The 57671-nt window shown below is 72.1% G+C and carries 48 protein-coding genes and 1 pseudogene; 31 read left to right on the top strand and 18 right to left on the bottom strand.

What is annotated here, in order from left to right; translation table 11 throughout:
* Nucleotides 1-277: 277 nt before the first annotated feature.
* Complete coding sequence (locus tag AB0H87_RS03000; protein WP_360138618.1) at nucleotides 278-808, bottom strand: GNAT family N-acetyltransferase; 531 nt, start codon at nucleotides 806-808, stop codon at nucleotides 278-280.
* Nucleotides 809-1284: 476 nt separating this feature from the next.
* On the opposite strand from AB0H87_RS03000, the gene AB0H87_RS02995 reads away from it, so the two are divergent.
* From AB0H87_RS02995 to msrA, 3 genes are all read left to right on the top strand, one after another.
* Nucleotides 1285-2964 (top strand): substrate-binding domain-containing protein, encoded by a 1680-nt coding sequence (locus tag AB0H87_RS02995; RefSeq protein WP_360138615.1) that lies wholly within the window; start codon nucleotides 1285-1287, stop codon nucleotides 2962-2964.
* A gap of 126 nt (nucleotides 2965-3090) precedes the next feature.
* Entirely contained in the window at nucleotides 3091-4335 is a 1245-nt protein-coding gene (locus tag AB0H87_RS02990; protein ID WP_360138612.1) for a family 16 glycosylhydrolase, read from the top strand.
* A 168-nt stretch (nucleotides 4336-4503) separates the two neighbouring features.
* Nucleotides 4504-5172: a peptide-methionine (S)-S-oxide reductase MsrA gene (msrA, locus tag AB0H87_RS02985; protein ID WP_360138609.1), complete on the top strand. Its 669-nt coding sequence runs from the start codon at nucleotides 4504-4506 to the stop codon at nucleotides 5170-5172.
* A gap of 14 nt (nucleotides 5173-5186) precedes the next feature.
* Here msrA and AB0H87_RS02980 read toward each other — a convergent pair whose 3' ends face one another.
* The gene (locus AB0H87_RS02980) at nucleotides 5187-5693 is read right to left on the bottom strand and encodes a hypothetical protein (protein WP_360138606.1); all 507 of its coding nucleotides are present in this window, start codon (nucleotides 5691-5693) and stop codon (nucleotides 5187-5189) included.
* 75 nt (nucleotides 5694-5768) lie between these two features.
* Between AB0H87_RS02980 and AB0H87_RS02975 the strand changes: the two are divergent.
* Together AB0H87_RS02975 and AB0H87_RS02970 are read left to right on the top strand one after the other, a co-directional pair.
* Nucleotides 5769-5852: pseudogene (locus tag AB0H87_RS02975) on the top strand (peptide-methionine (S)-S-oxide reductase); the annotation flags it as partial.
* A gap of 85 nt (nucleotides 5853-5937) precedes the next feature.
* Nucleotides 5938-6903 (top strand): GNAT family N-acetyltransferase, encoded by a 966-nt coding sequence (locus AB0H87_RS02970; protein ID WP_360138603.1) that lies wholly within the window; start codon nucleotides 5938-5940, stop codon nucleotides 6901-6903.
* A gap of 44 nt (nucleotides 6904-6947) precedes the next feature.
* Here AB0H87_RS02970 and AB0H87_RS02965 read toward each other — a convergent pair whose 3' ends face one another.
* Nucleotides 6948-7802 (bottom strand): NAD(P)-dependent oxidoreductase, encoded by an 855-nt coding sequence (locus AB0H87_RS02965; protein ID WP_360138600.1) that lies wholly within the window; start codon nucleotides 7800-7802, stop codon nucleotides 6948-6950.
* A gap of 105 nt (nucleotides 7803-7907) precedes the next feature.
* Here AB0H87_RS02965 and AB0H87_RS02960 point away from each other — a divergent pair, with 105 nt between their 5' ends.
* From AB0H87_RS02960 to AB0H87_RS02940, 5 genes are all read left to right on the top strand, one after another.
* Nucleotides 7908-9050 carry a cystathionine gamma-synthase gene (locus AB0H87_RS02960; protein WP_360138597.1) on the top strand — a complete coding sequence of 381 codons (1143 nt, stop codon included), beginning with the start codon at nucleotides 7908-7910 and terminating at the stop codon, nucleotides 9048-9050.
* A gap of 83 nt (nucleotides 9051-9133) precedes the next feature.
* Nucleotides 9134-10534 carry an amidase family protein gene (locus AB0H87_RS02955; RefSeq protein WP_360138594.1) on the top strand — a complete coding sequence of 467 codons (1401 nt, stop codon included), beginning with the start codon at nucleotides 9134-9136 and terminating at the stop codon, nucleotides 10532-10534.
* A 92-nt stretch (nucleotides 10535-10626) separates the two neighbouring features.
* The gene (locus AB0H87_RS02950) at nucleotides 10627-11373 is read left to right on the top strand and encodes a DUF4328 domain-containing protein (RefSeq protein ID WP_360138591.1); all 747 of its coding nucleotides are present in this window, start codon (nucleotides 10627-10629) and stop codon (nucleotides 11371-11373) included.
* The gene (gene ilvA, locus AB0H87_RS02945) at nucleotides 11370-12581 is read left to right on the top strand and encodes a threonine ammonia-lyase (protein WP_360138588.1); all 1212 of its coding nucleotides are present in this window, start codon (nucleotides 11370-11372) and stop codon (nucleotides 12579-12581) included. Before AB0H87_RS02950 ends, ilvA begins: the two co-directional genes overlap by 4 nt.
* On the top strand, nucleotides 12578-13114 hold the full coding sequence (locus AB0H87_RS02940; RefSeq protein ID WP_360138585.1) for a GNAT family N-acetyltransferase: 537 nt from the start codon (nucleotides 12578-12580) through the stop codon (nucleotides 13112-13114). Before ilvA ends, AB0H87_RS02940 begins: the two co-directional genes overlap by 4 nt.
* Here AB0H87_RS02940 and greA read toward each other — a convergent pair.
* Together greA and AB0H87_RS02930 are read right to left on the bottom strand one after the other, a co-directional pair.
* A complete protein-coding gene (gene greA, locus AB0H87_RS02935) occupies nucleotides 13111-13611 on the bottom strand; it encodes a transcription elongation factor GreA (protein WP_360138582.1) in 501 nt (166 codons plus the stop codon). The two genes, AB0H87_RS02940 and greA, sit on opposite strands and share 4 nt — an antisense overlap.
* Before the next feature lie 87 nt (nucleotides 13612-13698).
* On the bottom strand, nucleotides 13699-14133 hold the full coding sequence (locus AB0H87_RS02930) for a DUF4307 domain-containing protein (protein WP_360138579.1): 435 nt from the start codon (nucleotides 14131-14133) through the stop codon (nucleotides 13699-13701).
* A 122-nt stretch (nucleotides 14134-14255) separates the two neighbouring features.
* Between AB0H87_RS02930 and mca the strand changes: the two genes are divergently transcribed.
* From mca to AB0H87_RS02915, 3 genes are all read left to right on the top strand, one after another.
* The gene (gene mca / locus AB0H87_RS02925; protein WP_360138576.1) at nucleotides 14256-15137 is read left to right on the top strand and encodes a mycothiol conjugate amidase Mca; all 882 of its coding nucleotides are present in this window, start codon (nucleotides 14256-14258) and stop codon (nucleotides 15135-15137) included.
* Nucleotides 15138-15196: 59 nt separating this feature from the next.
* Complete coding sequence (locus tag AB0H87_RS02920) at nucleotides 15197-15445, top strand: hypothetical protein (protein ID WP_360138573.1); 249 nt, start codon at nucleotides 15197-15199, stop codon at nucleotides 15443-15445.
* Nucleotides 15446-15696: 251 nt separating this feature from the next.
* A complete protein-coding gene (locus AB0H87_RS02915; protein ID WP_360138570.1) occupies nucleotides 15697-18222 on the top strand; it encodes a bifunctional diguanylate cyclase/phosphodiesterase in 2526 nt (841 codons plus the stop codon).
* Nucleotides 18223-18358: 136 nt separating this feature from the next.
* Here the strand turns inward: AB0H87_RS02915 and AB0H87_RS02910 are convergent, their stop codons facing one another.
* Entirely contained in the window at nucleotides 18359-18928 is a 570-nt protein-coding gene (locus tag AB0H87_RS02910) for a TetR family transcriptional regulator (protein WP_360138567.1), read from the bottom strand.
* Nucleotides 18929-19019: 91 nt separating this feature from the next.
* On the opposite strand from AB0H87_RS02910, the gene AB0H87_RS02905 reads away from it, so the two are divergent.
* The 6 genes from AB0H87_RS02905 to AB0H87_RS02880 are packed head-to-tail and all read left to right on the top strand — an operon-like array spanning nucleotide 19020 to nucleotide 24071.
* Complete coding sequence (locus tag AB0H87_RS02905; protein ID WP_360138564.1) at nucleotides 19020-19928, top strand: oxidoreductase; 909 nt, start codon at nucleotides 19020-19022, stop codon at nucleotides 19926-19928.
* A 12-nt stretch (nucleotides 19929-19940) separates the two neighbouring features.
* Nucleotides 19941-21938 (top strand): thioredoxin domain-containing protein, encoded by a 1998-nt coding sequence (locus AB0H87_RS02900; RefSeq protein WP_360138561.1) that lies wholly within the window; start codon nucleotides 19941-19943, stop codon nucleotides 21936-21938.
* A 24-nt stretch (nucleotides 21939-21962) separates the two neighbouring features.
* Complete coding sequence (locus AB0H87_RS02895) at nucleotides 21963-23114, top strand: 5-(carboxyamino)imidazole ribonucleotide synthase (RefSeq protein WP_360138558.1); 1152 nt, start codon at nucleotides 21963-21965, stop codon at nucleotides 23112-23114.
* Nucleotides 23111-23620: a 5-(carboxyamino)imidazole ribonucleotide mutase gene (gene purE, locus AB0H87_RS02890; RefSeq protein WP_360138555.1), complete on the top strand. Its 510-nt coding sequence runs from the start codon at nucleotides 23111-23113 to the stop codon at nucleotides 23618-23620. The genes AB0H87_RS02895 and purE overlap by 4 nt, the downstream gene beginning before the upstream one ends.
* Nucleotides 23617-23931, top strand: a complete 315-nt coding sequence (locus AB0H87_RS02885; RefSeq protein ID WP_360138552.1) for a hypothetical protein — start codon at nucleotides 23617-23619, stop codon at nucleotides 23929-23931. Before purE ends, AB0H87_RS02885 begins: the two co-directional genes overlap by 4 nt.
* Nucleotides 23892-24071: a hypothetical protein gene (locus tag AB0H87_RS02880; protein WP_360138549.1), complete on the top strand. Its 180-nt coding sequence runs from the start codon at nucleotides 23892-23894 to the stop codon at nucleotides 24069-24071. Before AB0H87_RS02885 ends, AB0H87_RS02880 begins: the two co-directional genes overlap by 40 nt.
* Here the strand turns inward: AB0H87_RS02880 and AB0H87_RS02875 are convergent.
* Together AB0H87_RS02875 and AB0H87_RS02870 are read right to left on the bottom strand one after the other, a co-directional pair.
* Nucleotides 24068-29329, bottom strand: a complete 5262-nt coding sequence (locus tag AB0H87_RS02875) for a permease (protein ID WP_360138546.1) — start codon at nucleotides 29327-29329, stop codon at nucleotides 24068-24070. The genes AB0H87_RS02880 and AB0H87_RS02875 overlap by 4 nt on opposite strands.
* A 181-nt stretch (nucleotides 29330-29510) precedes the next feature.
* On the bottom strand, nucleotides 29511-30938 hold the full coding sequence (locus AB0H87_RS02870; protein WP_360138543.1) for a UDP-glucose/GDP-mannose dehydrogenase family protein: 1428 nt from the start codon (nucleotides 30936-30938) through the stop codon (nucleotides 29511-29513).
* Between the two features lie 261 nt (nucleotides 30939-31199).
* Here AB0H87_RS02870 and AB0H87_RS02865 point away from each other — a divergent pair, with 261 nt between their 5' ends.
* Nucleotides 31200-32372, top strand: coding sequence for an acyl-CoA dehydrogenase family protein (locus AB0H87_RS02865; protein ID WP_360138540.1), 1173 nt, complete (start codon nucleotides 31200-31202; stop codon nucleotides 32370-32372).
* Nucleotides 32373-32383: 11 nt separating this feature from the next.
* Here AB0H87_RS02865 and AB0H87_RS02860 read toward each other — a convergent pair whose 3' ends face one another.
* The gene (locus AB0H87_RS02860) at nucleotides 32384-33952 is read right to left on the bottom strand and encodes a hypothetical protein (protein WP_360138537.1); all 1569 of its coding nucleotides are present in this window, start codon (nucleotides 33950-33952) and stop codon (nucleotides 32384-32386) included.
* A 63-nt stretch (nucleotides 33953-34015) separates the two neighbouring features.
* On the bottom strand, nucleotides 34016-34633 hold the full coding sequence (locus tag AB0H87_RS02855) for a hypothetical protein (protein ID WP_360138636.1): 618 nt from the start codon (nucleotides 34631-34633) through the stop codon (nucleotides 34016-34018).
* A 120-nt stretch (nucleotides 34634-34753) separates the two neighbouring features.
* Between AB0H87_RS02855 and AB0H87_RS02850 the strand changes: the two genes are divergently transcribed.
* Nucleotides 34754-36706 carry an acetoacetate--CoA ligase gene (locus AB0H87_RS02850; RefSeq protein WP_360138534.1) on the top strand — a complete coding sequence of 651 codons (1953 nt, stop codon included), beginning with the start codon at nucleotides 34754-34756 and terminating at the stop codon, nucleotides 36704-36706.
* Here the strand turns inward: AB0H87_RS02850 and AB0H87_RS02845 are convergent.
* A complete protein-coding gene (locus tag AB0H87_RS02845; RefSeq protein ID WP_360138531.1) occupies nucleotides 36699-37376 on the bottom strand; it encodes a TIGR03089 family protein in 678 nt (225 codons plus the stop codon). The two genes, AB0H87_RS02850 and AB0H87_RS02845, sit on opposite strands and share 8 nt — an antisense overlap.
* 137 nt (nucleotides 37377-37513) lie before the next feature.
* Here AB0H87_RS02845 and AB0H87_RS02840 point away from each other — a divergent pair, with 137 nt between their 5' ends.
* From AB0H87_RS02840 to AB0H87_RS02830, 3 genes are read left to right on the top strand one after another with little or no spacing between them, the layout of a single operon-like run.
* Nucleotides 37514-38656, top strand: coding sequence for a glycosyltransferase family 1 protein (locus AB0H87_RS02840; protein WP_360138528.1), 1143 nt, complete (start codon nucleotides 37514-37516; stop codon nucleotides 38654-38656).
* Nucleotides 38657-38691: 35 nt separating this feature from the next.
* Nucleotides 38692-39786, top strand: a complete 1095-nt coding sequence (locus AB0H87_RS02835; protein WP_360138525.1) for a sugar phosphate nucleotidyltransferase — start codon at nucleotides 38692-38694, stop codon at nucleotides 39784-39786.
* Nucleotides 39787-39813: 27 nt separating this feature from the next.
* Entirely contained in the window at nucleotides 39814-40851 is a 1038-nt protein-coding gene (locus tag AB0H87_RS02830) for a hypothetical protein (protein ID WP_360138522.1), read from the top strand.
* A gap of 1 nt (nucleotide 40852) precedes the next feature.
* On the opposite strand, the gene AB0H87_RS02825 is transcribed toward AB0H87_RS02830, so the two are convergent.
* Nucleotides 40853-41902 carry a winged helix-turn-helix domain-containing protein gene (locus tag AB0H87_RS02825; protein WP_360138519.1) on the bottom strand — a complete coding sequence of 350 codons (1050 nt, stop codon included), beginning with the start codon at nucleotides 41900-41902 and terminating at the stop codon, nucleotides 40853-40855.
* A gap of 335 nt (nucleotides 41903-42237) precedes the next feature.
* A complete protein-coding gene (locus tag AB0H87_RS02820) occupies nucleotides 42238-43248 on the bottom strand; it encodes a hypothetical protein (protein ID WP_360138516.1) in 1011 nt (336 codons plus the stop codon).
* A 90-nt stretch (nucleotides 43249-43338) separates the two neighbouring features.
* Between AB0H87_RS02820 and cofD the strand changes: the two genes are divergently transcribed.
* The 3 genes from cofD (at nucleotide 43339) to AB0H87_RS02805 (ending at nucleotide 48160) form a co-directional block, all read left to right on the top strand.
* Nucleotides 43339-44286, top strand: coding sequence for a 2-phospho-L-lactate transferase (gene cofD / locus AB0H87_RS02815; protein WP_360138513.1), 948 nt, complete (start codon nucleotides 43339-43341; stop codon nucleotides 44284-44286).
* 85 nt (nucleotides 44287-44371) lie between these two features.
* Nucleotides 44372-45448, top strand: coding sequence for a coenzyme F420-0:L-glutamate ligase (locus AB0H87_RS02810; protein ID WP_360138510.1), 1077 nt, complete (start codon nucleotides 44372-44374; stop codon nucleotides 45446-45448).
* Nucleotides 45449-45598: 150 nt separating this feature from the next.
* Entirely contained in the window at nucleotides 45599-48160 is a 2562-nt protein-coding gene (locus AB0H87_RS02805) for a bifunctional FO biosynthesis protein CofGH (RefSeq protein WP_360138633.1), read from the top strand.
* Here AB0H87_RS02805 and AB0H87_RS02800 read toward each other — a convergent pair.
* Nucleotides 48145-48375: a hypothetical protein gene (locus AB0H87_RS02800; protein ID WP_360138507.1), complete on the bottom strand. Its 231-nt coding sequence runs from the start codon at nucleotides 48373-48375 to the stop codon at nucleotides 48145-48147. The genes AB0H87_RS02805 and AB0H87_RS02800 overlap by 16 nt on opposite strands.
* Nucleotides 48376-48887: 512 nt before the next feature.
* Here AB0H87_RS02800 and AB0H87_RS02795 point away from each other — a divergent pair.
* Nucleotides 48888-49151: a WhiB family transcriptional regulator gene (locus tag AB0H87_RS02795; RefSeq protein WP_089245306.1), complete on the top strand. Its 264-nt coding sequence runs from the start codon at nucleotides 48888-48890 to the stop codon at nucleotides 49149-49151.
* 557 nt (nucleotides 49152-49708) lie between these two features.
* Here AB0H87_RS02795 and AB0H87_RS02790 read toward each other — a convergent pair.
* A complete protein-coding gene (locus AB0H87_RS02790) occupies nucleotides 49709-50152 on the bottom strand; it encodes a metallopeptidase family protein (protein ID WP_089245308.1) in 444 nt (147 codons plus the stop codon).
* A gap of 101 nt (nucleotides 50153-50253) precedes the next feature.
* Between AB0H87_RS02790 and AB0H87_RS02785 the strand changes: the two genes are divergently transcribed.
* A complete protein-coding gene (locus AB0H87_RS02785) occupies nucleotides 50254-50616 on the top strand; it encodes a DUF3499 domain-containing protein (protein ID WP_360138503.1) in 363 nt (120 codons plus the stop codon).
* Between the two features lie 1075 nt (nucleotides 50617-51691).
* Here AB0H87_RS02785 and AB0H87_RS02780 read toward each other — a convergent pair.
* From AB0H87_RS02780 to AB0H87_RS02770, 3 genes are all read right to left on the bottom strand, one after another.
* Nucleotides 51692-53026 carry an FAD-dependent oxidoreductase gene (locus AB0H87_RS02780; protein ID WP_360138630.1) on the bottom strand — a complete coding sequence of 445 codons (1335 nt, stop codon included), beginning with the start codon at nucleotides 53024-53026 and terminating at the stop codon, nucleotides 51692-51694.
* A gap of 11 nt (nucleotides 53027-53037) precedes the next feature.
* Nucleotides 53038-54384, bottom strand: coding sequence for an aspartate aminotransferase family protein (locus tag AB0H87_RS02775; protein ID WP_360138500.1), 1347 nt, complete (start codon nucleotides 54382-54384; stop codon nucleotides 53038-53040).
* 132 nt (nucleotides 54385-54516) lie between these two features.
* Nucleotides 54517-55029: an Lrp/AsnC family transcriptional regulator gene (locus AB0H87_RS02770; RefSeq protein WP_360138497.1), complete on the bottom strand. Its 513-nt coding sequence runs from the start codon at nucleotides 55027-55029 to the stop codon at nucleotides 54517-54519.
* Nucleotides 55030-55189: 160 nt separating this feature from the next.
* On the opposite strand from AB0H87_RS02770, the gene AB0H87_RS02765 reads away from it, so the two are divergent.
* Both AB0H87_RS02765 and AB0H87_RS02760 read left to right on the top strand, forming a co-directional pair.
* Nucleotides 55190-56422 (top strand): spermidine/putrescine ABC transporter substrate-binding protein, encoded by a 1233-nt coding sequence (locus AB0H87_RS02765; protein ID WP_360138494.1) that lies wholly within the window; start codon nucleotides 55190-55192, stop codon nucleotides 56420-56422.
* Nucleotide 56423: 1 nt separating this feature from the next.
* Nucleotides 56424-57632, top strand: a complete 1209-nt coding sequence (locus AB0H87_RS02760; protein WP_360138627.1) for an ABC transporter ATP-binding protein — start codon at nucleotides 56424-56426, stop codon at nucleotides 57630-57632.
* The last annotated feature ends 39 nt before the right edge of the window (nucleotides 57633-57671 follow it).

The raw sequence follows: 57671 nt of genomic DNA, 5'->3' as shown, positions 1-57671 counted from the left end.
CCGAGCACGCCTTGGCGGCATCCCGTCGCTCGTGGCGCGAAGGCTGGACAGCACGACACGACCTCAACAGCGTTCGCCCGCTTGTTGTGAGCTAACTGAAGACTCTTTCACCCGCGGTGACCGCTGCGTGCTCCGCCAGCACTGCGGCATTCCCGCAAACACCCACCCGCGGTCCGGACCGACTAGCCTCCGTCGGTCAGATGCCTCCGGCCAGGCATCACCGGCAGCGGTTGGGTACGGCGGGCGAGGGTGCGTGACCAATCGGTTCCCCCGCATATCAAGGTCGCGCACTCTCGCCCAGCCAGCTTCGTGCATAACGCAATTGGCGGGTGGGAGCCGCTCCCATCAACTCCTCGCGTTCCCGGCCGTCCGGCCGCCAGCCGCCGCGCTCGTAGAAGCGCCGGGCGTGCGCGTTGCCGTCGAGGACCCAGAGCACGCCGCTGCCCCAGCCGTTGCCGCGCATCGTCGCGAGTGCGTCCACCATCAGCGCCCGGCCGAACCCGCGCCCCTGCGCCGCCGGGTCGAGATGGATCGCGTACAGCTGGCCGACCCCCGCCGTGTGCTCCTCTTCGGGGCCGACGTAGCTGAAGCCGACCGTGCGCCCGTCATCGACGGCGACCGTCAGCCGGTGCGTTTCGCTCTCGTACGTGAATCGTTCTCGCCACCACGCTGCCAACAATTCCGGCGACAGCGCCTGGAGCCCGGCAATCGGTACGAAGTCTCGATAGGCGGCAATCCGGGAGTCGTAGTGGAGGACGCCGATATCGTCGATGTCCGCGGCCTGTGCGAGACGTAGCGAGAACGTCACGGAAATGGCTCCATAACGGCTGTCAGCCGATTGTCTGATCGGATCGAACCAGGTCGTCCGTACGGGTCGCATTCATGTTCCGGGAATTCCCAGAACTGGGCCCAAATGTGGTTCGACCCCCGAGGTGCACCGTGCGAACACGGGCCGGCTGGACTGGGCCGGCACCTCGGGGGTCGGGTGGCTGCTTGAGTTTCGCCGCACCGCTGCCACACGGTCTCGACGAACGGAAACTGTCAAGGACAGCGGCTAGCGGGCAGCCACCTCACGAGTCCCAGTGCTATACAAAGCTGGACCACCTCCTTTCCCGTGTATGGCCACGCTATCCACGGCGTGAGGTGCCGAGCAACGGTTTTTTCTGGGTCATATGCCACTTTTGGCGGCAACGCAGAGATCGAATTTTGGTGAGCACCGCGGGATAACGGCGGAAGTGACCGGTTTTGGGCGTCGGTCGGCTACGCCGAGGGGGGATCGACGACGTGATCGGTAAGCACGCGGCCCGCTCCGGGGCCGGCCGCATCGCCGTGTTCGCCGTCCTCCTGCTGGGCCTGCCCGCCCTGGTCGCCGCCGGGATCGTCGTCTTCCGGGGCGACGGCTGGTCGGCGCTGACGTCCGGCGACTCGGCCTGCGGCCGCCGGCTGAAGGTGGTCGCCGCCTCGTCGTTCGCCCCCGTGCTGGCCAGGATGGCGCCCGAGCTGGCGAAGGCCGACGAGTGCGTGCGGATGGACATCGTGGTGGCCGACGGCCGCGCCGCGCCTGACACCGTCCGGCAGACCGGCGCCGACCTGTGGATCCCCGACGACACGTCGTGGGTGGGCACCGCGCCGACCCTCGACCTCGCCCGGCTCGGGCCGGAGAACACCGTCGGCCTCGGCGGCGCCGGGACCGTGGTCGCCGCCAGCCCGATCTACATGGTCACCGACGCGCCGACCGCGGCGAAGCTGCGCAGCGCCGGCGACTCCTGGCTGGCGCTGGCCAACCTCCTGGACACGGACCCGGCGGTACGGCTGGCCGTGCGCGACCCGGGCACGTCCGGCGACGGCATGGTCGGCGCGGGGTCGATGGCCGAGACGGTCTGGGAGGGGCAGGGCATGGACGCGTCGGCCCAGGTGCTGTCCCGGGCGTACGCGAAGACCACCACGGTCCGCGGCGGCGGGATCGCCCTGCCCACCCGGGCCGGCGAGGTCGGCCTGGTCGCCGAGTACGCCCTCGTGCCACAGCTCAACCGGCTCAACCGCGGTGGCGCCGTGCTGGCCGGCAAGGACTGGCGCGTCGCGCTGCGCTACACCTGGTTCCCGACCAACGCCGCGCTGGCCGACGACGACCGCGCCGAGGCGCTCAACCGCCTCCTCGACGCCCTGGCCGGGCCGGACGGGGTGGCCGCGATCGCCGCGGCCGGCCTGCGCACCGCGCGCTCCACCGAGCCCGACGAGCCGCCGCCGGGCGCCGAGCAGCTGCCGGCGCTGGCCACCAAGGAGATGCCGTTCCTCGGCGCGCACCACGTCGACCACGTGCTGGCCACCTGGTACGCGGAGGACCGGCAGACCGACCTGCTCGTGGTGGTCGACGTGTCCGGCTCGATGAACGACCCGGCTCCGGGCTCCGACCAGTCGCTGATCAAGCTGGTCGCGCAGGGCTGTGCGCAGCTCGAGAACCTGCTGCCCGACGACAGCCGGATCGGCGTCTGGGAGTTCGGCACCCAGCTCGACCCGCCGCGCGACTACCGCGAGCTGCTGCCGCCCGAGTCGCTGACGGAGTCGCACCGCAAGGCCACAAGGGACACCTGCCGGCAGCTCAAGACCCATTCCAGCGGCACCGGGTTGTACGAGACGATCCTCGCCGCGTACAAGAGCGCGAAGGACGACGCCCGCAAGGACGTACCCAATCGGGTCGTGATCTTCACCGACGGCCGCAACGAGGACCGTGGCTCGACCCTGACGCTGTCGGCCCTCAACGCGGAGCTGAAGGCCGCCGCCGACCGGGAGCGGCCGGTCAGCCTGAGCGTGGTCGTCTTCGGCGACGGCGAGGCGACCAAGAAGGCGTCGGCGGAGCTGGAGAAGGCGCTCGAGCCGGCCGAGGGCTATGTCGACACGCTGTCGACGGCCAACGAGGTCTCGGCGGTGTTCATCCACGTGGCGGCGGGCGGCCTGCACGGCTGAGCCGCGCTGCGGCCGAGGTTTTTTCACAACCAGGTGAGAGCGCTCTCTTGACACGACGTTCATCTATCTGACAGGTTTCCAGATAGTTACGTCTGTCTCTGTTTCTGGCCTGGAGAGGTGATCGTCGTGCGCCGTCCCCGCACTCTGATCGCAGCCGCGGCGAGCGCCATGCTGGTCGCCACCGCGTTGGCTGTGCCGCTGGCCGCCGCGCCCGCGAGCGCGGCACCACCACCCGGTCCGCTGGTTTGGTCCGACGAGTTCAACGGGGCCGCCGGCAGCGCCGTCGACCAGTCGAAGTGGCGATTCGACATCGGCGGCAGCGGGTGGGGCAACAACGAGCAGCAGTACTACACGAACAGCACCCGCAACGCCGCCATGGACGGCGCCGGCAACCTGGTGATCACCGCGCGGCGCGAGAACCCGTCCAACTACCAGTGCCACTACGGCACCTGCCAGTACACGTCCGCCCGGCTGCTCACCGCGGCCACCTTCACCCGCACGTACGGCCGCTTCGAGGCCCGCATGAAGATCCCCCGCGGGCAGGGCATCTGGCCGGCCTTCTGGATGCTGGGCACGCCGGTCAACTGGCCGACCAGCGGCGAGATCGACATCATGGAGAACATCGGCCGCGAGCCCAACCAGGTGCACGGCACGATCCACGGCCCGGGCTACTCGGGCGGCGAAGGCATCGGCGCCGGCTACACGATCAACGGGGCGTTCGCCGACGCCTTCCACACCTTCGCGATCGACTGGTCGCCGAACCTGATCATCTGGTACGTGGACGGCAACGAGTACCAGCGCCGTACCCCGGCCGACCTCGGCGGCGACCGCTGGGTCTTCGACCACAACTTCTTCATGATCATGAACGTGGCGGTCGGTGGCCTGTGGCCGGGCTACCCGGACGGCTCGACGACGTTCCCGCAGTCGCTGACCGTCGACTATGTCCGCGCGTACGCCCCGCCCGGCGGGACCACCCCGCCACCGCCCACCGGTGGCAACCGGATCACCGGCATCGGCGGCAAGTGCGTCGACGTCGCGGGCGCCAACCCGGCCAACGGCACGGCGGTGCAGCTCTGGGACTGCAACGGCACGGCCGCGCAGCAGTGGACCTGGGCCTCCGACGGTTCGGTCCGCGCGCTGGGCAAGTGCCTCGACGTCCCGTCCGGCTCGACCGCCAACGGCGCGAAACTCCAGCTCTGGGACTGCAACGGCAGCGGCGCCCAACGCTGGACGTTCACCGGGTCCAACGACATCGTCAACCCGCAATCCAACAAGTGCATGGACGCCACCGGCGTGAGCTCGGCCAACGGCACGCGGCTGCAGATCTGGGACTGCACCGGCGGTGCCAACCAGAAGTGGTCGCGCAGCTGATCGCTGCCCGCCCGACCGCTTCGGGCGAAGGGGCCCATTTCCGTCCTGGGTGGGCCCCTTCGTTCTGTCCTTTCTTCCCAGCCGTCGCACGCGGGCCAACCTCGGTTTACGGGGTAAGGGTCAGGGGGTCCGCGCTGTTACACATGGCGGAACGAAAGGAGTACCACCGTGTTCCTGCGTCGAATGAAGTCCGACCTGCCCGCGCCGGGTGAGGCGCTGCCGGGCCGCCCGCTCGGCATGCCGGTCGCCGACCGCCATGTGGTTCTGGGCAACCCGATGACCGGGCCGTGGCCGGAGGGCGCGCAGGTCGCCGTCTTCGGCATGGGCTGTTTCTGGGGAGCCGAGCGCCTGTTCTGGACGCTGCCGGGCGTGATCTCGACAGCGGCCGGCTACGCCGGCGGCCAGACCCGCAACCCCACGTACGAAGAGGTGTGCAGCGGAGGCACCGGCCACGCCGAGGTGGTCCAGGTGGTCTACGACCCGTCGAAGATCGACTACGCGGACCTGCTCAAGGTCTTCTGGGAGAACCACGACCCGACCCAGGGCATGCGCCAGGGCAACGACGTGGGCACCCAGTACCGCTCGACGATCTACGTGACGACGGACGAGCAGCTGGCCGAGGCCCAGTCGTCCCGCGACGCCTTCGCCCCGATCGTCCGGACAACGGGCCGCGGCGAGATCACGACGGAGATCGGCAAGCTGACGGATTTCTACTACGCCGAGGACTACCACCAGCAGTACCTGTCGGACTCGAAGAACCCGATGGGTTATTGCAATCACGGCCCGAACGGCATGAGCTGCCCGGTCGGCGTGGCCCGGGTCAGCGGAACGCACTAGCCCCATCTCGCGACCTAGGGGAGGGGGATCTTGAAGTCCGGTCCCCCTCCAGTTACCACGAAAGGTGCGAACCCGACGTCGACCGTGTCCACTGCCAGGTCCGAGAAGACCAGGGAGACGTGGTGGCCGTTCGTCTCGATGACGGCTTCGTGAAACGGAAGATCGAGGAGCTGTGACCACCGCTCTGCGTCAGGCGAGTCGGCCAGAAGTTTCATGCCCGGGTACAGGACCTGCCACCTGACGCCCCACACGTATCCGTCGAGGTCGACGCCCTGTTCATACTCAACGAGCCGCTCGTCGAGTGATTCTTTCCAGATCTCGGGCGGCACGGCGGAGGTGGCCACGGCCCGGACGCAGTGCTTGAACCGGTATCTCAGGTGCTCAGGGGCGATTCCGGTGCGGGGGTTGGCGGCGGCGTAGATGAAGACGTCGTAGTCACGCATATGGTCGGCGAACCCGTGGAACACGATGGCTTGATCGAATACGTCCTCGAACGCGGCCCGGATCTCATCGATCTCCACGTCCGAATGATCGCATCAGTGGTGAACCATCCGGGCTGAGCCATCGCCGGGCCCTTCCAAGCACCACATCGTCCGGCAGAGTCGAAGAACCCGTACGGCTACTGCAACCACGGCCCGAACGGCATGACCTGCCCCGTGGGCGTGGCCAAGACGGCCTGACCTCGCCGTGCCGCGGGCGCGGGTCTCCGGACCCGCGTCCGAAACTGTTTGACGGCTTTGCCGGTCCCTGCGAGCGTGACGTGCCATGACGAGTCCCGAGCTGTTGACCGCCGCGGACGTGCGGCTCATGCAGGGGCTGGCGCAGCGCGTCACCGCAACCCGCCCCGACCTGATCAGCGCCGGCGCGTCGTACGGCGAGCTGGCCTGGGTCTGGGGCCAGGGACGCGCCCGCCACGGCGCGACGTGGCCGCGCCGGCTGTGGTTCTCCGGTGCCGAGTTGGTGGCGTGGAGCTGGGCCTTCCTTCCGCGCCAGGTGAGGCGCAACGACGGGTCGGTCAGGAACGTCACCGGTGCGTCCCTGAGTTATCAGGTCCATCCCGACCACACCGAGCTGATCGACGAACTGATCGACTGGTACGACGGTGTGGCAGCCGGCCTCGAGCGCACGGTGCTCCCGACGACCGCCGAGGAGTTCGCCTTGAAGCGGTGGGCCGCACACGGCTACGAGACGGACGCGGCAGCACTCGCCGACGACGGCGGCTGGACCCAGCTCAACCAGCGAGACCTCACCGAGGTGGAGCAGCCGGTGCTGCCACCCGGTTTCCGGTTCCGCACCGCCGAGGAGGTGGGCCCGGAGGCCGCGGTCCGGGCTCACGTGGACGCCTGGGTCGTCTCGGCCTACACCGCCCAGAGCTACGAGGACGTCCGGCAGACGGCGTCCTATCGCGGCGACCTGCACGTTCTGGTGGAGGCGCCGGACGGGACGATGGCAGCCTCGACGATCATGTGGCTCGACGAGGCGAACAGGACCGTCGAGTTCGAGCCGGTCGGAACGCATCCGGGTTACCGCCGGCTCGGCCTCGCGAAGGCGATGATGCTGCACGGGATGCATCAGGCGCGGGCGGCCGGCGCCACCCGCGCGACGGTCGTCTGCCTAGGCGCACCGGCGCACACCGCGGCGCGTGGGCTGTACTACGACCTCGGGTTCCGGGAACTCTCACGGGACGCGCCACTCATCAAAACCGCGACAGCGCTGGACACGCGCACCTAGGCGACGGGCGCGTGTCGGTGCGCCGCGTCACCAGGAACGGACCCCTACGTGCGCCAGGTGTGGCGAGGCTCGTAGCCCAGGACGCGGCGGGCCTTCTCGATCGACAGGAACGTGCCGTGGTCGCCGACGTCGCGGGTCACCGGGATGTTCGGGAAGACCTCCGCGGCCATGTCCGCTGACTTCTGCGGCATCACCGAGTCCGCGTTCGCGATGATGAAGATCTCCATGCCCGTCGCGTCCAGTTCCAGGGACAGGCGCACCGCCTGGGCGCCGTCGCGGGCGTCGATGTAGGACCACGCGTTCCACGAGCGCAGCCGAGGGTCCGCCGCGTACGACGGGAAGGCCGCGTAGTCCGCCGGCTCCATCACGTTCGAGAAACGCAGGCCGATCATCTTCAGAGCGGGGTCCAGCCGGCAGAACTGCGCCGCCATCTGCTCTTCCAGGTGCTTCGCCAGGGCGTACGACGACTGCGGCCGCGCCGGGTACTCCTCGTCCACCGGCAGGTACGGCGGCGGGCACTCCAGGAACGGCAGCCCGAGCAGCGTCTCGCTGCTCGCCCACACCACGTTCGTGATGCCCGCGGCCCGCGCCGCCGCGAAGACGTGGTGGGTCGCCGTGATGTTGTGCGTGAACGTCGCCGCGTTGGCGGTCAGGCCCGGCGCCGGGATCGCCGCCAGGTGCACCACCGCGTCGATCGACGGATAGCGGTCCTCGATGCGCGAAAGCGCCTCTACGACCTGGCCATAATCACCCAGATCGATCCGGGTGTACGGAGCCACCGGGTCCGGTGACGGCACCCGGTCCACGTTGTGCACCTCGTACCCGTGCTCGAGCAACTCCCGCACGACGGCGCGGCCCAGTTTGCCGCTGCCGCCCGTGACGACGACGCGTGTTGTCATTCCGCAGAAACTACAGGGAATCCGTTTCGCATAGCGCGGAAGGAACCCGGCAAAGCCGACACCTTGCCCGCACGGGCGCCGGCACCGGGGACTAGCCTCCACACAATGACCTACGGTTTCGAGACGCTCGCCATCCACGCCGGCCAGGACCCCGAGCAACGCACCGGGTCCGTCGTGCCGCCGATCTTCCAGACGAGCACGTACGCCCAGGACGGCGTCGGCGCGCCGCGCGAGGGCTACGAGTACAGCCGCTCCGGCAACCCCACCCGGGACGCCCTGCAGGAGTGCCTGCGCGCGCTGGAGGGCGGCCGCCGTGGCCTGGCCTTCGCCAGCGGACTCGCCGCCGAGGACACCCTGCTGCGCGCCGTCTGCCAGCCGGGCGACCACGTGGTGATCCCGGACGACGCGTACGGCGGCACGTTCCGGCTCTTCGCGAAGGTGGCCGAGCGCTGGGGCCTGACCTGGACCGCCGCCAGCATCCACCACATCGACACGATGCGGGCCGCGATCCGGCCGGGGCAGACGAAGGTCATCTGGATCGAGACGCCGTCGAACCCGCTGCTCGGGATCAACGACATCGCCGCGACCGCCGCGCTGGCCCGGGACGCCGGCGCGCTGCTGGTCGTCGACAACACGTTCGCGTCGCCGTACCTCCAGCAGCCGTTGAGTCTCGGCGCCGACGTGGTGGTTCATTCGACGACGAAATATCTTGGCGGGCACTCCGACGTGGTCGGCGGTGCGCTGATCGTCAACGACGACGAGCTCGGTGAGCGGCTCGCGTACCACCAGAACGCCATGGGTTCGGTCAACGGACCGTTCGACGCCTGGCTGACCATGCGGGGCATCCGGACCTTGGGTGTGCGGATGGACCGGCACTGCGACAACGCGGAGCGCGTGGTCGAGTACCTGCGAAACCACCAGGCGGTGTCCGAAGTGCTCTACCCGGGCCTGCCCACGCACCCGGGGCACGAGACCGCCGCCAAGCAGATGAGGCGGTTCGGCGGGATGGTCTCGTTCCGCGCGGCGGGCGGCGAGGAGGCGGCGGTACGCATCTGCGAGCGCACCGAGCTGTTCATCCTGGCCGAGTCGCTGGGCGGCGTCGAGTCGCTGATCGAGCACCCCGGCCGGATGACCCATGCGAGCGCGGCCGGTTCGCCGCTTGAGGTTCCCGCGGATCTTGTGCGACTGTCGGTGGGCATCGAGACCGCTGACGATCTCCTGGCCGACCTGGAGCGCGCGCTGGGCTGACCTATTGAGACACTGCGGTCCACGCAAGCGCATCAGGGCCGCCTCCCGGTGGCCCGCGTGCGGCCCGATGGGGAGGGTGGCCCGTGTCCGAGAGTGTCCCGAGCTGGGTCGGCGCGTCCGCGCGCCAGATCGCCCGTGCCGTGCGGCGCGGTGACACCACCGCGACCCGCGTGGTCGCGGACCACCTCGACCACATCGCCACCGCCGACCCGGTGGTGTCCGCGTTCCGCACGGTGCGGGCCGGTGCGGCGATCGTCGAGGCGGAGGAGGTCGACGTCCTCGAGGACCTGTCGAGCCTGCCGCTGGCCGGTGTCCCGATCGCGATCAAGGAGAACACCGCGATCGCCGGGCTGCCGATCTGGAACGGCTCGGCTGCCGCGCGCACGCCGGTGGCGGCGGAGGACCACGAGGTCGTCCGCCGGTTGCGCGGCGCCGGCGCGGTCGCGGTCGGCATCACCCGCATGCCGGAACTCGCGCTGTTCGGGATGACCGACGACGAGACCGGGGTGACCCGCAACCCGTGGCGCACCGACCGCACGCCCGGCGGATCCTCCGGCGGCGCGGCCGCCGCGGTGGCGAGCGGGATGGTCCCGGTGGCGCACGCCAACGACGGGCTCGGCTCGATCCGCATCCCGGCCGCCTGCTGCGGCCTGGTGGGCCTCAAGCCGGGCCGCGATGTGGTGCCGCGCGAGCTGGGCGCCGACGGCTGGTTCGGGCTCACCGAACACGGCGTGCTCGCGACCAGCGTGGCCGACGCGGCGCTGGTGTTCGCCGTGCTGGCCGGCCGCAACCCCGAGAAGCTGGTCGAGCCCGCGCGGCTGCGGTTCGCGCTGTCGACCCGCTCGCCGGTCGTCGGCGTCCGCCTCGACGGCCCCAACCGCGAGGCGGTGGCGACCGCGTCGAAGCTTCTGGTCGGCGCCGGGCACGACGTGACGGCGGTCGACCCGGTCTACCCGATGTCGCTGGGCCTGAAGGGCATGGCCCACTGGTTCGCCGCGGCGGCCAGCGACGCCGAGTTCGACGCGCTCGACCGGTCGGCACTGCAGCCGCGCAGCCGGCGGCACGCGGCGCTCGGCGACTGGGTGACCCGCCGCGGCCACGTCCGCCAGTCCGACCGTGACGCGTGGCGGCAGCGCTCGATCGACTTCTTCACCGACCACGGCGTCGACGTGCTGGTCACCCCGGCCTTGGCCGCCGCGCCGCCGGCGGCCGAGCAGTGGTCGGCCCGGTCCTGGCGGGCCAACACCATGACCAGCCTGCGGTACGCCCCGTACGCCGCGCCGTGGAACCTCGCCGGCCTGCCCGCTCTGGTCGTCCCGGTCGGCATGCGCCCGGACGGCCTGCCGCTCGGGGTGCAGCTCGTCGGCCCGCCCGGCAGCGAGATGCTGCTGCTCGCGGTCGCGGGCCAGTTCGAGGTCGCCGCGCCCTGGCCCCGCTACGCCCGCTCGTGGCCCCGCGTCGCGGACCCGGCTGGCACGGCCTGATCGGCGTCGATATCGAGCCACTTGGTTGATCACCGCGCCCGTGTTCCGCACGGACAATCGTCCGCGTTCAAGATCACGACGCGGGGGAGCAGATGAGCGAGGCGGTCTTCGAAGGGCACCGGACCTACCGGGTACGCGGACCGGGCGTCGCCGCGGTCGTCGCCGTCGGGCTGGCCGCCCTCGCCATGCTGGCGATCGCCGTCCTGCTCTGGGCGATCACGGTCACGGTCGACCGGCCGGGGGCGGCCGTCGACGAGAACGGCCTGACCCAGCTCGAACGGCTGCTCGAGCCGGTCGAGTGGGGATACGTCGGCGCGCAGGCCCTCGCGCTCGTCCTGACGATGATCTGGCTCTGGCGGGCGCGGAAGAACCTGGACGCCTTTCCCGGCACGGAGCCGCTGTTCAGCGCCGGCTGGGCGATCGGAGGCTGGTTCTTCCCGATCGCCAACCTCTTCGTGCCGGGTCGCCTGATGGCCAACCTGGCGCGGCAGAGCAGTCGCGAGTGGTGGGTCAGGGCGGCCGCCGTCGTCTGGTGGTGCGCGCTGGTGGTGCACTTCGCCGTGGACCGCGTCACGAACACCGCCGCCGAGACCAGCCTCGGCCGCTCCGGATACGGAGCGTGGTCGGAGTACTACCGCGACCTCGCGGTCGGCGACACGGTCGCGGGGGCGGCGGGCGTCCTCGCCGCGGCGGCGTTCGCGCTGACCGTCAGCCGGGTCTCGGCCGCGCAGGAGGAGCGGATCCACCGCGGCTGGTACGAGGAGCAGAGCCGGGTGATGGGTGTAACACGGTCACCCGCCGCGCCCGACGGCGGCGGGAGTGCGACCATCGGGGCATGACGGACCTAGTCGGGCTGGCCGACGTCGAGGCGGCGCGCCAGCTGCTTGCCGGCGTCGTGCGCACCACGCCCCTCGAACCATCCCGCCCGCTGAGCGCCCGGCTCGGCGGCCCGGCCTGGCTCAAGTGCGAGAACCTCCAGCGTGCCGGCTCGTACAAGGTCCGCGGCGCGTACGTCCGGATCGCCCGGCTGAGCGACGCCGAGCGCGCCCGCGGCGTGGTCGCGGCCAGCGCCGGCAACCACGCACAGGGCGTCGCGCTGGCCGCCGAGATGCTCGGGACCAGCGCCACCGTCTTCATGCCCGAGGGCGCTCCGCTGCCGAAGGTCGCCGCGACCAAGGGGTACGGCGCGGCCATCGAGCTGGTCGGCGCCACCGTCGACGAGTCGCTGGTCGCGGCCAAGGAGTTCGCGGAGCGTACCGGCGCGGTGTTCATCCACCCGTTCGACCACTCCGACGTGATCGCCGGCCAGGGGACCGTGGCGCTGGAGATCCTCGAGCAGGTACCGCAGGTCCGCACGATCGTGACCGGCGTCGGCGGCGGCGGCCTGGTCTCCGGGATCGCGGTGGCCGCGAAGGCGATCAACCCGCACGTCCGCGTGATCGGCGTGCAGGCCGCCAACGCCGCCGCGTTCCCGCCCTCGCTGGTCGCGGGCGAGCCGACCCGGCTGGCCAGCTTCTCCACGATCGCCGACGGGATCGCGGTCGGCTGCCCGGGCGAGATCACCTTCGCGCACGTCGAGAAGCTCGTCGACGAGATCGTCACGGTCACCGAGGAGGACATCTCCCGGGCCCTGCTGATGCTGCTGGAGCGCGGCAAGCTGGTCGTCGAGCCGGCCGGCGCGGTCGGCGTCGCGGCCCTGCTGGCCGGCGTCGTCGAGGCCGAACCGCCGACCGTCGCCGTGCTCTCCGGCGGCAACATCGACCCGCTGCTGCTGATGCGGGTGATCGAGCACGGCCTCGCGGCGGCGGGCCGGTTCCTGCGCATCACGGTGCGCTGCGGCGACCGGCCGGGCCAGCTCGCCGACCTGCTCGGGAAGATCGCCGACCAGCACGCCAACGTGGTCGACGTCGTGCACCAGCGGATGAACCCGCACCTGCGGCTCGGCGAGGTCGAGGTGGCGCTGTCGGTGGAGACCCGCGGCTCGGAGCACTCCGACCAGGTGGTCGGTGCCCTGCGGGCGAACGGCTACGTCGTCTCGTTCGCGTGAGCGGGTTCGCCGCGTACGAGCCGGCCCGGCCGTCCGGCGCGGGCGGGCCGCCGGTGCCGGTGCGCCTGGGCACCGTCGCCGACGTACCAGGCTGCCTTGATCTGGCGGTCCTGGTCCTCGGTCTCGAACCGGTCGCGTGGGAGCGGAGCCTGACCGCGAGCGCGACCGACGCGGACCGTTTGCTGCACGTCGCCGAGGACCAGGATCGGATCATCGGGTACGCGCGGTCGGCCGAGTTCGCGCCGCCGGCCGACGCGCCCGCGAACGCCGCACCGGCCGGCTGGTATCTGCTCGGTCTCGTGGTGGACCCGGCCTACCGCCGCCGTGGCGTCGGCCGGGCGCTCACCACCGCCCGGATGGCCGCGATCGCGGAGCGCGCGGACGACGTCTGGTATTTCGCGAACGCGCGCAACCAACCCTCGCTCGACCTGCATGCCGAACTGGGTTTCGTCGAAGTGACGCGCGACTTCTGGTTTCCGGAGGTGACCTTCGAGGGTGGCGTGGGCGTGCTGGCCCGCGCGGGGCTGCGCTAGCCCTCGAAGGGCGCGAACTTGACGACGGTGACCTTGATGTCGGCGCCGCTGGGGGCCGTGTAGGTGACGGTGTCGCCGTTGTGCGCGCCGAGGATGGCCTTGCCGAGCGCCGACTCGGGGCTGTAGACGGTCAGGTCCGTGGTCGCGGAGATCTCGCGCGAACCGAGCAGGAAGGTCTCGGTGTCGTCGGCGTCGTCGTCGAAGTGGATCGTCACCACGGTGCCCGGTGCGACGGCGTCGGCGGTGGGTGCGTCGCCGACCTGCGCGGTGCGCAGCAGCTCCTTGAGGTAGCTGATCCGGTGCTCCTGCTTTCCCTGCTCCTCGCGGGCGGCGTGGTAGCCACCGTTTTCCCGCAGGTCACCCTCCTCGCGGCGGGCGTTGATCTCTGCGGCGATCACCGGGCGGGCCGCGATCAGCTCGTCGAGCTCCGCCTGGAGCCGGTCATGCGCGTCCTGGGACAACCAGGTGACGGGAGTCCCGCGGTCGGTCGTGGACACAGACGATCTCCTTGGGTGGCGGGTGACAAGTACGAACTTCCAACTTACCAGCGATCGACGATCGGATGTCGCGCCCGAAACACCCGTTTATTTCGCTGGTACGCAGCGGAGGACTTCACCGACAAACGGCTTGGCGCTCGTGACGAGCTGCTGGGTGACCGTGGTGGTCCCCTCGCCGGGCTGGTCGCGGACCAGGATCTCCTGGTGGCCGACCTCCGCGCCGTCCCTTGACCGGGCCCGCAGCACGCAGGTGGCCTGCCCACCCTCTGGGATGCTGACCCGGAAAACCAGCGTGAGCCCGCCGTCGCTGATGTCGTGGAAGGTGACGACCTGGGCGTCGTACGCCGGGTCGCCGTAGTTTTTGTAGAGCCGGACCGCCACCAGCGACCCGACCACGAGAGTGACCAGGGCGAGCCCGGCGACCAGCCAGGGTCGGCGGCGCCGCGGCTCGCGCCGGCGGCCGTATCGGCCAGGCGGGAACACGGGCGCGCTGGTTGTGGTTGTTGTCGGCGTCTCGGTCAACGGGGGCACCCCTCAGGCAGGTCCCGACGAAGTCTTGTCGGTGCGATCGGCCAGAATGGCAGGGTTCCATCCTCGCAGCCGAGGATGACCAGCTCGCAGGCAGGCACGAGGGGGAGCAGTCCGTGGCAGAGCAGTTGCGTCTGATGGCCGTGCACGCGCATCCGGACGACGAGTCGAGCAAGGGCGCGGCATCGTCCGCTCGCTATGTCGCGGAGGGCGTCGACGTGCTGGTCGCCACCTGCACGGGCGGTGAGCGCGGGAGCGTGCTCAACCCCAAGCTCGACCGCCCCGACGTCTGGGAGAACATCGCCGAGATCCGCCGCGCGGAGATGGACGCCGCCCGCGCCATCCTCGGCGTCAAGCAGGCCTGGCTGGGCTTCGTCGACTCGGGCCTGCCCGAGGGCGACCCGCTGCCGCCGCTGCCCGAGGGGTGTTTCGCGCTCGAGCCGCTCGAGGTGGCCACGGCGCCGCTGGTGCGCCTGATGCGCGAGTTCCGCCCGCACGTCGTCACGACCTACGACGAGAACGGCGGCTACCCGCACCCCGACCACATCATGTGCCACAAGGTCAGCGTGGCCGCGTTCGAGGCCGCCGGCGACCCGGAGCGCTACCCCGACCTGGGCGAGCCGTGGCAGCCGCTGAAGCTCTACTACAACATCGGCTGGAGCCGGGGCCGCCTCGTCGCGATCCACGAGGCGATGCTGGCCGCGGGCCTGGAGTCGCCCTACACCGAGTGGCTCAAGGAGTGGGATGACCGCGAGGACAAGGGCGACCGCGTCACCACCCGGGTCGAGTGCGGCGAATACTTCGAGGTCCGCGACGACGCCCTGCGCGCGCACGCCACCCAGGTCGACCCCGACGGGAGCTGGTTCCGCGTCCCGCTCGACGTGCAGCGCAAGGTCTGGCCGACCGAAGACTTCGAGCTGGTCAAGTCCTTCGTCGACAGCCCGGTGCCCGAGTCCGACCTGTTCGCGGGCATTCGGGAGGCGGTGCACGCCCGCTGAGCGGGCGGGCGTAGCGTGAGGGGCCCCCACGACCCCCGGGTGAGAAGGAGTGTGCCGCCATGCAGACGGTCGTCGACGTGCTCGCGGTGAACAACTTCGGTGACACCCGCGAGGGCGGCCTCGCCGGCCCGATGGGGCTCCTGCTGATCATCTTGCTCGGCACCGCGACGGTGCTGTTGATCCGCAACATGAACAGCCGCCTCAAGCGTCTGCCGGAGCGGTTCCCCGCTCCGGGTGAGGATGTCGTGGATCCGACCGTGACGAAATCTGTCGCGGCGAAACCCATTGACCCGAATGACCGTTCCTGACCAGCACTGGATTCGTTCCAGACTGGGCAATCTGGTGCTGACCAGGCACTACGGCATCCATTGATGGCCAAACCAGACGTCTGCCCCCTGTTGCGCCCTCTCGGTTTGGCTTAGCCTTCCGCCGTGGGGACCCACGTGGGTTCCCCCTGGCGTGCGCGGAAGGGGGCGCCGATGACCATCGCCGGTCGCTCCCGGCGTTACCCGTCGCTCACCGTGGTCGTCGCCGGCGGTCCCGTCTGCGGGAGTCCACGATGAGCGCACTGCGCGCCGGTCTGGACCGCGTCGCCCGAGGCTCCGGCGCCGCGGAGGTGCCGGCGCGGGCACACGCCTTCTCCGGCCTCCTGCTGGCGCTCGCCGCCGTCGCCACGATCACCGGGCTGCTCTGGCCCGCGACGATGCCGGCCGACGACCCAGTGCCGCCGGCTGCCCGGTTCGGCATCGCGTTCGGCGTGATGGCCCTGGCCCAGCTCGCCAGCCTCCGACTACGCATCGGCTCCGGGCGACTATCCGTCACCTGGGGCGAGGCCGCGCTGATCATCGGCCTCTACGCCGCACCATCGGGCTGGCTGCCGGCCGCCACGTTCGCCGGCGCCTTCGCCGCCTGGCTCCTCCTGGCGATCTTCGCCAAGCTCCGCACCCCGCTCGAGGTCGTGCAGATCGCGGCCAGCCAGACCGTCGCCGTCGCCGCCGCTGTCACCGTCGCGTGCCGCCTCGCCGACCCGATCGGCGCACCGCTCACCCCGCCACTGGCCCTGGCCCTGGTCCTCGGCGCACTTACCTACCTGCTGGTCGGCGCGCTGCTCGCGGTGCTCTACCTGCGCCTGGTGCACGGCGTCCCGGTGCTCGCCACGCTGGTCCGCGCGCTCAACGACAAGCTGCTGATGTTCGTCGGCAACGTTGTCGTCGGCTTGGCCGTCGTCGCGATGGTCAGCACCGACCCGCGCTGGCTGCTGCTGCTCCCGCCGGCCCTGTGGCTGCTCCAGCAGACGTACGGCCAGCGCCTCCGCGCCGCCGACGAGCGCCGCGCCTGGGAGGAGTTCGCGGGCGCGACCAGCGCCCTGAAGAAGCTCGACGAGGACGAGGTCGCCGCGGCCGGCGTCGCCGGCGCCCTGCGCCTGCTGGTCGCCGAGCGGGTCGACCTCGACGTGATCAGGATGGACGGCGGCTGGCGCCGCTACCACGGTGACGCCGACGGGGGCGGGGGCGTGGTCGACCTCGACGACCGCCCGGCCAGCGAGGGCGACGAGTCCACCCTGGTCCGCGAGCTGACCGTGCGTGGCCAGCTCGTTGGCCAGATCCGGGTCGCGCTGCCGCGCCCGACGCTGCCCTCGGCCCGCGACGAGTTCGCGCTGCGATCCTTCGGGGACACGCTGGCGGTCGCCCTGCACGACGCGGTCACCCACCGCGCCTGGTCGCTGCTGCAGGAACGCTCGTCGTACGACGCCGTGCACGACGCGCCGACCGGCCTGCTCAACCGGACCGCCGTGGTCGCACAGGGCGACGCGGCCCTGCGCCGGCTCGGCCGCGACCACCCGATCGCCCTCGTCGTCGTCGACATCGACCGCTTCCGCGCCGTCAACGACACCCTGGGCCACGCGGCCGGCGACGAGCTCCTCGCGGCCACCGCCGCCCGGATGAACACGCTGACCGGCCCGGCCGAGCTGCTCGGCCGTCTCGGCGGCGACCAGTTCGCGCTGCTGATCGCCGGGCCGGAGCGGATGACCATCTCGCGCGCTCTGGACCGGGCGGACGAGCTCGTCGACGCGGTGGCGACACCGACCGAGGTGCAGGGCATCGAGCTGGCGGTCGAGGCCTCCGCGGGCGTCGTGGTGGCCGCGGCCGGCAGTGCCAACGTGGCCGAGCTACTGCGCCGGGCCGACATCGCGCTGCGCCAGGCCAAGGAGGGCGGCGGCGGCAACACGGCCTGCTACGACCCGAGCCGCGACGAGAGCAGCACGGACCAGCTGACGCTGCTGTCGGAGCTGCGGACGGCGTTGGAGACGGACGACCAGTTGGTGCTGGCCCTGCAGCCGGCGGTCGACCTGACCACGGGCGCCCCGACGGGCGCCGAGGCCCTGATCCGCTGGCGCCACCCCCGCCGCGGCGTCCTGAAGCCCGGCGACTTCGTCCGCGCGGCCGAGGAGAGCGACCTGCTGGGCGCGTTCACGCTGTACGTGATCGACAAGGCCCTGCAGGTGGCCGCCGACGTGGCGGCGAACGGCATGGACGTGCCGATCGCGGTGAACCTGTCGGCGCACAACCTGCTGGACCAACACCTCCCGAACGCGGTCGCGGAACTCCTCCGCCGCCACGGCGTGGGCCCGTCACGCCTGGTCCTGGAGATCACCGAAACCGTGGTGATGAGCGACCAGGAAGTGATCGACGACGTCCTGTCCGCTTTCCACGCCATGGGGATCCGGATCGCGCTGGACGACTTCGGCACGGGCTATTCGTCGCTGGCCTTCCTGGCCCGGGTGCCGGTGGACGAGGTCAAGGTCGACCGCTCGTTCGTCATGCGGATGGCCGAGTCGCCACAGGCGGCGGCGATCGTCCGCTTCACGATCGCGCTGGGCCAGGAACTGGGGTTGCGGGTCGTTGCCGAGGGCGTCGAAACCGCCGCGCAGCGGGCGGCCCTGGAAAACCTGGGCTGCGCCGCGGCCCAGGGCTACCACTTCTTCAAGCCGATGCCGGCGGACAAGATCGTCGCGGTGCTGAGCCAACTCACGGACTCAGCCCGCGCCAAGGTCTTCCCGTTGCGCGCGGACGGTTCCGCCTGACCCGCCGGGTTACGGGCGTGCAGGTGCATCAGGGCCAGGATCTCCGTGGGCGTGTAGCGCGTTGGTGATTGATCGCCTCCACCACGGGCCAGGGGTGGCGGCGAGGAACGCCCTGAGCGGCGGTTGGTCCGCCGCCCTACGGTCGGACCAGGGTCGCGACGGCGTCGACGACGAGGGCTCGGCGGGCGGCCGGGTCGGTCGGGGCGGCCAGGTGCATCTCCGGTGACATCACCGTCCACATGTTGGCGATGCTCAGGACCAGGGCAAGGATCTCCGCGGCCGTGTAGCGCGCGGTGACCTGCCCGGCCGCCTGGGCCTTGGCGATCGCCTCCACTTTGGACTGGTTGGCCGCGATCACCGCCTGCGGCGGCGGTTGGTCCGCCGCGCGTTCCAGGCGATGCCACGTGACGAGGCGGAGGGCCTCCGGGTTCGCCTCGCCCACGTCGAAGATGCGGCCGGCGTACTCCGGCAGCTTGGTCGCGTCGAACGGCGCCTCGGCCAGCGCCTGGTTGACGATCATCTCGAAGACCGCCGTGAAGAGGCCCTCCTTGTTGCCGAAGTGGAAGTAGATGAGCGCCTTGTTCACGCCCGCCGTCGCCGCGACCCGGTCCACCCGTGCGCCGGCGACGCCGTGCGCGGCGAACTCCCGGTAGGCGGCCTCCACGAGGCGGCGGCGGGTCTCCTGGGCGTCTCCGGCTGGGGGCATGTGCCCCAGCCTACTTGACTAACCAGTTAGTTGACGGACCAGGTCCTGAGGAGTTAACTATCTAGTTAGTCAACCCCGAGGAGGGAAAACCATGGAAACCGCCATCGTTACCGGCGGCACGGGCGGCATCGGCTACGTGACCGCCGCCGAGCTGGCGCGGCGCGGGCGACACGTGGTCGTCGCCGGTCGCCGGCCGGAGGCGCTCGCCGCCGCCGCGGACCGCATCCGAGCCGCGCATCCGGGCAGCAGCGTGTCCGTCGGCGAGCTGGACCTGGCCGACCTGGCGTCGGTGCGGGCGTTCGCCGCCCGGGTCGCGGCCGAGCACCCGACCATCGATCTCCTGGTCAACAACGCCGGCGTGATGGCCGTGCCGGAGCGGCGGCTGACCGCCGACGGCTTCGAGCTCACGTTCGGCACCAACCATCTCGGTCACTTCGCCCTGACCGGGCTCCTGCTTCCGGCGCTCAGCGCGGCCCCGGCGGCCCGGGGGGTCACGGTCAGCGCCGTCATCGCCCGCCGCGGCCGGCTGGACTTCGACAACCTCGACCTGCACGAGGGTTACCGGCCGATGCGGGCCTACAGCGCGGCCAAGCTGGCCAACGTCGCCTTCGCCATCGAGCTGGCCGCCCGCACCGACCGCGTGCGCAGCATCGCCGTGCATCCGGGCACCGCGCAGACCGGCATCCAGCGACATGTGACGCCGGCCCTGCGCTTCCTCGCCGATCGGCTGATCTCGCTCGGCGGCCAGAGCGTCGCGGACGCGGCCCGCCCGTCCCTGTACGCCGCCACCGACCCGGCGGCCGCCGGCGGCGGCTACTACGCGCCGGGCGGCATGCTCGAGGGTCGCGGCCGGCCGGCGCCCGCCCGCATTCCCGCGGCCGCCAAGGACGCCGAGTTGCGGGCGCGCCTCTGGGCGGTCTCCGAGCGGCTGACCGGCGTCACCTACGACCTACCGAGCGCCGGGCGCCCGTCACGACCGGCCGCGGGACGGCCCGTGTGACACGCTGGAACAGTGAACCGGCTCATCGACGCCACCTCGCCCTATCTGCTCCAGCACGCTGACAACCCGGTCGACTGGTGGCCGTGGGGAAGCGACGCCTTCGACGAGGCGAAACGGCGCGACGTCCCGGTCGTGATCTCGGTCGGTTACGCGGCTTGTCACTGGTGTCACGTGATGGCGCACGAGTCGTTCGAAGATGCCGGTGTGGCCAAGCTGATGAACGACAACTTCGTCAGCGTCAAGGTCGACCGCGAGGAGCGGCCCGACGTCGACGCGGTCTACATGACCGCCACCCAGGCCATGACCGGGCAGGGCGGCTGGCCGATGACCGTGTTCGCCGCTCCGGACGGCACGCCGTTCTTCTGCGGCACCTACTTCCCGAAGGCCAACTTCAGCCGCCTGCTGCAGTCGGTCTCCACCGCGTGGCGCGACCAGCGCGAGGCCGTCATGCGCCAGGGCGCCGCCGTGGTCGAGGCCGTCGGTGGCGCGCAGGCGCTCGGCGGGATCAGCGCGCCGTTGACGGCGGACATGCTCGACGCCGCCGCTTCCCAACTGTCCACCGAGTACGACGGTGAGAACGGCGGCTTCGGCGGCGCACCGAAGTTCCCGCCGCAGATGAACCTGCTCTTCCTGCTCCGCCACTACCAGCGCACCGGCAACCAGCAGGCGCTGGAGATCGTGCGGCACACGTGCGAGGCGATGGCGCGCGGCGGGATCTACGACCAGCTGGCCGGCGGGTTCGCGCGCTACTCCGTCGACGCCCGCTGGATCGTGCCGCATTTCGAGAAGATGTTGTACGACAACGGCCTGCTGCTGCGGGTCTACACGCACCTGTGGCGGCTGACCGGCGACCCGCTAGCCCGCCGCATCGCCGACGAGACCGCGCAGTTCATCATCCGCGACCTCGGCACGCCCGAGGGGGGCTTCGCGTCCTCCCTGGACGCCGACACCGACGGGGTCGAGGGTCTCACGTACTCCTGGACCCCGTCGCAGCTCGTCGAAGCCCTGGGCCCGGAGGACGGCCCGTACGCCGCAGGGGTGTTCGGGGTGACCGCCGCCGGCACCTTCGAGAAGGGTGCCAGCGTCCTGCGGCTCGCCCGGGACATCGACGACGCCAACCCGCCGGTGGTCGACCGCTGGGCCGACGTCCGCGCCCGGCTGCTGGCCGCCCGCGCCCGACGACCGCAGCCCGCCCGCGACGACAAGGTGGTCGCCTCCTGGAACGGGCTGGCGATCACCGGCCTGGTCGAGCATTTCTTCGCGACCGGCACCGGGGAGTCGCTGGACGCGGCGGTGCGGGCCGCCGGCCTGCTCGCCGAGAAGCACGTCGTGGACGGCCGGCTGCGGCGGGTGTCCAGGGACGGCACGGTGGGCGACCCGCCCGGGGTGCTCGACGACTACGGCGCCGTCGCCGAGGCGTTCTGCGCGGTGCACCAGGCCACTCTCGACGGACGCTGGCTCGACCTCGCCGGCACCCTGCTCGACGCCGCCCTGGCGCACTTCCCGACCGGCAGCGGCGGCTACTACGACACCGCCGACGACGCGGAGCGGCTCGTCGCCCGGCCGGCCGACCCGACCGACAACGCCACCCCGTCCGGCCTGTCGGTGCTCGCGGCCGCGCTGACCAGCTACACGGCGTTGCGGGGCGACCCGAGCTATCGCGAGGCCGCCGAGAACGCGCTCGCCACCGTCGCGCCGATCGTCGCCCAGCATCCGCGGTTCAGCGGCTACGCCGCGGCGACCGGCGAGGCGCTGCTCTCCGGCCCGTACGAGATCGTCATCGCCACCACACAGGATCCGACCGACGACCCGCTGGTCGCGACCGCCTACGAGCTGGCCCCGCCCGGCGCCGTGGTGCTGGTGGGCGCGCCGGACGCGCCGGGCGTACCCCTGCTGGCTGATCGCCCGCTGCTCGACGGCGCGCCCACGGCGTACGTCTGCCGAGGTTTCGTCTGTGACCGCCCGACCACCGCGGTGGCGGATCTCACCGCGCAGCTCGCCCGCCGGTGACGCCGGGATAGGCTTTTCCGCGCCATGGATTCCCGGACCGGACTGCCTGTCGTCGGCATGGTGGGCGCGGGCCAGCTGGCCCGGATGACCCACCAGGCCGCCATCGCGCTCGGCCAGTCGCTGCGCGTGCTCGCCGCCCATCCCGACGACGGTGCCGCGCTGGTCGCCGCCGACGTGCAGATCGGCGAGCACACCGACCTGGCCGCGCTGCGCACCTTCGCCAAGAGCTGCGACGTCGTCACCTTCGACCACGAGCACGTGCCGGAGGCGCACATCCGCGCCCTGGCCGCCGAGGGCGTGAAGGTCTTCCCGTCCGCCGACGCGCTCGTGTTCGCGCAGGACAAGCGCCGGATGCGCGAGCGGCTGTCGGCGCTGGGCGCGCCGGTGCCGCGCTGGCAGCCGGTCGCGACCGCCGACGACCTGGCCGGATTCGGCGCGCAGGCCGGCTGGCCGGTGGTGCTCAAGGCGGTCCGCGGTGGGTACGACGGCCGCGGCGTCTGGGTCGTCGACTCGCCCGCGGCGGCCGCCGAGGTGCTGGCCAGCGGCACGGAGCTGATCGCCGAGGAGCTGGTGCCGCTGCGCCGCGAGCTGGCCGTGCAGGTCGCGCGGTCGCCGTTCGGGCAGGTCGCCGCTTATCCCGTGGTCGAGACCGTGCAGCGCGACGGCATCAACGTCGAGGTCCTCGCGCCGGCGCCGCTGCTGCCCGAGGACCTGGCCGTCGAGGCGCAGAAGCTGGCCATCGACCTGGCGACCGCGCTCGGCGTGGTCGGGCTGCTCGCGGTCGAGCTGTTCGAGACGCCGGCCGGCCTCATCGTCAACGAGCTGGCGATGCGGCCGCACAACTCCGGCCACTGGACCATCGAGGGCGCCCGGACGTCGCAGTTCGAGCAGCACCTGCGCGCGGTGCTCGACTACCCGCTCGGCGACACGGCGCTCACCGCGCCCGTGGTGGTCAGCGCCAACGTGCTCGGCGGCCCGCCCGGCGGCATGTCCGTCGACGAGCGCATGCACCATCTGTTCGCCGAGGACCCGGGCGCGCGGGTGCACCTCTACGGCAAGCAGACCCGTCCGGGCCGCAAGATCGGGCACGTGACGGTGCTCGGCGACGACCTCGCGTCGTTGCGTGCCCGCGCCGCCCGCGCGGCCTGGTGGCTCCGCGAAGGGACGCACTCATGACCGAGCAGCAGCCGGCCGTCGGCCTGATCATGGGCAGCGACTCCGACTGGGCGACCATGCGCGCCGCGGCGGAGGCCCTCGACGAGTTCGGCGTCGCCCACGAGGTCGGCGTCGTCTCGGCACACCGCACACCCGACAAGATGATCGCGTACGCCCGGACCGCCGCCGAGCGCGGCCTGAAGGTGATCATCGCCGGTGCGGGCGGCGCCGCCCACCTGCCCGGCATGGTCGCGTCGGCCACCCCGCTGCCGGTGATCGGTGTGCCGGTGCCGCTGAAGTACCTCGACGGCATGGACTCCCTGCTGTCGATCGTGCAGATGCCGGCCGGCGTGCCGGTGGCGACGGTCTCCATCGGCGGCGCCCGCAATGCGGGCCTGCTCGCCGCCCGCATCCTCGGTGCCGCCGACCCGGCGCTGCGCCAGCGGATGGTCGACTTCCAGGCCGGGCTCGAGGTGCTGGTCGCCGAGAAGGAAGCCGCGCTGAAGGCGTCGCTGCGGTCGGCATGACGACCGAGCCGCTGGTCCGGCCTCGCCGGGAAGCTGACCTGCCCGGCTGTGTTGCTGCGCTGCGGGCGGTGCACGACGCGGACGCGTACCCCCTGAACTGGCCCGAAGACCCGATCGCCTGGCTCGCTCCGCAGGGGCTGGCGCAGGCGTGGGTCGCGGAGCTGGCGCCCGGCACGATCGCCGGCCACGTCGCGATCCTGGGTGGCGAGCTGACCCGCCTGTTCGTCACCCCGGCCGCCCGGCGCCGCGCGGTCGGACGGCGCTGGTCCGCATGGCGACCGACTGGGCCGCGGCGCACGACGTGCGGCTGAGCCTTGAAGTGACCGACGAGCAGCGGTCGGCCGCGGTCGCGTTCTACGCGGCCACCGGCTGGCGGCACACGCACACCTCCGAGGCCACTTGGACCGCGCCGGACGGTGGCGCGGTCCACCTGCGCCACTACGCGCGCTAGCGCATCCCGCGCAGGCTGCGGATGCGCTCCTGTGCCCGGCGGCGGTTCTCGTTGCTCGCGCCGAGGATCAGCAGGATGACGCCGATCGGCAGGACGACGTAGTACGGGCCGACCCGGGTGACCGTGAAGTGGATCGCCGAGACCGCGGTGACTATCGCGCCCACGATGAACGGCGCCTGCTGCTTGAGCATCGAGCCGAAGATGAGCGTGGCGGCCGCGCCGACCATGAGCAGCAGCTCGCGGGTGTCGCTGGTGTCGCGGGTGAGCACGAGCGTCGTGGTCGGCAGGAACGCCGCGACCAGCGCCGGGCCGTAGGCGACCCAGCTGCCCAGCGACGGGCGCTGGCGCAGCTCGATCAGGCCCGCGACGAGGGCGACCGCCGCGAACGGCAGCGTGTAGGCCTCCAGCAGCCGCACGTCGACGAGGTCCATCAGCAGCCACCAGGCGGCGACCTCGCAGCCCAGCGCCGTGTAGAAGATGACCCGGCGACGGGACGCGCGACGACCCGGGCGGCCGGCCGCGACGCCGAGCACCGCGCCCCAGGCAGCGAGCAGGCCGGCCAGGTGCGGCACCGAGTCGAAGGCCAGCGCGAACGCGACCAGGCCGGCGGCGTAGCCGCTCCACTCCACGGTCGTCGCCTCGCGCATCGCCTCCGGGCGGCGCAGCCGCGGCAGCAGTGCGGCGCCGACCAGCAGCAGCGCGCCGACCCCGAGCACGCCGAACGCCGACGTGGTGCGGGGCAGGCCGGCGACGAGGCCGAGGGTGAGCACGAACGCCTGGCCCATGACCGCGGCGAACAGCCAGCCGAGGATGCGGGCCCGCTCGGTGCGGCCGTAGAGCGCGGCCACGGCGCCGACCAGCACCGCGCTGCCGAGGGTCGTCAGCGTCATCGGGCGGGTGGCGAGGCTGCCCGAGAGGCCCGCGTTGCCGGCGGCCAGGCCGATCACGAACGTGGCGATCCGGGCCGCGCGCAACGACTGGGCCAGCTCGGACTCCGGCGGCGGCGGGGTCAGCGCGAGGCCGAGCATCGCGACCGCGAACACCGCCAGCGCCGCGCGGGTGCTGTGTGGCCAGCCGAAGCCGAGTGAGACCGGCGCGATCAGGATCGTCACCGCGATGCCGGGCAGCACCACCGGAATGGCGCGCAGCGGCCGGCCGCGGGAGAACGCCAGCGCCGCGAGGCCGGCCGCGATCGTCAGCAGCAGCGCGGCGAGGACGTTGGAGGGCTCGACCGCCGCCGACGGCGGGTCGAGCAGCGCCTCCGGCGGACCTTCCCAGATGCGGTTGACCACCTGCAGCGGGTCGATCAGGGCCGCGATCAGCGCCGGGCCGAGCGTGTAGAGGGCGAACAGCGTCCCGGGGACGGCGAGCAGCAGCGCGCCCATCGCGGGCTCCAGCGACCAGCGCCGGCCGGTCACGCCGGGCCCGCGGCGCCAGGGCGGGCCGGCGAGCGCGCTCCAGTGGCGGACCCGCTCCTGCTCGCCGCTCGGCGGGACGGTCGCGCGGAGCAACTCGGCGAGAATGCCGAGCATCGCCGCCGCGGCCGCGTAGACGCCCGGGGAGACGCCGGTGGCCAGCGCAGTGCCGGCGGTCACGGTCGCGCCGCCGGCGAGGCCCACGGAGGCGTACGACAGGAATCGCGCCATCTGGGTGCGGGCCAGGGCCAGCACGGCCACGCCGAGGCTGGAGCCGGCCAGGGCCGCGGTCAGCACGACGACGGCGGGACTGCCCACCGACGCGGCGAAGCCGGCCAGCGCGCCGGGCAGGGCGAGCAGCGCGCCCCCGATCGCGAGGCCGCCGATCGTGGACAGGTGCGGCGGCGCGGCGATGTCGGCCGGCACGGCCAGCGGGTCGGCGGTGGCGGTCGGGCGGGGCCGGGTCATGGTCGCGGTCGCGGCGCCTCCGCCACCGGTGGGTGAGTCGGCGGTGACGGGTGGTGCCGCCTCCGCGCCGGGATAGCCGCTCGACTCGGTGGTGGCGCCGCTCCCGGCCCGGGTGAACACCGCCGTGCCGTCGGCCGGGGGTGCCGTCACGACCGTGGACGCCAGGCCGGCGACGACCACGCCGATCAGCACGATGATGGCCAGGGCGGCGGCGGTGGTCCACGGCCGCACCACGCTGGCACCGACGGCGTGGAGGGCGACCGCGGCCGCCACCCAGATCCGGGCGAGACCCGCGCGCGGGTCGGCGGCCATCACCGCCGCCACGCCGTAGATCGTCGCGACGGCGCCGCCGACGACGATCGGCGAGTACCAGGGCAGGCCAAGGGCGGCCGGTGCGCCGATCGTGGCCAGGCCCACGAAGACCGCGGCGACGTCGTAGGACCACGGTCGGGGCAGCACGATCGCGGCCGCGCCGGCCAGCAGCACGAGGGCCACCGGCGCCTGCCAGGCACCGGCCGCGTCCGTGCTGCCGGGCCAGCGGGTCAGGTCGGCCTCCCACAGCGCGCCCGGTGTGGCGAGGATCCGCAGCCCACCGGCGAGCGACTGGTAGCCCGCGATCGCCGCGATCACGCCGCCGCCGACCGCGATGCCCAGGGCCGGGCCGCGCCGCCAGCCTTCCGGCAGCGCCCGCACGGCGATCGCGACGATCAGGATCATCGCGGCCACCGTGGCGATCTGGCCGCCGGGCGCGAGGATCGCCGCGATCCGGGCGAGCGCGCCGATCAGCGCGACGGTCGCGGCGGCCGACGCGAAGTCGGCGCCGTCGAGATTCCGGTCCGCGCGGCGGCCATGGTCGATCGAGGGTGCCAGGAACAGCAGCATCGCGGCGACCAGCATGAGGGCGCCGACCAGCTTGTCGGCGCCGGTGGAGCCGGGGGCCGCGAACGCGGCGGCGGCCACCGCCACCGCCCCGAGCCCGGTGCCCACGGTCAGCGGGATGCTCAGGTGCCGCTCGGCGACCTGGTTGAGGGCCGCGAAGCTGAGCGTCGCGCAGACCGCCAGGAAGGCCGTGGCCAGGATCGGGACGGTCGCCGTGGTGGTCGGCACGGTGGCCGCGACGAAGCTCGCCACCGCGCCCGGGAAGGCGAACGCGGCGCCACCGGCGGCCCACTCGCCGACCGGCTCCGCGCCCGCGGCCTCGCGCACCGCGCCGCCCCGGGCGGCCGCCGCGATCAGCGCGCCGCCGGCGGCGATCACGAACAGCACCGCGGCGGTGAGCGCCGGGCGGGCGGTTGAGGCGCCCGCGCCGGCGAGCCCGACGAGCGCGGCGCCGACGGCGTGCGCGGCGCCGGCCCGGGTGGTGTGGGCCCACAGGCCGGCCACGCCGATCGCGATGGCGGCGGCCACCGCCGGCCACGGCGCGGCGGCCCAGCCGAGGTCGAACGAGGCGGGCGCGGCGAGGGCGGTCAGCGCAGCGCCGGCGACCGCCAGCTCACGGCGGATCTCCTGTGGCGCGGCCAGCACGGCGGCGATCGTGAGCAGGGCTGCGGCGACGGCGAGCTGCCACTGCGCGGTGGTGATGGCGGCGTCGAGCTTCCCGTCGTACGCGGCCAGGTCGGCCCGCCACATCGGCAGCGCGGCGTCGATGGGCGCGATCGCGGCGCGCAGCGTGTTGCCCGCGACCACCATGCCGATGACCAGCAGCGCGGCGGTCGAGGCGAGCTGCGGGCCACGGCGGGCGTCGTCGGGCAGCGCGCGCACCGCGAAGCCGATCAGCGCGACGATCGCGGCGACGACGACCAGCGTGTGGCCGGGCAGCGCGACCGCGGCGACCCGGCCGGCGGCGCCGATGATGGCCAGCGTCATGACGCCGCCGGCGAGGTCGGGCAGCGGCCGGCGGCGCAGCGAGAGGGAGCCGACCAGGCCGATGGCGGCGGCCAGCACCAGCGCGATGCCGGCCACCGTGGCCGCCGGCACGGTGCGGGCCTCGACCAGCCCGGCGACGGCGTAGATCAGGGCCGCGCCGATCGCGATGCCGAACAGCACCCACGACATCTCGCGCAGCCAGCGGGCGGCCACCTCGGTCTGCGGCGGCGGCCCGGAGACCGGCTGCTCGGGCGGGCCCGCGTCGACCAGGACCTCGGTCTCCTCGGCGGCGGCCTCGGGCCGGCGGACCGGTTCCGCGTCGTCCGTTTCGGCATCGCCGGTGCGCTGCCGCGGTGGGGTCGAGACGATCCGGGAGACCTTCGGGCCGCCGGCGGGCACCGCGCCGGACCTCGAACCCACACCGAAGCCGGTCTCGTCAGCGTCACCTGTGGGGGCGTCGGCTTCGTCGGTCGCCTTTCCACCTGTGCGGCGGCCGAGGCGTACCCCCGTCGCCTGCTCCTGGTCGGTGAGCGGTGGCTCGGTGGCCGGTGGCGGGACGAGGCGGGTCGACCACGCGGGCGGCACGAGCGCGCCGAAGGCCGCGTACTGCCGCCCCAGCCAGATGTCGAGCGCGGCCACGCTGGCCAGCGAGAACGCCCAGCCGGTCGACCCGTTGATCCAGCCGTGCGTGAGCAGCGGGATGACGGGTTGCAGCGCCAGCACCGTCGCGTAGCGGGGCACGCTGAGCCCGGTGGCACTCGCGTAGACCGCGGCGATCGCCGCCGTCACCGCGAACACGATGCCGGCGAACACCTCGCCCGACATCGGCCCGGTGCGGATCGCCGGCACCAGATAGAGGGCGTAGCCGATGAGCGGGACCAGGGTGAGGCCGACCGCGGAGATGGTCTCGGCGGTCGAGCTCAGCCGCCGGGCCCGGACGAACGGGGCGACGCCGAGCATGAGCGCGGCCGCGCCGGCCAGGATCGCGAGGCGGGGGATCGGGTAGCGGGCCACGCCGGCGAAGACCACCGCCGCGACGCCGAGCAGCAGGGCGCCCAGGCCGAGGTAGACGTTCTGGATCTCCCGGGTCGAGGCCTCCGGGCGTACGCCTTCGTCGTCGACGTCCTGGATCGGCGGCGGTGGCGGCGGCTCCGGTGGTGGCGCGGCGGCCGGCTGCTGCCGCGGGATCCGCCGGCCTTCCGGGTCGGCGGTCGGCGGCCGGCGGAACGCCCGGCGGCGCAGCACCCGGCGCGGCTTCTTGAGCTGTTCCTTGAGCCGTTCCTGGTTGGCGGCCGCGAGGATGTCGCGCTGGAACCGGGCGGCCTGCATCCGCTGCGCGAGCAACCGCTGGTCGCGGGCGAGCTTGATGTCCTGACGGCGGATCTCGGCGATCTCGCTCTCGATGCGCGCCACCTCGTCGGCCCATCTGCCCTGCTCAGCATTGCAGTAAGGGCACCGGGGCGCGGGATCGATCTCCCGGCCGCAGGAGGGACACGGATACCTTTCCATCGCACCTCTCCGCGGCAGGACAGTGACGCCTATACCGAAGCATGCCCATACCGGACGTCGATTGAACAGTCCCTTTGGGCGTGTCCGGACGCGACACCCGAAATCGGTGACGTCCCTCCAATGTGAAAGGGCGCTCCCGGGGTGCGAAACCCCAGGAGCGCCCTTCGCAGAAACGGACGGGCTACGGGCGACCCATGCCCCGGTAGACCCAGCCGGCCTGGCTCCACAGCACCGGGTCGAGGCAGTTGCGGCCGTCGATGACCTTCTTGCCCGCCACCAGCTCGCCGAGCGCGACCGGGTCGGCGTTGCGGAAGTCGGCCCACTCGGTCAGCACGCAGACCAGGTCGGCGTCGCGGACGGCGTCGTTGAGGCTCGGCTCGTACGTCAGGTCCGGCGCGGCCTTCTTGGCATTGTCCATGCCCTCCGGGTCGTAGACCCGCACGTCGGCGCCGGCCTTGAGGAGCAGGCCCGCGACCGCGAGCGACGGCGCGTCGCGGATGTCGTCGGAGTTGGGCTTGAAGGTCGCGCCGAGCACCGCGATCCGGGCGCCGGACAGGTCGGGGCCGGCCGGGCCCGAGCGCCGGCCGAGCAGCTCGGCGGCCAGGTTGAGCACGCGGGTGCGGCGCCGCAGGTTGATCAGGTCCACCTCGTGCAGGAACCGCAGCGCCTCGCCGGCACCCAGCTCCTGGGCCCGGGCCTGGAACGCGCGGATGTCCTTGGGCAGGCAGCCACCGCCGAAGCCGACACCGGCCTGCAGGAACCGGTTGCCGATCCGCGGGTCGTAGCCGATCGCGCGGGCGAGCTGGGTGACGTCGCCGCCGGCGACCTCGCAGACCTCGGCCATCGCGTTGATGAACGAGATCTTGGTCGCCAGGAACGCGTTGGCGGCGACCTTGACCAGCTCGGCGGTGTTGTAGTCGGTGATGACCAGCGGGACCTCGCGGTCCTCGGTCGCGGCGAGGTCGAAGACGCCCTTGTGCGCCGCGTAGAGCAGGCCGTTGGACCAGTCGCTCTTCACGCCGACGACGATCCGGTTGGGGCGCAGCACGTCTTCGACGGCGAAGCCCTCCTGGAGGAACTCCGGGCTCCACGCGACCTCGACCGCCAGCTCGGGCGCGACGTGCTTGCCGACGAGCTGCTCTATCCACTCGGCGGTGCCGACCGGGACGGTCGACTTGCCGACGATGAGGGCCTTTCGCGTGAGGTGCTGGGCGAGGTTGACGACGGCGCTCTCGACATAGGTGAGGTCGGCGCCCATGCCGTCGGCCCGCTGCGGTGTGCCGACGCAGATGAAGTGCACGTCGCCGAACTCGGCCGCTTCCTGGTAGTCCGTGGAGAAGCGGAGCCGGCCGGCGGCGAGGTTGCGGCGCAGCAGCTCGTCGAGGCCCGGCTCGTGGAACGGGACGACGCCGGAGGCCAGGCCCGCGATCTTCTGCTCGTCGACGTCGACGCCGAGCACCTCGTAACCCAGTTCGGCATAACAGATGGCGTACGTCGCACCCAGGTAACCGGTGCCGAGGAAGGTCAGCCGCGGGCGCGCGGCTCCGGACGGGGGCGTCACCGCCGCGATCGCCGGCATGGGCTGGGTGTTCGGGTACGGGATCGTCACGCCTTGGTTCTCCGCTCGCACTCGGCGGCGCAACTGTGCGCCACGTCGGTTGTCGGGGCTGTCCGCGCCCGCTTGTTCTGTTCTCTCCCGCCGCCGGCGGCGGACTCGCCTGCCGCAGGCGAGGATAGTGCGTGAGCCTACCCACCGTGCGCATCAGGCCACGGTTACCGGCCGGTATCCTCTGCTGTGGGCCGAGTTTGACGCACGCCCGTCGCACGCTACCGGTGGTCGATCACCGCCGGCCAGGGAAGGGCCGCAACTATGACAGACCATTCGTTCGACGTTTACCAAATACCCGAGGAGCACGCGACCATCCGCGCAGCTGTGCGCGAGGTCTGCGACGCGAAGGTGGCGCCGAACGCGGCGCACGCGGACGAAACGGGCGAGTTCCCCAAGGCGTCGTACGAGGCGTTGCGCGCGGCCGACTTCCACGCGCCGCACATCCCGGTCGAGTACGGCGGTGCCGGTGCCGACGCCCTGGCCACCGCGATCGTGATCGAGGAGGTGGCCCGCGCCTGCGCGGCGTCGTCGCTGATCCCGGCCGTCAACAAGCTGGGCACGATGCCGTTGCTGCTGGCCGGCTCCGACGCGGTCAAGGCGGAGTTCCTGCCGCCGGTCGCGCGCGGTGAGGCGATGTTCTCGTACTGCCTGTCCGAGCCCGAGGCGGGCAGCGATGCCGCGTCCATGACGACCCGGGCGGAACGGGCACCGTCCGGGGACGGCTGGGTGCTCAACGGGGTCAAGCGCTGGATCACCAACGCGGGCGTGTCGGAGTTCTACACGGTCTTCGCGGTCACCGACCCGGGCGCGCGGTCGCGCGGCATCTCGGCGTTCGTGGTGTCCAAGTCGGATGCGGGCGTGTCCTTCGGTGCGCCGGAGAAGAAGCTGGGCATCAAGGGCTCGCCGACCCGCGAGGTTTACTTCGACAATGCGCATATTCCGGATTCGCGGATTATCGGCGAGCCGGGCACCGGGTTCGCGACCGCGATGCGCACCCTCGACCACACCCGGGTGACCATCGCCGCACAGGCGGTAGGCATCGCCTCGGGGGCGCTCGACTACGCGCTGGGTTACGTCAAGGAGCGGCACCAGTTCGGCAAGCCGATCGCCGACTTCCAGGGCGTGCAGTTCATGCTCGCCGACATGGGCATGAAGCTGACTGCGGCGCGCGAGCTGACCTACGCGGCGGCGGGGCGGTCCGAGCGGCTCGACGCCGACCTGACCTACTTCGGCGCGGCGGCGAAGTGCTTCGCCTCCGACGCGGCAATGGAGATCACCACGGACGCGGTGCAGCTGCTCGGCGGGTACGGCTACACGCGCGACTACCCGCTCGAGCGGATGATGCGGGACGCCAAGATCACGCAGATCTACGAGGGTACGAACCAGGTACAGCGCATCGTGATGGCCCGCCAGCTGCTGTCCGGGGTCGCGTAGCGGGCCTGGCCTCAGAGCCGGCGCGTCGCGTCGGGGTCGGTCGGTTCGGCGGTCGGCGTGGCGTGACCCGGCGGCGGGTAGGCCGTCGGCGGTGGTGGGGTGCCGCGCAACGATCGCGTGTTGTCCTCGTCGCCGTCGTCGCCGGTCCTTTCGTCCGCCGCCCGCACCACGGTGGTGTCGTCGTCCCGGTCGGCCCTCGCCGGCGGCGTCAGCCGCGTCGTCTTCTCTTCCGACCCCGACCCCGACCCCGACGCCGATCCGGACTCCGTGTCGGCCGGTCGTGGCGGTGTGGTCTGCCCGTCCGCCTCCGCCTCCGCCTCCGCCTCCGCCTCCGCCCCTGACCCGGCGTCGGCCGTTCGCAGCAGCGTCGTCCGGTCGTCGTCGTCCGATCCGGACCGCGCGTCCGCCGTCCGAAGCTGTGTCGTCCGGTCGTCGTCGTCCGATCCGGACCGCGCGTCCGCCGTCCGAAGCTGCGTCGTCCGGTCGTCGTCCTCGGCGGGCGCGTTGACCACCGTCGCCTCGTCGCCGTTCGCCCGCGAGCCCACCGCGCCTGCTTCGCCGGCCGCCGCCGTGCTCGGCCCCAGCCGCGTCGTCTCGTCGGTGTCCGGCGGGACGATCCTGGTGGTCTCGTCGGTCGCCGGCTGGACCGGCCCGATCCGGGTCGTGGCGTCGGCGGCGTCGGGTGCGTCGTCGGCACCGGGCTGGCGCGGCACGTGCGGGGTGAACCGCGGCGGCGGCGGTGGCGGCAGGCGCTCGCCGCCCCGCACCGGTGGCGGCCCGCTGCGCGGCGGAGGCGGCAACGCCGGCGGCCCGGAGGCGGGCGCGGTCGGGCTGCCACTCGTCGGCGGGGGCCAGGTGAGCGGCGGCGGCATCGCCGGCGGCCCGGAGGCGGAGGCGGCCGGGACGCCACTCGTCGGCAGCGGCCCGCCACGCGGCGGGGGCGGCATCGCCGGCGGCCCCGAAGTGGGCGCCGCGGCGGCCGGCACGCCGCTCGTCGGCGCGGGCGCACCGGAAGCGGGAGCGACCGGCGAACCGAAGCCCTGGCCGTAGATCACCCCGGTCGAGTAGGGCCCGGCCGGCGACCCCGGCTCGGCGGCGAACGCCGGCGAGGTCGGATAAGGCGGCGGCTGGTAGGGCGGTGGCGGCGGCGCCACGGCCGCCCCGGGATAGATCGGCGGCGCCGGCGTCGCGCGCTGCCGCCAGCGCCGCGGGCTGGTCACCGTGAGCAACAGCAGCGTGCCGACCACGGGCCCGATCGCCACGGCCGGGTTGACCAGCCCGGCGGGCCGGCCGAACACGGACACCCGGAACAGCTCCTGGAACGTCTCCGGGCTCTGCGAGATCCACACGCTGGTCACGATGAACGCGAGCCCGGCGACCGCCGGCCCGACCGGCGAGAGGCGGGTCAGCACGAGCAGGGTGAGCAGCACTCCGGCCGCCGCGAGCGCGGCGAAGCCGCCGGCCAGGCGCAGGTCGAACTGACCCGTGCCGACGGTGACCTCGTTCATCCCGTACCCGGACAGCGCCCAGACGGCCGGCGCGACAACCAGCGCCAGGACCAGCGACCAGAGATGACGCATCGCGCCTCCCGACAGGGCTTAGGTCAGCGCACCGTACCCCGCGGCGGCAACGAACTCTGTCGCCTATTCGGCCTTAGCGTCCGGCCGGTAGGGCGCCGGCGGCGACGCCCAGGGTGACCCGCCGGCGGTCGGCGTACCCCCGCCGAACGGTTGGGTTCGCGGCGCCGGCACGTCGGCCGGCGGGTAGGCCAGCGACGGCGGCTTGGTGTCCGGGTCCGTCGGGAGGCCGTTGAACAGGTCCGGGTCGGTGTCGTCCACACCGGAACCGCCCGCGCCGGCCGGCGCGGCGACCGGCCAGCGCCGCCAGCGCTGCAGGCTGAACGCGGCCATCACGAGCAGCAGGCCGAGGAAGAACAGCGTGCCGTTGTCGAGCACCAGGCGCAGCGGCAGCGGGTCGCCGAACAGCCGCCAGCCGCCCGGCACCGCCGAGCGCACCCGCAGCGGCGCGATGAACATGCCGACGTACGGCGCCATCAGCAGCACCCCCGCGACCAGCGGGCCGAGGGGCGACCAGCGCAGCGTGGCGAGCACGCCGATGCCGATGCCGGCGGCCGCGAGGTAGACCGCGGGCTCGATCAGCCGGGCGGTGTTGAACGTCGACGTCTCGGCCCAGGTCGTGATCGTCGAGTTCGATCCGTCCTGGCCGAGCGCGAGCAGGATCCAGACCACGGGCGCGGCCACGATGCCGGCGAGCAGGCTCCACAGATGACGCACGCGAGCACCGTACCGGAGCGGCTGTGACCCGTGAATGTGTGCGTGGGACCCACATGCTCACGTGCCCTGATAGGGGAGGATGGCCGGATGAGCAACGAGGTGCTGTGGACGCCGCCGTCCGACGTACGCGAGACCAGCCGCATCGGCCACTACCTGGGGTGGCTCGAGCGGGAGCGCGGTCTGGCCTTCGCCGACTTCGAGGCGCTGCGGCAGTGGTCGGTGCGCGACCTCCCCGCCTTCTGGGGCTCGATCTGGGACTACTTCGAGGTGGTCAGCCACACCCCGCCGACCGCCACGCTCACCGACCGGCAGATGCCGGGCACGCGCTGGTTCCCGGGCGCGACGCTCAACTACGCCGAGAACGTGCTCCGGATGCCTGGCCGGGCCGGCACCGACCCCGCGGTGATCGCGCACGGCCAGACCCGCGCGCCACAGACCCTGACCAAGGACGAACTGCGCGACGCGGTACGCCGCTGCGCGGCCGGCCTGCGTCGGCTCGGGGTCGGTTCGGGCGACCGGGTCGCGGCCTATGCCCCGAACATCCCGGAGACGTACGTCCTGATGCTGGCGACGGCCAGCCTCGGCGCGATCTTCTCCTCGTGCGCGCCCGAGTTCGGCACCCGCAGCGTCTGCGACCGCTGGCAGCAGATCGAGCCGAAGGTGCTGGTCACGGTCGACGGCTACCAGTACGGCGACAAGCCGGTCGACCGCCGCACCGAGGTGGCCGCGATCAGGGCGGCGCTGCCCTCGGTCGAGCACGTCGTGATGATCGACTACCTCGGCACCGGCGACTCGGGGTGGGACGCCCTGACCGCGCCGACCGACGAGCCGCTGACCTTCGCGGCCGTGCCGTTCGACCACCCGCTCTACGTGCTCTACTCGTCGGGCACCACCGGCCTGCCGAAGCCGATCGTGCACGGGCACGGCGGCATCCTGCTCGAGCACCTCAAGATGCTGGCGCTGCACCACGACCTCGGCCCGGCGGACCGGTTCTTCTGGTTCACCACCACCGGCTGGATGATGTGGAACTTCCTGGTCTCCGGTCCGGCGGTGGGCGCGACGATCGTGCTGTTCGACGGCAACCCGGGCGCGCCGAGCCTCGACACGCTGTGGGCGCTGGCGGAAGACACCCGGATGACCTATTTCGGCACGTCCGCGCCGTTCCTGCTCGCCTGCCGGAAGTCGGGGCTGGTCCCGCGCGCGGACCACGACCTGAGCACCCTGCGCGGGCTCGGCTCGACGGGCGCGCCATTGCCGCCCGAGGGCTTCGAGTGGGTGTACGCGGCCGTCAGCGACACCCTGCAGCTCCAGTCGCTGTCCGGTGGCACCGACGTGTGCACGGGCTTCGTCGGCGGGGTGCGGTTGCTCCCGGTGCGCTCGGGTGAGATCGCCTGCCGGGCGCTGGGTGCCGCCGTCGAGGCGTACGGGCCGGACGGCACGCCCGTGCTCGACCAGCTCGGCGAGCTGGTGATCACGGAGCCGATGCCGAGCATGCCGGTCGGCTTCTGGAACGACCCCGACGGCAGCCGCTACCGGGAGGCGTACTTCGACGTCTACCCGGGTGTCTGGCGGCACGGCGACTGGATCACGATCAACAAGCACGGCGGCTGCGTGATCACCGGCCGCTCCGACGCCACCCTCAACCGGGGCGGGGTGCGGCTCGGCACGGCCGAGTTCTACTCGGTGGTCGAAGGGCTCCCGGAGATCGCCGACTCGCTGGTCGTACACCTGGAGGACAACGAAGGCGGCGCCGGCGAGCTGCTGCTGTTCGTGGTCACCACCGACGGCCGCGACCTCGACGGCGACCTGACGGCCAAGATCGCCAAGGAGCTGCGCACCGCGTTGTCACCGCGGCACGTGCCCGACTCGGTCTACCGGGTGCCCGGCGTGCCGCGCACGCTGTCCGGCAAGAAGCTCGAGGTGCCGGTCAAGAAGATCCTCACCGGAGCGCCGGTCGAGGCGGCGGCGGCCAAGGGCGCCCTGGCCAACCCCGAGTCGCTGGCCGCGTTCGAGAAGCTGGCCCGGGAAGGGGTCAGCTGAGGTCGCGGGTGACCTGCTCGCTCGCGATCCGGGCGGCCACTTTCGCCCGATCGAGGTTGCCGCAGAGCACGATGCTGGCGCCGGCGCCCAACGGCGCGAGCAACCAGTCCGCCGGGTCCGGGTGACGCGCGGTGTCGATCAGCACCCGGTCACCTGGCTTGAGCCCGAACGGATCGGCCGGGTGTGCGTTCACGGCGCCACGGGGGTACGCGGGGAAGGCGTCACCGAACGCACGGACCGCGACCGTGTAGTCCTGCCAGCCGGCCGGCACCTCGCGCATCGGCAGCGCGAACGGGTGGAGGTTGAGCGCGAACCGGTCGCCGGCGGACCAGTTGTCCGCCTCGGCGATCCGGGCCTCGGCGGCGAACAGCACGTCCACCGGCCCCGGCGTGTCGGCCACCTCGACGCCGGCCGCCCAGCAGCCCAGCAGCACCGCGGCGGTCTGCCAGTGCGGAGGCAGCAGCACGCCGGCGCGGTCGCCGTCGCCCAGCCCGGAGCCGTCGACCAGCAGGTTGGCCGTCTTCTCGACCCAGTTGTCGAGCGTGGCGCCGGACAGCTCGGTACGCTCGCCCGTCGCGTCGTCGTACCAGGTCAAAAGGGGTCTTGTCGGATCCCGTCGGATTGCCGCCGCGAACATCCGGGCGATTTCGCCCGCGTCTAGCTCGACCATCGCTCGCACCTTACCGGTCAGCCATCGATCGTTTGCCGTCTCGTGACAGTGTCTCCGGCTCCGACCCGTCGGTGGCTCAGCGTAGGCTTGAGGCCATAGTGGCCTGGCACACACCGCACCCTTGAGGAGCCCGCACCGTGACTTCCGGTCCGCCCCGCGTACTCGTCGACGCCACCAGCGTCCCCGCCGACCGCGGCGGTGTGGGCCGCTACGTCGACGGGTTGCTAGGCGCGCTCGGCAAGGTGATCGGCTCGGAGGTCGAGCTCGCGGTGGTCGGCCTGCGGACCGACGCGGAGCGTTACAGCCGGATGCTGCCCGCCGCCGAGGTGGTCGCGGCACCGGCCGCAGTCGCCCACCGGCCGGCCCGCCTCGCCTGGGAGCAGACCGGCCTGCCGCTGCTCGCCCAGCAGGTCGGCGCCGACGTGCTGCACTCGCCCTTCTACACCTGCCCGCTGCGGGCCGGCTGCCCCGTGACGGTGACGGTCCACGACGCCACGTTCTTCACCGAGCCGGAGCATTACGACAAATCCCGTCGCACGTTCTTCCGCAGCGCGATCAAGACCTCCCTGCGCCGCGCCCACCGGGTGATCGTGCCGAGCAAGGCCACCCGCGACGAGCTGATCCGCCTGCTCGACGCCGACCCGACCCGGGTCGACGTGGCCTATCACGGCGTCGATCCGACCGCGTTCCACCCGCCGACCGCCGACGAGAAGGCCCGGGTCGCCGCCCGGCTGGGTCTGGCCGGCACCAACTACGTGGCGTTCCTCGGTGCCAAGGAGCCCCGCAAGAACGTCCCGAGCCTGATCCGCGGCTGGGTCAAGGCGGTGCACGACCGGCCCAACCCGCCCGCGCTGGTGATCGCCGGCGGGCAGGGCCACGACGACGACATCGACCGCGCGGTCGCCGAGGTGCCCGGCCACCTGCGGCTGCTCCGGCCGGGCTACCTGCGCTACGCCGACCTGCCCGGGTTCCTCGGTGGCGCGCTCGTCGCCGCGTACCCCTCCTTCGGTGAAGGTTTCGGCCTGCCGATCCTCGAGGCGATGGCCTGCGCGGTGCCGGTGCTGACCACGCCGCGGCTCTCGCTGCCCGAGGTCGGTGGCGACGCTGTGGCGTACACCAGCGAAGATCCTGACCAGATCGCCGTCGACCTGGCGGCGCTGCTCGACGACGAGGCGCGGCGGGTGGTGCTGGCCAAGGCCGGCGTCGACCGGGCCAAGGAGTTCACCTGGGAGTCCAGCGCCGAGGTGCACATCGCTGCTTGGCAGCGGGCCCGAGGCTAGGAGCGGTGGTTGAGGCAGTCCGGCATGATGGCCCGATGCACGCCGTGATCCTGGCCGGCGGCAGCGGCACGCGACTGTGGCCGTTGTCCCGCCACCACCAGCCGAAGTTCCTCCATCTGCTCTCCGGCACCCCGATGTCGCTGCTGCAGGCGACGGCGGAGCGGGTGCTGCCGTTGGCCGGACCGGAAGGGACGATGGTGGTGACGGGCGCCGCGCACGCCGCGGCGGTCGCCCGGCAGCTCACCGCGCTGCCCGAGGAGAACATCCTGGTCGAGCCGTCGGCCCGCGACTCGTGCGCCGCGATCGGCCTGGCGGCCGCGCTGATCGCCCGGCGCGACCCGCAAGCGATCATGGGCGCGTTCGCGGCCGATCACCTGATCACCGACCCTGGCCGGTTCGTCTCGGTGGTGCGGGACGCGGTGGCCGGCGCGCAGCGCGGGCTGCTGATGACCATCGGGATCACGCCGACCCGCCCGGAGACGGGCTACGGCTACCTGCGCTGCGGTGACGAGGTCGGCCCGGGACCGGTGCGGATGGTCGAGGCGTTCGCCGAGAAGCCGGCGTACGAGCTGGCCAAGCAGTACGTCGAGGACGGCGACCACCTGTGGAACGCCGGCATGTTCGTGTGGCGGGTCGACGCGTTCCTCGCCGAGCTGGCCCGCCAGCAGCCGAGCATGCACGAGGGCCTGTGCCGGGTCGCCGCGGCCTGGGACGAGCCCGACGGCGACGAGGTGCTCGCCGAGGTCTGGCCGACGCTGACCAAGATCTCGGTCGACTACGCGGTGATGGAGGGCGCGGCCGCGGCCGGCCGGGTCGGCACCGTGCCGGGCGACTTCGGCTGGACCGACGTCGGCGACTTCCAGACGCTGGGCGATGTGCTCCCCGGCGACGCGCGCGGCAACGTGGTGCTCGGCGGCGACGCCGACGAGAAGCCCGGCGTGCTGCTGCGCGATGCCGACCGGCTGGTCGTCGTGCCGCACTCGGGTCGCCTGGTCGCCGCGCTCGGCGTCGAGAACCTGGTGATCGTGGACACGCCCGACGTGGTGCTCGTGTGCGCCCGCGAGCGCTCCCAGGACGTGAAGAAGCTGGTCGACGAGCTGAAAGCCCGCGGCGACGAAGGTTTCTGCTGATTCGCATCTGATCTTTAGGCTGAACACATGACCGCGCCGCTGCGCCATGTGGAGTTGACCGTCGCCGGCAACGAGGCGAGTGACCTGCTGCCCGTGCTCTCGCCCGCCCTGCTGGAGGCACACGGCGCCCGGCGTGGCCTGTGGACCGTGCTCGACGAAGGCCCGGTGGAAGCGTGCGTCGCCCTGCTGGTGCAGGGCCACGACGGGAGCTGGGCCGCGCACCACCAGGGCTTCGACGCCGGTCGCGAGGCCGGCCGCACGGAGGACGGCGAGGCGCTGGCCCACCGCGACGGCTGGGTCTACGTGATCGGCTCCCACTTCGGCTCGAAGGGCGGCCCGCTGCGGCCCAAGCGGGCGTTCTTCGCGCGGTTCCGCGAGGCCGACGCCGCCCGCGGGGTGGTGCGGCTGCACGTGGTGCGCAACCAGTTCCGGCTGCACCGGGCGATCAACGACGCCCTGGTGGCGGCGGACATCAGCCCGCTGCCCCCGGGTGAGCGGGTGCACCAGCGGTTCATCCGCGAGACGCAGATCCGCGGGGCGGCGAAGGCGAAGAGCTGGGTCGACCGCCTGGTCATCGGCGATCTGCCGGTCAACGTGGAGGCCGCAGCGTTCACCCCCGCCGGCACGCTGCTGCTGGGGCTCCGGTTCCCGGTCACCCAGGACGGTGAACCGATCCTCGTGGAGATCTCCGGCGTCGAAGGGATGTTCGACTCGGACCCGCGTAGCTGGCCCGCGGTCGTCCGGGCGTACGCGCTGACCGGGGTGACCCCGCCCGGTGCGCTGACGGGGTTCCGCGCGCTGACCGCGACCGACACGGGGTTCGAGGCGGTGGTGGGGTCGATCGACGCGCTGGGCAAGGGCTCGGTGCTGCTCGACGACCACCCGGCCGGCGGCGACATCACCTGCACCCATGTGCGGTTCAGCCTGGGCACGGGGACGCGGGTCGACGGGTCCGTCGTGGACGACCTGGCACCGTTCCACAACGTGGAGGGGCTCGCGGTGGTGGACGGCGAGCGCATTTACGTGACGGACGAGGACCACCGCATCGCCCTGTGGCACGACTGACCTACTCGAGCATCGCCCTTCCGAGGGGCGTCAGGGTGTGCACCATCGTGTTGCCGTCGCGGCGGCTGGCGAGCAGTCCCGCGTTGCGGAGCACGGCCGCGTGCTGGCTCGCGGCGGCCGGCGAGATGGCGAGCCGGTGGGCGATCTCGCTCGTGGAGCAGCCACCGTCGACGACTTCGAGGACCCGCGCCCGGGTGCGGCCGAGCAATGCGGCCAGGGCGTGGTGCCGGCCGGGCTCGGGCGGCTGGTCGAGCCCGCCGAGCCGGTCGACCGGGTAGACCAGCACCGGCGGGAGGTCGGGGTCGACCAGAGTGACGGGGGTGCGCGCACAGAAGAACGAGGGCACCAGCAGCAGCCCGCGGCCGTCGAGGTAGAGGTCGCGGCTGACCGGATAGTGCCGTACCTCCAGAATCTGCCCGTCCCACCGCATCGCGGGTCGCAGGCTGGCCAGCAGCCCCTCGGCGCCGTCGGCCAGCATGGCCCGCCCGCGCTGCCCACGATCGGCCTCGACGGCGCTCTCGATCCGGTTCCAGTAGGGAACGATCGCCAGCTCCCGGTAGCTCGCCATCGAGCCGGTGAGCCGATGCAGCGCGTCGGTGTCACCGCGGGCGAGCGCGGACACGCTCGGCGGCAGCCGGTTGTCGGCGGCCAGGAGGGTCAGGTCGCGCCGCAGGTTGGCGGCGGGCGTGGACCGGATGGCGTCGAACGCGGGCACCAGCCCGGCGCGGCTGTCGAACGGGGTGAGGAAGTCGGGGAAGTAGCCCTGGGGCGGGTTGAGCGCGAAGAGCAGCCGCACGCTGTCGGCGTCCGGGTTGACGCGCAGGCCGGCCGCCACATCACGCCGCCAACCGGCCAGCAGCGGGTCGCGCTCAGGCCGCCGGGCCTGGAAGAGATGAAGGCTGAGAATGAGCTCCCACACAGGATCCGCCCCGGGCGCGACCCGCGTGCGCGTGACGTCGTCAGGGGTGAAGTGGATCCGCAGCACGGTCTCGTGGACTCCGCTCGGGGGTGGGCGGGTTTCCGTGGCCAACAGCGTACCGCTGACCAGCATGTTTCAGCGGTGCCTGAAAGTTCTCGCGCTCCGGGTGCGCGTTCGCCATGCTCGTGTTAACGCCCACATCCGCGGGGCGGCATCGCCGTCCGGCCGGCCACCAACGAGGGTTCGCGACTTACGTGTCGTGGAGGTGCCGGCCGGACGAGCCCGCGCGTAGACCTTCCTCCCCAGGTCCGCGCCTGCGGCACCACCCGTCGCGACGTGGGGGGCGCGGCGGGTGGCGCCACAACTTTTCGACGCGATCGCGGTCACCATCGAAAGCAGGCGGATACGCCGCGGGGGCGGCGGGCCGGCTCGATGCCGGACCTGCCGCCCCCGCGAGGCGTATTTCGTCAGCGAACGTCGGGCCGCGTCGGCTCATCGCCCGGCGCGGCCGGCGGCGGCTGGGAGCCGGCGGTCGGCTGCTGGCTGGCCGGGTTGATCACCTGGGTCCGCTCGCCCTCGGCCGTGGGGATCGGTGCCGTGGGGGAGTCGACCCCGGTGGCCGCGGCCGGTGCCGGCGCAGCCGGTGGTGCGGTGATCGTCTGGGTGGCCTGCGGCGATCCGGCGGCGCCGGGGACCGGCGGCCAGGTTGCGGGCTCGGCGGACGCCGTCGGGCTGCCGGGCGGCACCGCGTCGGTCTGGCCGGGCGTGGCACCCGGGGCCGCCGGGGGCTGACCACCGGGGGCGGCGGGGCCACCGAGGCCCGGCGCGGCGCCCGGGTAGGCGGGCGGCGGCGGGTAGCCGGGCTGGCCGTACGCGTTCGGTGCGCCGTACCCAGGCTGACCGGGTTGTCCCTGGCCCTGGCCCTGCGGACCGGGACCGGCCGGCGGGTAGCCCGTCGGCGCGCCGTAGACGCCGGGCTGCGGCTTCGGGCGCGGCACGTAGTAGAGGGTCCGCCAGACCTTGTAGATCAGGAAGCCGGCCGCCGCGAAGATGCCGGTGTAGGCGATCCGGACCAGCAGGCCCGTGAACGCGGCGCGGATCTCGCCGTCGACCAGCGAGCCGAACAGCCACGCCAGCAGGGCGATCACGCCGAACACGGCGGAGACCGCGTACTCGGCCAGCGCCACCTGCGTGACCAGCTTCGCCCGGGGCACCGGCGGCTTCAGGTGTGTGGCCAAGAGCACGGCCAGCAGCGGCAGGACGATCGCCTCGATGCCGACGAAGTCGAAGAAGCTTCCGCCGGCCCGGCTGGAGAAACCGACATTCGCCGAATACGGCACGAGCAGATCGATGAGCCCCACGAACAGAAGGACGGCGTTGGCGCCGACGAGGACCAGCGCGATCAGCTCGCGCCAGGGTTTGGTGATCTGATTTGCCGAGGTCTGTTCGTTCGACCCGGCCTCGGGTTGGGTGGTCACGGCTCCCCCTGGGGCGATGACGGAAGATGGCTTTCGTGAGCGTAGTCGCCCGGACGCCGGGAATCCGGCAGTGTAGGTAAGGATTGCGGGATGCACATCGTCGTTTTGGCTGGTGGTATCGGCGGAGCGCGCTTTCTGACCGGCGTTCGGGCCTATGCCCGGGCCACCGGCGCCGAGGTGACGGCGGTGGTCAACGTCGGCGATGACGTGACCATGCATGGCCTCCGGATTTGTCCGGACCTCGACAGCGTCATGTATACCCTGGGTGGCGCCGCGGACCCAGAACGCGGTTGGGGTCGCGTCGGCGAGACCTGGGCGGTCAAGAACGAACTCGCAGCGTACGGCGCCGAGCCAAGCTGGTTCGGCCTGGGCGACAAGGACATCGCCACCCATCTCGTCCGCAGCCAGATGCTCAACGCCGGTTACCCACTGTCAGCGGTGACCGAGGCGCTGTGCCAGCGCTGGGAACCCGGTGTGCGTTTGCTGCCAGCCACCGACGACCGCTTCGAGACGCACGTGGTGGTCGACCTCGACGGCGAGAAGGCCATCCATTTCCAGGAATGGTGGGTACGCCACCGCGGCGACGTGCCGACCCGCCGTTTCGTGTTCGTCGGCGCGGACACGGCGAAGCCGGCCGCCGGCGTGCTGGAGGCGCTCGCCACCGCCGACGTTGTGCTGGTCGCGCCGAGCAACCCGGTCGTCAGCATCGGCCCGATCCTGGCCGTGCCGGGCCTGCGCGAGGCACTGTCGGGCGGCACCGCACCCGTGGTCGGCGTGTCGCCGATCATCGGCGGCAGCCCGGTCCGCGGCATGGCCGACAAGTGCCTGTCCGTCCTCGGCGTGCCGTGCACGGCGGCCGCGGTCGGCGGCATGTACGGCGCCCGCGGCACGACCGGAATCCTCGACGGCTGGCTCGTCGACAGCACTGACGCGGGCGCGGAGGTGCCGGGCGTCACGGTCCGGGCCGTGCCGCTCTGGATGACCGACGAGCAGGCGACGACCGAGATGGTCCGCGCCGCCGTCGACCTGGTTCGATGAGGGCGACGTGGTCCGTTGTGACGCGGCCGCGTCACGACCTGTGCGGATCTGGATCGGCCCGGCGGCGGGCGGCGGGGGAGTGGGCATGCGGCTAGAGGTGCTGCCGGTCGAGGGCATCGGCGACGTACGCCCCGGCGACGACCTCGCCGCGGCGATCACCACCGCCGCACCGTGGCTGCGGGACGGTGACGTGCTCGTGGTGACGAGCAAGATCGTGTCGAAGGCGGAGGGCAGCCTGGTCGACGTACCGGTCGACGGCGACGAGCGCACCGCGGCCCGCGAGGAGGTGCTCCGCGCGGAGACGGCCCGCCCCGTGGCCCGCCGCGGCCAGACCCGCATCGTGCAGACCCACCACGGCTTCGTGATGGCCTCCGCGGGCATCGACGCGTCGAACGTCGACCGCGCCCACCTGGTGCTGCTGCCCAAGGACCCGGACGCCTCGGCCCGCGCGCTCCGCACCACGCTGCGCGAGCGACACGGCCTCGACGTGGCCGTCGTGATCTCGGACACGATGGGCCGCCCGTGGCGCAACGGCCTCACCGACGTGGCCCTCGGCGCCGCCGGCGTCCCGGCCATCCGCGACCACCGCGGCGAGGTCGACCCGTACGGCAACGAGCTCTCCATCACCCAGATGGCCGTGATCGACGAGCTGGCCGCCGCCGGCGAGCTGGTCAAGGGCAAGTGCGCCCAGGTGCCGGTGGCCGTGGTGCGCGGTTACCTGGACACCCCCCTTCCCATCGCCGACGGCGCGGGCGCCACCACGCTGGTCCGCGGCGCCGACCAGGATCTCTTCTCCCTCGGCACGGCCGAGGCCCGCGCCGAGGGACTCCGCGCCGCCGCCCGCCTGACCGACGGCGACCGCCCTCCCTTCCCCGCGCTCGACGAACCCGACGTCGCGAAGGCGGTAGCCCGCGCGCTCGCCACCATCGCTCCGGGTTCCGGGACGAGGTTCGACATCGACCCGCACTCGGCCGCCGCGGCGCCCACTCGCTACCTGATCGTCGGCCGTCCGGCGAACCCCACGAGCGCTGCCGCGCTCGTGTCACTGGGCGTGGACGTGCAGCGCCTTCGTGCCGCGCTGGCCGCGGAAGGGCTCGGCTCCACGATGGAGACCATCGAGGACGGTGGCTATGGACCGCGCGTCGTGGTCATGGTCGGTTGAGGCGACGGCTCTCGTCTGGGGCTGTGTTCGCTCATACCCGTTCGTACCGGCCTGGGGTCGCGGGGTTCACCCTTCGTCCAAGATTCTTGGCGGGTGACCGCCGCCACGGAACGTGTCGTAGGTAGCGCCTACTCTTCAACGGTGGCTGATCTGATCCCGACCTCGCCCCCGCCGCCCACCGCGGCGAGCATCCGGCGGGCGCTCGCGCGCGCCGCCGACGGGAAAGCGCTCGACCAGGGCGAGGCCGCCGATCTGATGGCCGCCCGCGGCGACGCGCTCGACGAGCTGCTACGCATCGCCGCCGGCATCCGCGACGCGGGTCTGCGTGACGCCGGCCGGCCGGGCGTCGTGACGTACTCCCGCAAGGTCTTCATTCCGTTGACCCGCCTCTGCCGGGACCGTTGTCATTACTGCACCTTCGCGACCGTGCCGCACCGGCTGCCGGCCGCCTTCCTCGACCGCGACGAGGTGGTGGCGATCGCCCGCGAAGGCGCGGCGCAGGGTTGCAAGGAGGCGCTGTTCACGCTCGGCGACCGGCCTGAGGAGCGCTGGCCGGCGGCGCGCGAGTGGCTCGACGCGCGCGGCTACGACTCGACGCTCGACTACGTGCGGGCCAGCGCGATCGCCGTCCTCGAGGAGACCGGCCTCCTACCGCACCTCAACCCGGGCGTGCTGAGCTGGGCCGAGCTGCAGCGGCTCAAGCCGGTCGCGCCGAGCATTGGCATGATGCTGGAGACCACCGCGACCAGGCTGTGGTCCGACAAGAGCGGCCCGCACTTCGGCTCGCCCGACAAGGAGCCCGCGGTCCGCCTCCGGGTGCTCGACGACGCGGGCCGGGTCGGCGTGCCGTTCACCACCGGCATCCTGATCGGCATCGGCGAGAACCTGGTCGAACGCGCCGACTCGCTGTTCGCTATCCGCCGCTCGGCGCGCGAATACGGCCACATCCAGGAAGTCATCATCCAGAACTTCCGGGCCAAGCCGGACACCGCGATGCGCGGCATGCCCGACGCCGAGCTGCTCGACCTCGCGGCCACGATCGCCGTCGGACGCGTCATCCTCGGCCCGGGCGCCCGCATCCAGGCACCACCCAACCTCATCGAGGGCGAATACGACCTCCTCCTGCGCGCCGGCATCGATGACTGGGGCGGCGTCTCGCCGGTGACCCCCGACCACGTCAACCCGGAACGTCCGTGGCCGATGATCGACGAGCTGGCCGCCCGATCGGCCGCGAGCGGCTTCACGCTGCAAGAGCGACTGACGATCTATCCCGAGTACGTGCGGCGCGGCGACCCCTGGCTCGACCCGCGGCTGGCGGGCCACGTGGCGGCGCTGGCCGACCCGGCAACGGGGCTGGCCGCGGAGGGCGTCCTCCCGGTCGGCCGGGCGTGGCAGGAGCCCGACGAGGCGTTCGTGCCGGGCGGCCGCACCGACCTGCACGCGACGATCGACACCACCGGCCGCACGGGCGACCGCCGGGGCGACTTCGACTCCGTCTACGGCGACTGGTCCGAGGTGGCGGACCGCATCGCACCGGAAGCGGTCCAGCTCGGCAGCCGCGGCGCGGGCGCCGGCCTGGCGGCGGCCTCCGGCGCGATCGAGCGCCGGCCGTCCGACGTCCTCGAAGGCCTACGCCTGGCCGCCACCGACCCGGCGGCGCTGCTCGAGGAGCGCCACGAGGCGGCGGCCATGGCGCTGTTCACCGCCGACGGCTCGGCCCTCGACGAGCTGTGCCGGATCGCCGACGACCTCCGCCGCGACACGGTCGGCGACGAGGTGACCTACGTGGTCAACCGCAACATCAACTTCTCCAACGTCTGCTACGTGGGTTGCCGGTTCTGCGCGTTCGCGCAACGAGAGCGCGACGCGGACGCCTACCGACTATCCGTCGACCAGGTGGCCGACCGCGCCGAGGAAGCCTGGGCCGCGGGCGCCACCGAGGTCTGCATGCAGGGCGGCATCGACCCGAAACTGCCGATCACCGCTTACGCCGAGATGGTCCGCGCCATCAAGCAGCGCGTGCCGGGCATGCACGTCCACGCCTTCTCGCCGATGGAGATCGTCACCGGCGCGGCCAAGGCCGGCATGCCGGTCCGCGAATGGCTCGAGACGCTGCGCGACGCGGGCCTCGACACGATCCCGGGCACGGCGGCGGAGATCCTCGACGACGACGTGCGGTGGGTGCTGACCAAGGGCAAACTACCGGCGGCGACGTGGGTCGAGGTGGTCTCGACGGCACACGAGCTGGGCATCCGGTCCAGCTCCACGATGATGTACGGGCACGTCGACCACCCCCGCCAATGGCTGGGCCACTTTCGGGTGCTGGCGTCCGTGCAGGACCGCACAGGAGGCTTCACGGAGTTCGTGGCGCTGCCTTTCGTGCACACGAACGCGCCGATCTACCTCGCGGGCATCGCCCGGCCGGGGCCGACGTGGCGGGAGAACAGGGTCGTGCACGCGATGGCCCGCGTGCTGCTACACGGCCGGATCGCCAACATCCAGTGCTCCTGGGTGAAGCTGGGCGACGAGGGCACGGTCGCCATGCTCAACGGCGGCTGCAACGACCTCGGCGGCACGCTGATGGAGGAGACGATCTCGCGGATGGCGGGCTCGGCCAACGGCTCATCGCGGACGGTGGAGCAACTCAAGGCGATCGCCGCGGCGGCGGGGCGACCGGCGAAGGAGCGCACGACCGCCTACGGCATGCGGTAGCGAGGCAAGGTGGCGGAGCCGCCCGCGGGTTGCGCGCGGGCTCTGGCGTGGGCCGTCCGAAGGGGCAGCACGACCGCCTCGCCGACGGAGGAGAGGTCGTTGACGTAGCCGGCGTGCGGTGGCGCCGCAACCTCGGCGAGGCGGGGTAGCTGCCCGGCGTGGCCGCGCGAGCTCGGCCGCAGTTCTTTTACCGCAGTGTCGACGAGCAGCGTCACGTTGGGATTCTCGACCGCCATGTGATCCCTGCGGGCGGTCAGAGGTGTGGTGAGGGGCCCGGCGCCGCACCGGATGGCCAGTTTGGACGTTGACCCGAGCGGGGTACAAAGGGCCAACTCCGGCGCAAGATCCACCCTCGCGCGGGACGCTCACGACCGGGGGACTAGCGGAGGGCGGGTGGATCAAGGTACGGCTGTCATGGTTTGATCTGTTATGTGCGGTTGTGGCGGCTGAGCTGGTGGGAAAGTGGTCGATCGAGCGTTACCCGCCTGGGGTCTGGATCGGTAGGGACCCGAAGGACCACGGCGCCATCCCGCGAGTCGTACACGGCGCGCCGGTGAGTGGGCCTATTTATCAGGTTCCGCTTGACGACGCACGCATTACACGCGTGTAATTTCACTGGGGTCGTTCGAACGGGACATGACAAATCGGACCGTACGGGCGAAAATGTCGGGCCTTCCGCGAGGGGGTTACGCCGGCCATGGGCCGGCGTGCGAAAGGAGGCAACGTTATGGATGGTGGCCGTGTCGAGGTCGCCGACCTGCTAGGCAATGCGCCGGAATGGCAGGAGCGAGCACTGTGCTCGCAGACCGACCCGGAAGCGTTCTTCCCGGAAAAGGGTGGTTCGACCCGCGAGGCCAAGCGCATCTGCTCGCGCTGCGACGTGAAGGCGGAGTGCCTGGAATACGCGCTGGGCCACGACGAGCGGTTCGGCATCTGGGGTGGCCTGTCGGAGCGCGAGCGCCGCAAGCTGAAGCGCCGCGTCGTCGCCTGACCCAGCGGGCAACTAACCAAGCTCGCGACCGGCGCGGAGGGGGAACCCGCGCAGTGCGACAAGATCATATCGGGGACCGAGGGCCATCATCGTGCGAACGATGCGGGCCCTCGACCGCATCCAGGGGTGCGCGACGGCATTCAGGGCCGCGGGATCGTGCCAGGGCCGCGACCGCGTTCAGGGCCGCGGGATCGTGCCAGGGCCGCGACCGCGTTCAGGGCCGCGCGACCGCGCCAGGGCCGCGCGACCGCCATCGCCGCCGGCGGGCCGCGTCGTCGAGGTATCGGGCAGCCACCCGGCGCGATCGCGACGTGGAGTTAGGAGCGGCTGAGAGCGGCCGAGACCTGGCACATGGGCGGGGAACCGAGAGCGATCGCCTCGGGGGTGGATGCGGGCCTTCGATCGCATCGACCGCCGACGACCGCGGACCAGGCAAATATCAGTGCACAAGATCCAGCCCACACTCGGGCCGAACGCCGGGAGGCGATGCTCGCCGTCGATCGCATCCAGAGCAGATAAATCGGCGGGCGCCTATCGAGGTCAGCCGACGATCCCGCTCAGCTCAACTCGTCAGGATCCAGCCCCAACAAATTCGCCACTTGCTCGATGATCACGTCGTGGACCAGGTCGGCGAGATCGTCGTGGTCCATCGCGCGGAATTCGAGCGGCCGCCGATAAAGCACGATCCGTGGTGCCATGTCCGCCCGCCCGGGGCGCCCGGGCAACAGCCGGGCCAGGGGCACCTCGCCGTCCTCCAGCACGTCGGTGTCGTACACGTTCAGCTCCGGAGGCACGTCCTCCACCGCGAACTCGACGCCCGCAAGCTCCTTGGCGAACCGGTGCTCCAGGGTCTCGACCGTGTCCAGGACAAGATCATCGAAGATCTCGGCCTTCGTGCGGGCCAGCGGTACGGTCGCAGGAACCAGCCGCCCCCGTAGCCCGCGCCCATGACGGTCGCGGCGCCGCCCGGACGGCGGCCGGCGGTTGGCCGGGCTGGTCATCGCACACCTCCTGCAGAAAAGCAGCCTCAGCCTAGCCCTGCGATCGGCGTGTCGCGGCGGAAGGCGGGGCAACGTCCGGGCGGGGGCGATAACGTGCCGCCGTGAGGTCTCCACGGCGTTGCTCCAGAAACGGCTGCCCCCGGCCGGCTGTCGCCACGCTGACCTACGTTTACCACGAGTCGACGGCCGTGGTCGGCCCCCTCGCCGCCTTCGCCGAACCCCACACGTACGACCTCTGCGAGACCCACGCCCGCTCCCTGACGGCCCCCCGGGGCTGGGAGGTCGTCCGGCACGAGGGCGCGTTCGAACCCCCGCCGCCCACCACCGACGACCTGGTCGCCCTTGCCGACGCGGTCCGCGAGGCCGCCCGCCCCGGCCGCTACGACGACTTCGACGACCTCCCACACGCCGGCCACCAACAAGGCCGCCGCGGCCACCTCCGGGTCATCCCACCCAGCCAGTAGAGCCAAGATCAGTTCCGATCATGATCTTGTCCCGGGTCCGCGGTGGTGCGGACCGTCGCTCCCGCCGGACACCGGGCCGGGCCCCAAGGGGGCCCGTCCCTGCCAGGCCCGCGCCACACAACCAACCCGCCGTCGGTCCCGCCGGACACCGAGCCGGGCCCCAGTGGGCCCGTCCCGGCCGGGCCCGCACCACACCACCAACCTCGCCGGCCACAACGGCGCCGCCGGTGCCGAAGCCGTCGGCTAGGCCCCTGCCGATCGGCCTGTATCCAGGGCGGCGCTCGGTCGACGACCAGCGCGACCCCCGCCCCCGCACCAGACGCCGGCGTAAACGGCGCCGAGTCCCAGGCGACCGCCGTCGCGAGAGGGCGCATCCTGACCGAATGCATCCGCCCAAACGCACACGAAGGTCGCTGGTCTTGGGGTGCTTCAGCCGGCACGTGTCCGCGGCCTGCCAGCACGGCGGTTGGTCGTCGTAGCCGTGGTATCTGCGTCACGGTCATGAAGGCGGGTCCGTGCGCCGCGGGGTGGGCCAAGCATCCGATACCTGTCCGTCCCAACGCGGCGGCTGGCCGTCGTAGCCGCGGCATCTGCGTCACGGGTATGAAGGCGGGTCGGTGCGCCGCGGCATGGGCCGAGCAGCCGATACGGGCCTAGCGGGCTCCCGCCCGCGCAGGGCGTCGGGACGCCCTGGACACGGCAGCGTCGTCGTCGAGGTCCCATCTGTCGGCCGCCGACGGGCTGGCCCGGTGGCGTGCGTAGGCCGCCGGGCGGGTCGCGGCATCGGCCCGAGGTTGGGCCGCAACGCCGGGTTCGGCTACGCCGGAGCGGCTGTAGGTCAGGCCTGCCCGGAGGACTGTGGCGGACCCGGGCCGGCGCCCAAGGGGTGCGGCTCCCGACCTGGTGTCGGACCGACCCAAACTGGGTCGGCCGCGGTTCTGGATGGCCCTGGCCGGCCTGAAAGATCTGTATTGCCTGGCGGGCGTGGTGCGGCTTCGCACAGGTCGGCCGGCAGGCCCGGGATCGATCGGGACGTGGCACACAACGCACCGAGAAAGCCCATTGCCCCGCAGCTTCAGTGGCCGATCAAGCGCTCGATCAAATGTGCCCGGCGCGAAGCCCGCCCGGTCCGCGACTCGGCAGCGTCCGCCGCGGCGGTCGCCCGGAGGGCCGCGTTGATGCCCAGCCACCGCAACGGCTCCGGCTCCCACTGCCGAGACCGATGCCCCACCCAAGGCATCCGCACCAGGTCCGAATCGACCCCGAGGATCAAATGCGCCAGCGTGCGCCCAGCCAGGTTGCTCGTGCCCACCCCGTCACCGACGTAGCCGCCCGCCCACGCCAAGCCAGAAGCCGGGTCCAGGCCCACCGACGCCGTCCAGTCCCTGGTCACCCCCAGCGGCCCGCCCCACGTGTGTGACACCGGCGGCAGCGGGCCGAGCACCGGGAAGAGCTCCCCCAACGTCCGTCGTAGCGCCAGGAAGACCGCCGGTTCCTGGTCGAAACTTGGCGACACCGCGGAGCCGAAGTGGTACGGCGCACCGCGCCCCCCGAACGCCAGCCGGTCATCGGCCGTCCGCTGGCCGTAGATGATCATGTGCCGGAAGTCCGAGAACGTTTCCCGGTCCGCCAGCCCGATCGACGACCACGTCGACGACGGCAGCGGCGGCGTCGCCACCATCAGCGAGTAGATCGGCGCCACCGCGCGCCCGTAGCCGGGCAGCGCCGACGTGTAGCCCTCCGTCGCCCGGACGACCACCGGCGCCCGCACCGTGCCGACGGGAGTGACCGCGGCGCCCGGCCGCACCGATGTGACCGGCGTGGCCTCGTAGATCGAGACTCCCCGCGCCGCGACCACCGCGGCCAGCCCGCGCACCAGTGCCGCCGGCTGGATCGCCGCGCAGTGCGGCGTGAAGACGCCACCCAGCACCGACGTCGCACCGAGGCGGGCGGCAGCGGCCTCAGCCGTCAACAGCGAGAGGTCGTCGAAGCCGAACGACGCCGAGGTGGTCACGGCCTCCGCGGCGCGGGCCAACTGGGCCGGCGACCGGGCCACCACCACCGTCCCGCCCTTGTGGAAGTCGCAGGCGATCCCCTCGGCCGCGCACACCCGCCCGACCTCGTCCACCGTCGCGTTCATCGCCCGCTGCAGCGACACGGCGGCGGACCGCCCGTACCGCCGGGCCAGCGCCGGCAGTGACGTCGGCAGCAGCGCCGAGCACCAGCCGCCGTTGCGGCCCGACGCGCCGAAGCCCGCGTACTCCTTCTCCAGCACCGCGATCCGCAGCGACGGGTCCGCCGTGATCAGGTAGTACGCCGTCCACAGCCCGGTGAAGCCCGCGCCGACGATCGCGACGTCGAACGAGGAGGAGCCGGGCAGGGGAGCGCGCCCCGCCGGGGGTGGGCCCATCCAGAACGAGATCACAGGCGCTGCCACGCCTCCGTCAGCACCGTGCGCAGGATCTGCTCCATCTCGTCGAACTGTGCCTGCTCGCAGATCAGCGGCGGCGCCAGCTGCACCACCGGGTCGCCGCGGTCGTCGGCCCGGCAGTAGAGGCCCGCCTGGAACAGCGCCGACGACAGGAACCCGCGCAGCAGCCGCTCGGACTCCGCCTCGTCGAACGTCGCCCGGGTCGTCTTGTCCTTGACCAGCTCGATCCCGTAGAAGTAGCCGTCACCGCGGACGTCACCGACGATCGGCAGGTCCAACAGCTTCTCCAAAGTGGACCGGAACGCGCCTTCATGAGCACGCACGTGCCCGGTCAGGTCCTCACGCGCGAACACGTCCAGGTTGGCCAGCGCCACCGCGCACGACACCGGATGCCCGCCGAACGTGATCCCGTGCGCGAACATCTCCGTCTCCGACAGGAACGGCTCGATCAGCCCGTCCCGCGCGATCATCGCGCCCAGCGGCGCGTACCCCGACGTCAGTCCCTTGGCGGTCGTGATGATGTCCGGCTGGTAGCCGTATCGTTCGGCGCCGAAATAATGACCGAGCCGACCCCAGGCGCAGATCACTTCGTCGGACACGAGCAACACGTCGTACGCGTCGCAGATCTCCCGGACCCGCTCGAAGTAGCCGGGCGGCGGCGGGAAGCACCCACCCGAGTTCTGCACCGGCTCCAGGAACACGGCGGCGACCGTGTCGGGCCCCTCCCGCTCGATCGCCCGCGCGATCTCGTCCGCCGCCCACCGTCCGAAGTCGACAGCCGAGTCGCCATGCTCCGGCGCCCGGTAGAAATTGGTGTTGGGCACCTTGATCCCACCGGGCACCAGCGGCTCGAAGTCCGACTTGATCCCGGGCAGCCCGGTGATCGACAGCGCACCCATCGACGTGCCGTGGTAGGCGATGTGCCGACTGACCACTTTGTACTTGGTCGGCTTGCCGACCCGCTTGTAGTAGGCCCGCGCCAGCTTCCACGCCGACTCCACCGCCTCGGACCCGCCGGTCGTGAAGAACACCCGGTTGAGATCGCCGGGGGTCAGGGAGGCGATCCGGGACGCCAGCTCGACCGCCGTCGGGTGGGCGTAGGACCAAAGGGGAAAGAACGCCAGCTCGGATGCCTGCTTGGCGGCCGCGTCGGCCAGCTCGTGACGACCGTGCCCGGCCTGCACCACGAACAGGCCCGAGAGCCCGTCGAGGTACCGACGCCCCTGCGCGTCCCAGACGTAGGCACCCTCGCCACGGACGATCGTGGGCACCTCCCCGTCGCGGTAGCTGGACATCCGGGTGAAGTGCATCCACAGGTGGTCCGTGGCGTTGGCCATCGTGCTGCCCCATCGCGTCGTCGTGCGCGCGCCGGCGTGCGCCCGCACTACCTGCCACGGTTATCGCACGAAATCGCGGTCGCAGGCAAGCTTTTTCGCTGGCCTAAGCAGAAATCGCCACGAAATCCGAAGTCACGCCGTACCCCATGAATAGGTCTGCTTGCGCAGTTTGAGATAGACGAACGCCTCCGTCGACACTACGCCCTCGACCGCCCGCAGCCGCTTGAGGATCGCCAGCAGGTGGTCGTCGTCGCGGCAGACCACCTCGCACAGCAGGTCGAACGAACCCGCGGTGATCACCACGTAGTCGACCTCGTCGAATGCCGCCAGCCGGTCGGCCACCTGCTCCAGGTCGCCGGAGATGCGCAGGCCGATCATGGCCTGCCGCGGGAAGCCCAACTGGAGCGGATCGGTCACCGCGACGATCTGCATCACGCCGGCGTCGAGCAGCCGCTGCACCCGTTGCCGCACCGCCGCCTCGGACAGGCCGACGGCCTTTCCGATCGTCGCGTACGGCCGGCGCCCGTCTTCCTGCAACTGTTCGATGATCTGTTTCGCGACCTCGTCGAGCAGCGCGTGGCTGGCCCCTTCACGAACCACGACCCGGCGCACGCCAGGACCAGCGCCGTTGCCCGACATGCCCATACCGGGTTCTCCTCACGTTGGGATTTCGACCGCAAGTCTTCCGCATTTCGTCGTGAATCACGAGTGCCGCAACGGAATCCCTTGTGACAGGGGTTTGCGCATGTCAGGATCGGTCGTCGTCTAGCTTTCCCCCCGACTAGGCCACCCCGGGAGCCCCTCGATGCGCAACCGCTCGCAACCGCCGCTGTCGCCCGAGGCCGCGGCCCTGCTTTCGTTCACGCGCTCCTCCCTGTCCCGCCGCACCCTCATGCGCGGTGCCTTCGCCACCGGCGCGATCGCTGTTTCCGGCGGCGCGCTCGCGGCCTGCGGCACCAAGGGCGCGCAGCAGACCGAGGCGAGCTGCGTCAGTGAAGATCTGTCCGGCACGGAGAAGACGCTCACCGTCTCCAACTGGCCGCAATATATCGACGTCGACGAGAAGGACGAGTCGAAGCGTCCGACGCTCGCGGCGTTCGAGCAGAAAAGCGGCATCTCGGTCAGCTACACCGAAGACATCAACGACAACAACGAGTTCTTCGGCAAGGTGCAGAACCAGCTGACCGCGTGCCAACCGACCGACCGCGACGTCGTCGTGCTGACCGACTGGATGACCGCGCGGATGATCCGGCTCGGTTGGTTGCAGAAACTCGACACCGCGAAGATGCCGAACTTCCAGAAGAACCTGTTGCCCTCGCTCAAGGGGCGGCCGTTCGACAAGGGCACCGAGTACGCGGTCCCGTGGCAGTCCGGCCTCGCCGGGCTCGCGTTCAACGGCAACGTCGCCAAGGAGATCCGCACCGTCGACGAGCTGCTCACCCGGCCCGACCTCAAGGGCAAGGTGACCGCGCTGACCGAGATGCGCGACACGATGGGCCTGGTCCTGCTCTCCAACGGGCACGACCCGTCCAACTTCACCAAGGCCCAGTTCGACGACGCGATCAACAAGCTGCAGAAGGCGGTCGACGCGGGGCAGATCCGCCGGTTCACCGGCAACGACTACGCGCCGGAGCTGGCCAAGGGCGACATCGCCGCCTGCATCGGCTGGTCCGGTGACATCATCCAGCTCGGCCTGGAAGACGAGAAGATCAAGTTCGTCGCACCCGACAGCGGCGTGATGCTCTTCTCCGACAACTCCTCGGTGCCCAACAAGGCCACGCACAAGGCCAACGCCGAGCAGTTCCTCGACTACTACTACGACCCGGCGGTGGCGGCCGAGGTGGCGGCCTACGTCAACTACATCTGCCCGGTCAGCGGCGCCAAGGAGGCGATGGAGAAGATCGACCCCGACCTGGCCGCGAATCCGCTGATCTTCCCGGACGACGCGTTGCTCGGCAAGGCGAAGGTCTTCAAGGCGCTGACCGAGTCCGAGGAGCGGGAGTACGAGTCGGCGTTCCAGAAGGTCATCGGTGCCTGAGATGGCCGGCACGGCGGCGGGCGAAGGCGACCTGCGCATCATCGGCGTCACCAAGCGGTTCGGCGAGTTCACCGCGGTCGACGACCTGACCCTCACCGTCCCGCAGGGCGCGTTCTTCGCGCTGCTCGGCGCTTCCGGCTGCGGCAAGACCACCACGTTGCGGATGGTCGCCGGTCTGGAGGAGCCGACCACCGGCGAGGTCCGGCTCGGCGACCGCGACATCACCCGCCTGCGGCCCTACCAGCGCCCGGTCAACACGGTGTTCCAGAGCTACGCGCTCTTCCCACACCTGGACGTGTTCGAGAACGTCGCGTTCGGGTTGCGCCGTCGCAAGGTGCGCGAGGTCGCCGCGCAGGTCGAGCGGATGCTCGCGCTCGTGCAGCTCGAGGGCTTCACCAAGCGCCGCCCGGCCGAGCTGTCCGGTGGCCAGCAGCAGCGGGTCGCGCTGGCCCGCGCGCTGATCAACCACCCGCAGGTGCTGCTGCTCGACGAGCCGCTCGGCGCCCTCGACCTCAAGCTGCGCCGGCAGATGCAGATCGAGCTCAAGCGCATCCAGACCGAGGTCGGCATCACGTTCGTGCACGTCACGCACGACCAGGAGGAGGCCATGACGATGGCCGACACCGTCGCCGTGATGAACGCCGGCCGGATCGAGCAGCTCGGCCGCCCCGCGGAGATCTACGAATACCCGGCCACCGCGTTCGTCGCCAACTTCCTCGGCCAGTCCAACCTGCTGGCCGGGGACGCCGCCGGGCAGTCCGGCGGTGACGTGCTGGTCTCGGCGTACGAGCAGCGCTTCGCCGTGCCGGCCGCCCGGGCGCGCGCCGACCAGGGTCCGGTCTTCCTCGGCGTACGCCCGGAGAAGCTCGCCCTGGTCGCGGACGCCGCCGCCGTGCCGGCCGGGCACCAGTCGGTGGCCGGCGTGGTCACGGACTCGTCCTACATCGGCGTCAGCACGCAGTACCTGGTCCGCACCGGCTGGGGCACGGAGCTGGCGGTGTTCGCGCCCAACTCGGGCGCGGCGGCACCGCTGGCGGTCGGCGCCGAGGTGACCGCGCACTGGGCACCCCAGCACGCGTTCCTGCTGCGCCGGGAGCCCGGCGAGGGCGACCGCACCACTCCCGTGCTCGACACCCCCGACGCGGTCGGGGTGGAACGCGGGGCGCGCTGTGCATCCAGCCGCTGGACGCCAACGCGCAGGCACCGCTGATGAAGCGGGCCATCGAAGCCGGTGCGGCGGTCCTTTCGC

Origin of the sequence: Asanoa sp. NPDC050611 (genome assembly GCF_040654855.1) — a bacterium.
GTDB lineage: Bacteria > Actinomycetota > Actinomycetes > Mycobacteriales > Micromonosporaceae > Asanoa.
The sequence above is the reverse complement of the archived record's forward strand: the minus strand, read 5'-3'. Positions and strand labels throughout refer to the sequence as shown.

Coding starts and splice junctions, on each gene's coding strand:
- ilvA (WP_360138588.1), top strand. CDS start 11,370: ATGACGGACCTAGTCGGGCTGGCCGACGTCGAGGCGGCGCGCCAGCTG.
- AB0H87_RS02825 (WP_360138519.1), bottom strand. CDS start 41,902: ATGCTGGTCAGCGGTACGCTGTTGGCCACGGAAACCCGCCCACCCCCG.
- AB0H87_RS02850 (WP_360138534.1), top strand. CDS start 34,754: ATGAGCAACGAGGTGCTGTGGACGCCGCCGTCCGACGTACGCGAGACC.
- AB0H87_RS02795 (WP_089245306.1), top strand. CDS start 48,888: ATGGATGGTGGCCGTGTCGAGGTCGCCGACCTGCTAGGCAATGCGCCG.
- AB0H87_RS02790 (WP_089245308.1), bottom strand. CDS start 50,152: ATGACCAGCCCGGCCAACCGCCGGCCGCCGTCCGGGCGGCGCCGCGAC.
- AB0H87_RS02905 (WP_360138564.1), top strand. CDS start 19,020: ATGGAAACCGCCATCGTTACCGGCGGCACGGGCGGCATCGGCTACGTG.
- AB0H87_RS02865 (WP_360138540.1), top strand. CDS start 31,200: ATGACAGACCATTCGTTCGACGTTTACCAAATACCCGAGGAGCACGCG.
- AB0H87_RS02770 (WP_360138497.1), bottom strand. CDS start 55,029: ATGGGCATGTCGGGCAACGGCGCTGGTCCTGGCGTGCGCCGGGTCGTG.
- AB0H87_RS02895 (WP_360138558.1), top strand. CDS start 21,963: ATGGATTCCCGGACCGGACTGCCTGTCGTCGGCATGGTGGGCGCGGGC.
- AB0H87_RS02835 (WP_360138525.1), top strand. CDS start 38,692: ATGCACGCCGTGATCCTGGCCGGCGGCAGCGGCACGCGACTGTGGCCG.
- AB0H87_RS02830 (WP_360138522.1), top strand. CDS start 39,814: ATGACCGCGCCGCTGCGCCATGTGGAGTTGACCGTCGCCGGCAACGAG.
- AB0H87_RS02760 (WP_360138627.1), top strand. CDS start 56,424: ATGGCCGGCACGGCGGCGGGCGAAGGCGACCTGCGCATCATCGGCGTC.
- AB0H87_RS02875 (WP_360138546.1), bottom strand. CDS start 29,329: ATGGAAAGGTATCCGTGTCCCTCCTGCGGCCGGGAGATCGATCCCGCG.
- AB0H87_RS02845 (WP_360138531.1), bottom strand. CDS start 37,376: ATGGTCGAGCTAGACGCGGGCGAAATCGCCCGGATGTTCGCGGCGGCA.
- cofD (WP_360138513.1), top strand. CDS start 43,339: ATGCACATCGTCGTTTTGGCTGGTGGTATCGGCGGAGCGCGCTTTCTG.
- AB0H87_RS02885 (WP_360138552.1), top strand. CDS start 23,617: ATGACGACCGAGCCGCTGGTCCGGCCTCGCCGGGAAGCTGACCTGCCC.
- AB0H87_RS02780 (WP_360138630.1), bottom strand. CDS start 53,026: ATGGGCCCACCCCCGGCGGGGCGCGCTCCCCTGCCCGGCTCCTCCTCG.
- AB0H87_RS02810 (WP_360138510.1), top strand. CDS start 44,372: ATGCGGCTAGAGGTGCTGCCGGTCGAGGGCATCGGCGACGTACGCCCC.
- AB0H87_RS02915 (WP_360138570.1), top strand. CDS start 15,697: ATGAGCGCACTGCGCGCCGGTCTGGACCGCGTCGCCCGAGGCTCCGGC.
- AB0H87_RS02965 (WP_360138600.1), bottom strand. CDS start 7,802: ATGACAACACGCGTCGTCGTCACGGGCGGCAGCGGCAAACTGGGCCGC.
- AB0H87_RS02910 (WP_360138567.1), bottom strand. CDS start 18,928: ATGCCCCCAGCCGGAGACGCCCAGGAGACCCGCCGCCGCCTCGTGGAG.
- AB0H87_RS02970 (WP_360138603.1), top strand. CDS start 5,938: ATGACGAGTCCCGAGCTGTTGACCGCCGCGGACGTGCGGCTCATGCAG.
- AB0H87_RS02920 (WP_360138573.1), top strand. CDS start 15,197: ATGCAGACGGTCGTCGACGTGCTCGCGGTGAACAACTTCGGTGACACC.
- AB0H87_RS02765 (WP_360138494.1), top strand. CDS start 55,190: ATGCGCAACCGCTCGCAACCGCCGCTGTCGCCCGAGGCCGCGGCCCTG.
- AB0H87_RS02960 (WP_360138597.1), top strand. CDS start 7,908: ATGACCTACGGTTTCGAGACGCTCGCCATCCACGCCGGCCAGGACCCC.
- AB0H87_RS02775 (WP_360138500.1), bottom strand. CDS start 54,384: ATGGCCAACGCCACGGACCACCTGTGGATGCACTTCACCCGGATGTCC.
- AB0H87_RS02950 (WP_360138591.1), top strand. CDS start 10,627: ATGAGCGAGGCGGTCTTCGAAGGGCACCGGACCTACCGGGTACGCGGA.
- AB0H87_RS02880 (WP_360138549.1), top strand. CDS start 23,892: ATGGCGACCGACTGGGCCGCGGCGCACGACGTGCGGCTGAGCCTTGAA.
- AB0H87_RS02860 (WP_360138537.1), bottom strand. CDS start 33,952: ATGCGTCATCTCTGGTCGCTGGTCCTGGCGCTGGTTGTCGCGCCGGCC.
- purE (WP_360138555.1), top strand. CDS start 23,111: ATGACCGAGCAGCAGCCGGCCGTCGGCCTGATCATGGGCAGCGACTCC.